56 protein-coding genes, 5 tRNA genes and 3 pseudogenes (2 of these 64 cut by a window edge) are annotated in these 55,294 nt (G+C 59.7%); 13 read left to right on the top strand and 51 right to left on the bottom strand.

What is annotated here, in order from left to right:
• The 43 genes and pseudogenes from ACWHTU_RS06780 to ACWHTU_RS06570 all read right to left on the bottom strand — a co-directional run.
• Window positions 1–567, bottom strand: the 5' portion of a protein-coding gene (locus ACWHTU_RS06780; protein WP_447862657.1) for an adenylate kinase. It extends 90 nt beyond the left edge of the window; only the first 567 of its 657 coding nucleotides appear in the window; it begins with the start codon at window positions 565–567; its stop codon lies beyond the left edge, outside the window.
• A gap of 9 nt (window positions 568–576) precedes the next feature.
• The gene (gene secY / locus ACWHTU_RS06775) at window positions 577–1,890 is read right to left on the bottom strand and encodes a preprotein translocase subunit SecY (RefSeq protein ID WP_447862656.1); all 1,314 of its coding nucleotides are present in this window, start codon (window positions 1,888–1,890) and stop codon (window positions 577–579) included.
• Window positions 1,883–2,332 (bottom strand): 50S ribosomal protein L15, encoded by a 450-nt coding sequence (gene rplO / locus ACWHTU_RS06770; protein WP_447862654.1) that lies wholly within the window; start codon window positions 2,330–2,332, stop codon window positions 1,883–1,885. Before rplO ends, secY begins: the two co-directional genes overlap by 8 nt.
• Window positions 2,329–2,538 (bottom strand): 50S ribosomal protein L30, encoded by a 210-nt coding sequence (gene rpmD / locus ACWHTU_RS06765; protein WP_447862652.1) that lies wholly within the window; start codon window positions 2,536–2,538, stop codon window positions 2,329–2,331. Before rpmD ends, rplO begins: the two co-directional genes overlap by 4 nt.
• Window positions 2,535–3,047 carry a 30S ribosomal protein S5 gene (gene rpsE / locus ACWHTU_RS06760; RefSeq protein WP_447862650.1) on the bottom strand — a complete coding sequence of 171 codons (513 nt, stop codon included), beginning with the start codon at window positions 3,045–3,047 and terminating at the stop codon, window positions 2,535–2,537. Before rpsE ends, rpmD begins: the two co-directional genes overlap by 4 nt.
• A gap of 26 nt (window positions 3,048–3,073) precedes the next feature.
• Complete coding sequence (gene rplR / locus ACWHTU_RS06755) at window positions 3,074–3,439, bottom strand: 50S ribosomal protein L18 (RefSeq protein WP_447862648.1); 366 nt, start codon at window positions 3,437–3,439, stop codon at window positions 3,074–3,076.
• Between the two features lie 8 nt (window positions 3,440–3,447).
• Window positions 3,448–3,984, bottom strand: a complete 537-nt coding sequence (rplF, locus tag ACWHTU_RS06750) for a 50S ribosomal protein L6 (RefSeq protein WP_447862647.1) — start codon at window positions 3,982–3,984, stop codon at window positions 3,448–3,450.
• 32 nt (window positions 3,985–4,016) lie between these two features.
• Entirely contained in the window at window positions 4,017–4,412 is a 396-nt protein-coding gene (rpsH, locus tag ACWHTU_RS06745) for a 30S ribosomal protein S8 (RefSeq protein WP_447862646.1), read from the bottom strand.
• A 104-nt stretch (window positions 4,413–4,516) separates the two neighbouring features.
• Window positions 4,517–4,702: a type Z 30S ribosomal protein S14 gene (locus ACWHTU_RS06740; protein ID WP_447862644.1), complete on the bottom strand. Its 186-nt coding sequence runs from the start codon at window positions 4,700–4,702 to the stop codon at window positions 4,517–4,519.
• 42 nt (window positions 4,703–4,744) lie between these two features.
• Window positions 4,745–5,401: a 50S ribosomal protein L5 gene (gene rplE, locus ACWHTU_RS06735; protein ID WP_447862642.1), complete on the bottom strand. Its 657-nt coding sequence runs from the start codon at window positions 5,399–5,401 to the stop codon at window positions 4,745–4,747.
• Between the two features lie 20 nt (window positions 5,402–5,421).
• Window positions 5,422–5,742: a 50S ribosomal protein L24 gene (gene rplX, locus ACWHTU_RS06730; protein ID WP_447862640.1), complete on the bottom strand. Its 321-nt coding sequence runs from the start codon at window positions 5,740–5,742 to the stop codon at window positions 5,422–5,424.
• A 30-nt stretch (window positions 5,743–5,772) separates the two neighbouring features.
• Entirely contained in the window at window positions 5,773–6,141 is a 369-nt protein-coding gene (gene rplN / locus ACWHTU_RS06725; protein ID WP_447863323.1) for a 50S ribosomal protein L14, read from the bottom strand.
• 85 nt (window positions 6,142–6,226) lie between these two features.
• The gene (gene rpsQ / locus ACWHTU_RS06720) at window positions 6,227–6,496 is read right to left on the bottom strand and encodes a 30S ribosomal protein S17 (protein WP_447862638.1); all 270 of its coding nucleotides are present in this window, start codon (window positions 6,494–6,496) and stop codon (window positions 6,227–6,229) included.
• Window positions 6,497–6,502: 6 nt separating this feature from the next.
• Window positions 6,503–6,733 (bottom strand): 50S ribosomal protein L29, encoded by a 231-nt coding sequence (gene rpmC / locus ACWHTU_RS06715; RefSeq protein WP_447863322.1) that lies wholly within the window; start codon window positions 6,731–6,733, stop codon window positions 6,503–6,505.
• 18 nt (window positions 6,734–6,751) lie between these two features.
• Window positions 6,752–7,165, bottom strand: coding sequence for a 50S ribosomal protein L16 (rplP, locus tag ACWHTU_RS06710; RefSeq protein WP_447862637.1), 414 nt, complete (start codon window positions 7,163–7,165; stop codon window positions 6,752–6,754).
• A gap of 63 nt (window positions 7,166–7,228) precedes the next feature.
• Window positions 7,229–7,897 carry a 30S ribosomal protein S3 gene (gene rpsC, locus ACWHTU_RS06705; RefSeq protein ID WP_447862636.1) on the bottom strand — a complete coding sequence of 223 codons (669 nt, stop codon included), beginning with the start codon at window positions 7,895–7,897 and terminating at the stop codon, window positions 7,229–7,231.
• Between the two features lie 54 nt (window positions 7,898–7,951).
• Window positions 7,952–8,305, bottom strand: a complete 354-nt coding sequence (gene rplV, locus ACWHTU_RS06700) for a 50S ribosomal protein L22 (protein WP_447862635.1) — start codon at window positions 8,303–8,305, stop codon at window positions 7,952–7,954.
• 90 nt (window positions 8,306–8,395) lie between these two features.
• Window positions 8,396–8,683, bottom strand: coding sequence for a 30S ribosomal protein S19 (gene rpsS / locus ACWHTU_RS06695; RefSeq protein WP_447862633.1), 288 nt, complete (start codon window positions 8,681–8,683; stop codon window positions 8,396–8,398).
• A 28-nt stretch (window positions 8,684–8,711) separates the two neighbouring features.
• Window positions 8,712–9,536 (bottom strand): 50S ribosomal protein L2, encoded by an 825-nt coding sequence (gene rplB / locus ACWHTU_RS06690; RefSeq protein ID WP_447862631.1) that lies wholly within the window; start codon window positions 9,534–9,536, stop codon window positions 8,712–8,714.
• A gap of 31 nt (window positions 9,537–9,567) precedes the next feature.
• On the bottom strand, window positions 9,568–9,861 hold the full coding sequence (locus ACWHTU_RS06685; protein WP_447862629.1) for a 50S ribosomal protein L23: 294 nt from the start codon (window positions 9,859–9,861) through the stop codon (window positions 9,568–9,570).
• Window positions 9,858–10,481: a 50S ribosomal protein L4 gene (gene rplD, locus ACWHTU_RS06680; RefSeq protein WP_447862628.1), complete on the bottom strand. Its 624-nt coding sequence runs from the start codon at window positions 10,479–10,481 to the stop codon at window positions 9,858–9,860. The genes ACWHTU_RS06685 and rplD overlap by 4 nt, the downstream gene beginning before the upstream one ends.
• 3 nt (window positions 10,482–10,484) lie before the next feature.
• Window positions 10,485–11,105: a 50S ribosomal protein L3 gene (rplC, locus tag ACWHTU_RS06675; protein ID WP_447862626.1), complete on the bottom strand. Its 621-nt coding sequence runs from the start codon at window positions 11,103–11,105 to the stop codon at window positions 10,485–10,487.
• 68 nt (window positions 11,106–11,173) lie between these two features.
• The gene (rpsJ, locus tag ACWHTU_RS06670) at window positions 11,174–11,488 is read right to left on the bottom strand and encodes a 30S ribosomal protein S10 (protein ID WP_447862625.1); all 315 of its coding nucleotides are present in this window, start codon (window positions 11,486–11,488) and stop codon (window positions 11,174–11,176) included.
• Window positions 11,489–11,536: 48 nt separating this feature from the next.
• Window positions 11,537–12,739, bottom strand: a pseudogene (gene tuf, locus ACWHTU_RS06665) (elongation factor Tu).
• Window positions 12,740–12,802: 63 nt separating this feature from the next.
• On the bottom strand, window positions 12,803–14,884 hold the full coding sequence (fusA, locus tag ACWHTU_RS06660; protein ID WP_447862623.1) for an elongation factor G: 2,082 nt from the start codon (window positions 14,882–14,884) through the stop codon (window positions 12,803–12,805).
• Window positions 14,885–14,998: 114 nt separating this feature from the next.
• On the bottom strand, window positions 14,999–15,469 hold the full coding sequence (gene rpsG, locus ACWHTU_RS06655) for a 30S ribosomal protein S7 (protein WP_447862621.1): 471 nt from the start codon (window positions 15,467–15,469) through the stop codon (window positions 14,999–15,001).
• A gap of 46 nt (window positions 15,470–15,515) precedes the next feature.
• Window positions 15,516–15,887, bottom strand: a complete 372-nt coding sequence (gene rpsL, locus ACWHTU_RS06650; RefSeq protein WP_447862619.1) for a 30S ribosomal protein S12 — start codon at window positions 15,885–15,887, stop codon at window positions 15,516–15,518.
• 114 nt (window positions 15,888–16,001) lie between these two features.
• Entirely contained in the window at window positions 16,002–20,183 is a 4,182-nt protein-coding gene (rpoC, locus tag ACWHTU_RS06645; protein WP_447862618.1) for a DNA-directed RNA polymerase subunit beta', read from the bottom strand.
• A gap of 139 nt (window positions 20,184–20,322) precedes the next feature.
• The gene (gene rpoB / locus ACWHTU_RS06640; protein WP_447862617.1) at window positions 20,323–24,282 is read right to left on the bottom strand and encodes a DNA-directed RNA polymerase subunit beta; all 3,960 of its coding nucleotides are present in this window, start codon (window positions 24,280–24,282) and stop codon (window positions 20,323–20,325) included.
• A 117-nt stretch (window positions 24,283–24,399) separates the two neighbouring features.
• Window positions 24,400–24,795 carry a 50S ribosomal protein L7/L12 gene (gene rplL, locus ACWHTU_RS06635; RefSeq protein WP_447863321.1) on the bottom strand — a complete coding sequence of 132 codons (396 nt, stop codon included), beginning with the start codon at window positions 24,793–24,795 and terminating at the stop codon, window positions 24,400–24,402.
• A 27-nt stretch (window positions 24,796–24,822) separates the two neighbouring features.
• Window positions 24,823–25,329 (bottom strand): annotated as a pseudogene (rplJ, locus tag ACWHTU_RS06630) (50S ribosomal protein L10); the annotation flags it as partial.
• A gap of 112 nt (window positions 25,330–25,441) precedes the next feature.
• Window positions 25,442–26,134: a 50S ribosomal protein L1 gene (gene rplA / locus ACWHTU_RS06625; protein WP_447862616.1), complete on the bottom strand. Its 693-nt coding sequence runs from the start codon at window positions 26,132–26,134 to the stop codon at window positions 25,442–25,444.
• A gap of 38 nt (window positions 26,135–26,172) precedes the next feature.
• Window positions 26,173–26,598: a 50S ribosomal protein L11 gene (gene rplK / locus ACWHTU_RS06620; protein ID WP_447862615.1), complete on the bottom strand. Its 426-nt coding sequence runs from the start codon at window positions 26,596–26,598 to the stop codon at window positions 26,173–26,175.
• Window positions 26,599–26,614: 16 nt separating this feature from the next.
• On the bottom strand, window positions 26,615–27,151 hold the full coding sequence (gene nusG, locus ACWHTU_RS06615; protein WP_447863320.1) for a transcription termination/antitermination protein NusG: 537 nt from the start codon (window positions 27,149–27,151) through the stop codon (window positions 26,615–26,617).
• Between the two features lie 72 nt (window positions 27,152–27,223).
• A complete protein-coding gene (secE, locus tag ACWHTU_RS06610; protein WP_447862614.1) occupies window positions 27,224–27,418 on the bottom strand; it encodes a preprotein translocase subunit SecE in 195 nt (64 codons plus the stop codon).
• A 98-nt stretch (window positions 27,419–27,516) separates the two neighbouring features.
• Window positions 27,517–27,593, bottom strand: a tRNA-Trp gene (locus ACWHTU_RS06605).
• Window positions 27,594–27,670: 77 nt separating this feature from the next.
• Entirely contained in the window at window positions 27,671–27,820 is a 150-nt protein-coding gene (gene rpmG, locus ACWHTU_RS06600; protein ID WP_447862613.1) for a 50S ribosomal protein L33, read from the bottom strand.
• Window positions 27,821–27,927: 107 nt separating this feature from the next.
• Window positions 27,928–29,132, bottom strand: a pseudogene (gene tuf / locus ACWHTU_RS06595) (elongation factor Tu).
• 164 nt (window positions 29,133–29,296) lie between these two features.
• A tRNA-Thr gene (locus tag ACWHTU_RS06590) sits at window positions 29,297–29,372 on the bottom strand.
• A 259-nt stretch (window positions 29,373–29,631) separates the two neighbouring features.
• Window positions 29,632–29,706, bottom strand: a tRNA-Gly gene (locus ACWHTU_RS06585).
• Between the two features lie 135 nt (window positions 29,707–29,841).
• Window positions 29,842–29,926, bottom strand: a tRNA-Tyr gene (locus ACWHTU_RS06580).
• Window positions 29,927–30,196: 270 nt separating this feature from the next.
• Window positions 30,197–31,126, bottom strand: coding sequence for a hypothetical protein (locus ACWHTU_RS06575; protein ID WP_447862611.1), 930 nt, complete (start codon window positions 31,124–31,126; stop codon window positions 30,197–30,199).
• A gap of 116 nt (window positions 31,127–31,242) precedes the next feature.
• On the bottom strand, window positions 31,243–33,243 hold the full coding sequence (locus tag ACWHTU_RS06570; RefSeq protein WP_447862609.1) for an ATP-dependent helicase: 2,001 nt from the start codon (window positions 33,241–33,243) through the stop codon (window positions 31,243–31,245).
• 173 nt (window positions 33,244–33,416) lie between these two features.
• Between ACWHTU_RS06570 and ACWHTU_RS06565 the strand changes: the two genes are divergently transcribed.
• From ACWHTU_RS06565 to ACWHTU_RS06550, 4 genes are all read left to right on the top strand, one after another.
• Complete coding sequence (locus tag ACWHTU_RS06565; RefSeq protein WP_447862608.1) at window positions 33,417–34,265, top strand: hypothetical protein; 849 nt, start codon at window positions 33,417–33,419, stop codon at window positions 34,263–34,265.
• A gap of 70 nt (window positions 34,266–34,335) precedes the next feature.
• Entirely contained in the window at window positions 34,336–36,492 is a 2,157-nt protein-coding gene (glgP, locus tag ACWHTU_RS06560) for an alpha-glucan family phosphorylase (protein ID WP_447862606.1), read from the top strand.
• Between the two features lie 35 nt (window positions 36,493–36,527).
• Entirely contained in the window at window positions 36,528–38,018 is a 1,491-nt protein-coding gene (locus ACWHTU_RS06555) for a HEAT repeat domain-containing protein (protein WP_447862604.1), read from the top strand.
• Window positions 38,012–38,464 (top strand): hypothetical protein, encoded by a 453-nt coding sequence (locus tag ACWHTU_RS06550; protein ID WP_447862602.1) that lies wholly within the window; start codon window positions 38,012–38,014, stop codon window positions 38,462–38,464. Before ACWHTU_RS06555 ends, ACWHTU_RS06550 begins: the two co-directional genes overlap by 7 nt.
• Window positions 38,465–38,481: 17 nt before the next feature.
• Here ACWHTU_RS06550 and ACWHTU_RS06545 read toward each other — a convergent pair whose 3' ends face one another.
• The 5 genes from ACWHTU_RS06545 to ACWHTU_RS06525 all read right to left on the bottom strand — a co-directional run bounded on the left by ACWHTU_RS06545 (window position 38,482) and on the right by ACWHTU_RS06525 (window position 42,665).
• A complete protein-coding gene (locus ACWHTU_RS06545) occupies window positions 38,482–39,312 on the bottom strand; it encodes a HEAT repeat domain-containing protein (RefSeq protein WP_447862601.1) in 831 nt (276 codons plus the stop codon).
• A 426-nt stretch (window positions 39,313–39,738) separates the two neighbouring features.
• Window positions 39,739–40,413 carry a septal ring lytic transglycosylase RlpA family protein gene (locus ACWHTU_RS06540; protein WP_447862599.1) on the bottom strand — a complete coding sequence of 225 codons (675 nt, stop codon included), beginning with the start codon at window positions 40,411–40,413 and terminating at the stop codon, window positions 39,739–39,741.
• Window positions 40,414–40,765: 352 nt separating this feature from the next.
• Window positions 40,766–41,353 carry a hypothetical protein gene (locus ACWHTU_RS06535; RefSeq protein ID WP_447862598.1) on the bottom strand — a complete coding sequence of 196 codons (588 nt, stop codon included), beginning with the start codon at window positions 41,351–41,353 and terminating at the stop codon, window positions 40,766–40,768.
• 116 nt (window positions 41,354–41,469) lie between these two features.
• Window positions 41,470–42,186 carry a peptidoglycan-associated lipoprotein Pal gene (pal, locus tag ACWHTU_RS06530; RefSeq protein ID WP_447862596.1) on the bottom strand — a complete coding sequence of 239 codons (717 nt, stop codon included), beginning with the start codon at window positions 42,184–42,186 and terminating at the stop codon, window positions 41,470–41,472.
• A 134-nt stretch (window positions 42,187–42,320) separates the two neighbouring features.
• Window positions 42,321–42,665 (bottom strand): hypothetical protein, encoded by a 345-nt coding sequence (locus tag ACWHTU_RS06525; RefSeq protein WP_447862594.1) that lies wholly within the window; start codon window positions 42,663–42,665, stop codon window positions 42,321–42,323.
• A 242-nt stretch (window positions 42,666–42,907) separates the two neighbouring features.
• On the opposite strand from ACWHTU_RS06525, the gene ACWHTU_RS06520 reads away from it, so the two are divergent.
• The 9 genes from ACWHTU_RS06520 (at window position 42,908) to ACWHTU_RS06480 (ending at window position 51,077) form a co-directional block, all read left to right on the top strand.
• Window positions 42,908–43,933 carry an ABC transporter ATP-binding protein gene (locus tag ACWHTU_RS06520; protein ID WP_447863319.1) on the top strand — a complete coding sequence of 342 codons (1,026 nt, stop codon included), beginning with the start codon at window positions 42,908–42,910 and terminating at the stop codon, window positions 43,931–43,933.
• Complete coding sequence (locus ACWHTU_RS06515) at window positions 43,930–44,700, top strand: ABC transporter permease (protein ID WP_447862592.1); 771 nt, start codon at window positions 43,930–43,932, stop codon at window positions 44,698–44,700. Before ACWHTU_RS06520 ends, ACWHTU_RS06515 begins: the two co-directional genes overlap by 4 nt.
• Entirely contained in the window at window positions 44,691–46,220 is a 1,530-nt protein-coding gene (locus ACWHTU_RS06510) for a GldG family protein (RefSeq protein WP_447862590.1), read from the top strand. The genes ACWHTU_RS06515 and ACWHTU_RS06510 overlap by 10 nt, the downstream gene beginning before the upstream one ends.
• A 6-nt stretch (window positions 46,221–46,226) precedes the next feature.
• Complete coding sequence (locus ACWHTU_RS06505) at window positions 46,227–47,606, top strand: DUF4340 domain-containing protein (RefSeq protein ID WP_447862588.1); 1,380 nt, start codon at window positions 46,227–46,229, stop codon at window positions 47,604–47,606.
• A 66-nt stretch (window positions 47,607–47,672) separates the two neighbouring features.
• The gene (locus ACWHTU_RS06500) at window positions 47,673–48,089 is read left to right on the top strand and encodes a hypothetical protein (RefSeq protein ID WP_447862586.1); all 417 of its coding nucleotides are present in this window, start codon (window positions 47,673–47,675) and stop codon (window positions 48,087–48,089) included.
• A 111-nt stretch (window positions 48,090–48,200) separates the two neighbouring features.
• Window positions 48,201–48,277: transfer RNA gene (locus ACWHTU_RS06495), tRNA-Arg, on the top strand.
• Window positions 48,278–48,556: 279 nt separating this feature from the next.
• Window positions 48,557–50,194, top strand: coding sequence for a PD-(D/E)XK nuclease domain-containing protein (locus ACWHTU_RS06490; protein WP_447862584.1), 1,638 nt, complete (start codon window positions 48,557–48,559; stop codon window positions 50,192–50,194).
• A gap of 163 nt (window positions 50,195–50,357) precedes the next feature.
• Entirely contained in the window at window positions 50,358–50,600 is a 243-nt protein-coding gene (locus ACWHTU_RS06485) for an Lrp/AsnC family transcriptional regulator (protein WP_447862583.1), read from the top strand.
• A 21-nt stretch (window positions 50,601–50,621) separates the two neighbouring features.
• Complete coding sequence (locus tag ACWHTU_RS06480) at window positions 50,622–51,077, top strand: hypothetical protein (RefSeq protein ID WP_447862581.1); 456 nt, start codon at window positions 50,622–50,624, stop codon at window positions 51,075–51,077.
• A gap of 10 nt (window positions 51,078–51,087) precedes the next feature.
• Here ACWHTU_RS06480 and ACWHTU_RS06475 read toward each other — a convergent pair whose 3' ends face one another.
• The 3 genes in view from ACWHTU_RS06475 to malQ are tightly spaced (at most 17 nt apart) and all read right to left on the bottom strand, a layout consistent with a single transcriptional unit that may run on beyond the window.
• Window positions 51,088–52,488 carry a sigma-54-dependent transcriptional regulator gene (locus tag ACWHTU_RS06475; RefSeq protein WP_447862579.1) on the bottom strand — a complete coding sequence of 467 codons (1,401 nt, stop codon included), beginning with the start codon at window positions 52,486–52,488 and terminating at the stop codon, window positions 51,088–51,090.
• A gap of 4 nt (window positions 52,489–52,492) precedes the next feature.
• Window positions 52,493–53,659 (bottom strand): sensor histidine kinase, encoded by a 1,167-nt coding sequence (locus ACWHTU_RS06470; RefSeq protein WP_447862577.1) that lies wholly within the window; start codon window positions 53,657–53,659, stop codon window positions 52,493–52,495.
• A 17-nt stretch (window positions 53,660–53,676) separates the two neighbouring features.
• A protein-coding gene (gene malQ, locus ACWHTU_RS06465) for a 4-alpha-glucanotransferase (RefSeq protein WP_447862576.1) crosses the window boundary here: on the bottom strand, window positions 53,677–55,294 show its 3' portion. The gene runs 659 nt beyond the window's last position; only the last 1,618 of its 2,277 coding nucleotides appear in the window; its start codon lies off the right edge, out of view; it ends in the stop codon at window positions 53,677–53,679.

Raw genomic sequence — 55,294 nt, 5'->3', positions numbered from 1 at the left:
CCTCTGATCATAATACGCGATCAAGGGCGCTGTTTGCTCCTCGTACACCCTCAGGCGGGCTTCGATCGTTTCCTTTCGGTCATCGTTCCTCTGAATCAACTGCTCGCCGCATCGGTCGCACAGTCCGGGCTTCCGCGGAGGGGCAAAATCCACATGGAACACGGCCTGACACCTCGGACAGCTCCGTCGACCGCTTAGCCGCTTGAGAATTTCTTCGTGCGGCACCTGAAAATTAATCACACGGTCGAGACGGGTTCCAGCAGCTTTCAGGATCTTGGCCAACTCTTCCGCTTGGGGCACCGTCCTGGGGAAGCCGTCCAGAATGAATCCATTCGCGCAATCCGGTTCAGCCAGCCTCTCGCGCACCATCCCGATCACGACGGTATCGGGAACCAGCTCACCGGCGTCCATAGCGCTCTTTGCGGCCAATCCCAATGGCGTTTTGTTCTTGACCGCCTCCCGAAGCAGGTCGCCAGTGGAGACCTTCGGCCGGTGAAACCTGGCCGCCACCCGATCAGCTTGCGTGCCCTTGCCCACCCCCGGAGCGCCAAGAAAGACCAGCCGCATGGCGTGCGTTCACCCGCTTCGCCCTCTGAGACGCCCCTTGGCCAAAAACCCCTCATAGTTACGCATGAGCATGTGGGACTCGATCTGTTGCGCGGTATCCAGTCCTACCCCGATCACAATGAGCAAGGAAGTTCCGCCGAAATAGAACGGCACGTTCAACTTATAGATAAGGAACTCGGGAATCACGCACACCGTCGCCAAATAGATCGAGCCCGCGAACGTAATACGGGTCAGCACCTTGTAGATATAGTCGGAAGTCCGCTGCCCAGGCCGAATACCGGGAATGAACCCTCCGTACTTCTTCATATTGTCAGCCATGTCGACTGGGTTCAGCACGACGGCGGTGTAGAAAAAACAAAAGAAAATGATCAAGCCGACATACAGGACCGTGTAGAGCAGCGAACCCGGAGCCAGCTGCGTCCCCAACGATTTGATCCACGGCGTTTCGAAAAACCCGGCGATCGTCGCAGGAAAGGCGATGATCGACGACGCAAAGATTGGTGGAATGACCCCGGCCGTGTTAATTTTGAGCGGGATATGGGTGCTTTGTCCCCCATAGACCCGGCGCCCGATCACCCGCTTGGCGTACTGCACTGGAATCTTCCGGCGCCCGCTTTCCAAAAACACGATAGCCGCGACGACGGCCAGCATAATGACCGCCAGAGCGACCAACAACATGAGGCTCAACTGGCCCACCTTGTACAGATCGAACGTCTGCGCCACCGCACTGGGAAGGCGAGCCACAATACCCGCGAAAATGATTAACGAGATGCCGTTCCCGATCCCCCGTTCGGTGATTTGTTCGCCCAGCCACATTAGAAATCCGGTTCCGGCCGTAAGCGTGATCACCGTCATCAACCGGAACCCCCAGCCGGGATTCAACACAAATGCGCCTTGATTCATCCCCTCGAGGCCGATCGCAATTCCAAATCCCTGGATCATTGCGATCCCAACCGTGCCGAATCTGGTGTATTGTATGATCTTTTTTCGTCCCCGTTCGCCCTCCTTGGCCAGTTTGGACAGTTGAGGAATCACCACTGTCAGAAGCTGGAGAATGATCGATGCGCTGATGTAGGGCATAATGCCCAGCGCAAAGATCGTCAGCCGGGACAGCGCCCCTCCCGAAAAAATGTCCAAGAATCCCAGCAGCGAACCGCCTTTTTCGACCAGAAACTTCGCCAGTTCATCGTTGTTGATACCAGGCGTGGGGATATGCGCACCCACCCGGTACACGATGAGCATCCCGAGCGTGAAAAGGATCCGGATGCGCAGTTCGGGAATCTTGAAGATATTCTGAAAACTGGTCAGGAGTCGCTCAAACACCGCGGATGACCTCGGCTCTCCCCCCAGCCGCTTGAATCTTTGCCTCTGCGGATTTGCTGAACTTATGAGCCCGCACGACCATGGGGCGCCCGACATCGCCGAGCCCGAGGATCTTGACCGGCAGATGTTTGCGTTTGATCAGTCCGGCGTCGGTCAGCACTTCCGGAGTGATAGGATCGACCGCGCCGAGACCCGCCAGCGCTTTTAAATTCACGATGGCGTATTCCTGTCGGAACGGATTGGTGAACCCATACTTGGGCAATCGGCGGACCAATGGCATTTGCCCACCTTCAAATCCGGGACGTTTGCCCCCTCCGGATCGCGCCAACAACCCCTTGTGGCCCTTCGTCGCGGTCTTACCGTGACCCGACCCCGGTCCCCGACCGACCCGCTTTCGACGTTTTTTCGCTCCGCGAGGCGGAGTCAGCTCGTGCAGCTTCATTGCGGACGTACTTCCAATAAATATCCGACCTTCTGAATCATCCCCCGCACCTGTGGGGTGTCGGGATGTTGAACGGACTGACGCACTCGACGAAGCCCCAACCCCTGCAGCACTAAGCGGTGGCGCCAGGGCGTACCGATCGGACTCCGCTTCAACGTGATCGTCAATCCTCGGCCTGAGGCGTTGGCTTGTTTGGAGGCGCTCATGCCACACTCAACCGCTGCTCAATGTCGGAAGACGAAGATCGGCGAAGGCGCAACACCTGTTCCGGATCCCGCAGTTGCTGTAGGCCGTTGAGGGTTGCGCGAACAGTGTTGAACGGGTTCCCGCGGCCGAGTGTCTTTGCAATCACATTGCGAGCACCGACGAGTTCCACCACCGCCCGAACGGCCCCTCCCGCAATGATGCCGGTGCCCTCGGCGGCGGGCTTGAGCAATACATGCTCTCCGCCAAATAAGCCGTGGACTTCGTGTGGAATGGTCCCGTCCTTCAGCGGTACCTGCACGAGATGTTTTTTGGCCTGCTCGACAGCCTTCGATATCGCGACAGGTACTTCGGCGGCTTTGCCTTTTCCGACGCCGACCCAGCCCTGACCGTCCCCGACGACCACGAGTGCGCAAAAGTTGAAACGCTTGCCGCCCTTGACCACCTTGGCCACGCGGTTGATGAACACTACCTTATCTTTGAGGCTCAGATCTTCAGGATTGACCCGCACGAACGCCCTTTCCTCCCTCACGAAGGTTAAAACTGTAACCCACCCTCTCTGGACGCTTCCGCCAAGGCTTTGATCCGGCCGTGATAGAGCCGACCTCCCCGGTCAAAGACGACTGCGTGGACCTTCGCCGCCTTGGCCCGCTCGGCAAGCAGCTTACCCACGGCCTTGGCCGCCGCGATCGTCCCTCCTGACTTCAACGACGCTCTCAATGCGGGATCGAGACTCGACGCAGAGACGATCGTATGACCTCTGAGATCGTCGATGATCTGAGCGTAAATGTGCGACTTGCTCCGAAACACGTTCAGCCGGGGTCGCTCGGGGGTGCCGAACACCCGTTTGCGCACCCGCCGCTTCCGGCGCTCTAATTGCCGTTTCTTCTCCAGAACACTCATTGCCGTCTTTACTTCCCGGTCTTGCCTTCTTTCTTGCGGAGCACTTCACCAGCGTAACGAATGCCCTTTTGCTTATACACATCGGGAGGCTTGATGGCACGGATGTTTGCCGCAACCTGCCCGACCTTGCGTTTATCCGTTCCTCGAACCGTGATCACCGTCTGCTTGTCGACCTTCACCTCGATTCCGGGAGGAATAGAAAATGTCACAGGGTCGACATAGCCGACGCTAAGCAACAGCGACTGCCCCTGGACCTGGGCCTTGTAGCCCACCCCGGTGATCTCCAACGACCGCTCGTAGCCCTTGGTGACACCAGCAATCATGTTGTTCAGTTCGGCCCGAACCAAGCCATGGAGCGCCCTGATCTTCCGGTCATCGCTTGAACGGCTGACGACCACCTGGCCGTCAGTGACCGACACGCCGATGCCCGAAGCCACGGACCACTCCAATTTCCCGAGCGGCCCTTTCACCGACACCAGCCCGTCATGGACCTGCACCTCGACACCCGGGGGAATCGCAATCGGCTTTCGTCCTATCCGTGACATAACTCAGATCTGCACCGTTTCCGCCCAGGGAGTTACCATACGGAGCACAAGACCTCTCCCCCGAGACCGGCCCGCCTGGACTGCTGGTCGGTCATCAAACCCTTGGAAGTCGAAAGGATGGATACCCCGATACCGTTGCGGACCTTGGGGATGCCCTGTTTCCCAACATAGACTCGCCGACCCGGCTTGCTGATCCGCTTCGTGCCGGTGATCATGGGCTGGTCTTCCCCGATGTACCGCAACTGCACGCGCAGGGACCGATGACCATCCACTGTCTCCTCCTCGAAGCCGTGAATAAACCCTTCCGCCTGAAGGATCTTCAAGATTTCCCGCTTTAACCGTGACGCAGGAACAGACACCGTTTCATGTCGCCGCCGCGCGGCGTTTTGGATCCTGACCAAAAGATCAGCGATGGGATCGGTCACCATACCGTCACGCTCCGATAACACGAATGTCGAACGACGAGTTCTGGCTTATAAATTCCTCGTCCGACCAATTCAATTTCAACACTCTCGATTCGGCGTCAGGTCGCCTACCAACTCGCTTTCCGTACGCCGGGGATTTCTCCACGCAGGCTTCTGAAGCGGAAACAAATCCTGCACATTTGAAAGCGACGCAAAAAACCTCTTACCCGTCCGCAAAGCGGACAACGGTTGTACGCTCTGGCGGAGAATTTGGGCTTCGCCGCCGCTTTCAATCTCAACGCTTTTCGAGCCATCTTTGACTCCCATCTTATCGCTCACAAGTCACGCGCGGCGTTTCATGCTCTGAACGGCATCCCCAGGTGACGCAGCAGGGCCTTGCCTTCATCATTGGTTCGGGCTGTTGTTACGATCGTGATGTCCATGCCATGGATGGACATCACGTCATCGTATTTGATCTCGGGGAAAATCAACTGTTCCTTCAGCCCCAGCGTATAATTGCCGCGCCCGTCGAACGATTTCGGAGACACGCCCCGGAAATCCCTGATGCGGGGCAGCGCCAAGCTCACAAGTCGGTCGAAAAACTCATACATGCGCCGGCTCCGCAAGGTCACCTTTGCGCCGATGGGCATCCCCTGGCGGAGCTTGAACCCCGCGATCGACTTTTTGGCCCGCGTGATGACGGGCTTTTGTCCCGAGATCACCGCCAACTCATTGGCGGCACTCTCCAGTAACTTGACATTTTGAATCGCCTCTCCCATCCCGACGTTCAACACAATCCGCTCCAACCGGGGCACCTGCATCGGATTCTTGTAGCCGAATTCCTTCATCAAGGCGGGCACCACCTGATTCCGATACATCTCCCTGAGCCGTGGCTCAAATTTCGACTCGCTCTCCGACTCACCGGATGGCGTTTCGACTGGAACGGCTTCCTTCTTTCCCGGAGCCCTGCGTTCCGTCGTCTTTCCACCGCGACCTTTTTCGACCTTTGCCATCCTGCATATCCCTCGATAATTTACTCGATCAGTTCCTTCGACTTCTTGCTGAACCTGGCACGGCGACCGTCTTCCAGGACCCTCACACCCAGTCTCGTCGGTTTATGCGTCACAGGACACAGATACATGACGTTGGAGATGGCCATCGGGGCTTCTTTCTCGATGATCCCGCCCTGTCGAACCTTCGGATTGGGTTTGGTGTGCCGCTTGATGATGTTCAGCTTTTCGACGACGACCTTGCCGGCGACCGGATCGACGGACAGGACTTTTCCGGTCTTGCCACGCTCACGCCCCGCGATAACCATTACGAGATCTCCTTTGCGGATTCTGGATTTTTTCATCGCGTACACGGCCGTTCCTCTCGCTCGCGCTCAGAGCACTTCTGGCGCGAGCGAAATGATCTTCATAAATTTCTTCCACCGCAGCTCACGCGCGACCGGGCCAAAAATGCGCGTACCGATTGGTTCACCCTGGGCGTTGATCAACACGCAGGCGTTGCGATCAAACTTGATATAGGATCCGTCTTCTCGGCGGACTTCCTTGGTGGTTCGCACAATGACGGCGCGGCTCACGTCGCCTTTCTTCACGCTGGCCTGGGGAATGGCCTCTTTTACCGTGACCACGACCACATCGCCGAGCGAACCGTATCGCCGCTTCGACCCGCCGAGCACGTGAAAACACATCACCTGCTTGGCACCCGAGTTGTCCGCTACATCCATGTAGGTGTAATTCTGAACCATGATGATTTCGCGATTTCGCAATTCGACGATCGTTTCACGACCGGGTCAATTGACCCGGTCGACAAACCACCGCCTCGACCCTGCTTTACGTCTCCGGCTGCCCCTTTTCCATGATCTGCACAACCCGGAAATGTTTATGTCGGCTGATGGGTCTAGTCTCGATCAGTTTGACCCGATCGCCGATCTTACATATGTTGTTTTCGTCGTGGGCCTTGAGCTTCGTCACACGACGAATCACTTTCTTATAGACAGGATGCACCACGGACCGTTCGACTGCCACGACAACGGTTTTCTGCATTTTGTTGCTGATAACGTTTCCAAACCATTCGCGGCGTTTCTTGGTGCGCTCTCCCATGATCTCCTATCCTCTAGCTCCTCTGGCCTGAGTCGACGCATCGGACTCTTTGGCGGACAATTCGCGCAGCACGGTTTTGACACGAGCGATATCCCGTTTGGTCTTCCGAATCTGCATGGGATTCTCGATGCGCCCCGTACCGAGCTGCAATCTGAGATTGAACAGCTCCTGTTTGAGCTGTTTTTCCTTCTCCACTAACTCGGGAACCGTCAACTGCCTGAGCTCCTTCACGTCCATCATCGCGGCTCTTTTACGCTAGAACTGCCCGCGCGTCACGAACTTGGTCGCGATAGGCAGCTTGTGCGCGGCTAATCGCAAGGCCTCCTGCGCCACTTCCAGCGTCACACCGTCCATCTCGTACAGGATGCGGCCGGGCTTGACCACAGCCACCCAGAACTCAGGATTGCCCTTGCCCTTCCCCATGCGGGTTTCCGCCGGTTTTTTCGTGATCGGTTTGTCGGGAAAGATTCTGGTCCATACCTGGCCACCGCGCTTCACATGTCGCGTAATGGCGATGCGGGCGGCCTCGATTTGCCGACTCGTGATCCATCCTGGCTCGAGCGCCTTGAGGCCAAATTCTCCGAGGGTGATCTGCCCTCCGCGGTAAGCCTTCCCCCGCATCCGGCCTTTCTGCATTTTTCTGAATTTAACCTTCTTCGGTGCTAGCACACAGTCCCCTCAGCCCTGACTGATTTTCCGTCGACCTGAGTTCGGGCGGGCGATTCGCACGAATCACGCAAGGCGCCGCTCGATCCCACCGCCTCCCTTCTGTTGAGAGGGAAGCAATTCACCCTTATAAATCCAGGTCTTCACGCCGATCTGCCCCATCGTGGTACGGGCCTCCGCAAACCCATAATCGATTTCCGCCCTCAGCGTGTGAAGAGGAACCCGCCCTTCTCGATACCACTCTGTCCGCGCGATTTCCGCCCCGCCCAACCGACCGGCGACCATAATCTTGATCCCCTGAGCCCCGAGTCGAAGGGCGGACTGCACGCTTCGCTTCATCGCCCGGCGGAACGCCACTCGCTTTTCCAATTGCATCGCGATGTTTTCGCTGACAAGTTGCGCGTCCAGTTCGGGCTTCTTGATTTCCTTGACCGTGATGTAAACCTGTCCTCCGTATTGTTTTTCCAAGGCAGCTTTGAGCTTATCGATCTCTGCCCCCTTTCGACCGATAATGATTCCCGGTCTGGCCGTGTGAATGATGACTCGCGTTTGATCCCCCGAGCGCTCAATCTCCACTTTCGACACGCCGGCGTGGTAGAGCTTTTCCTTGACCATCTGGCGGATCTTGATGTCCTGGTGAAGAAGCTTGGCGAACTCTTTTCCCGCATACCAACGGGAACTCCACGTGTAGTTGTACCCCAGCCGATATCCTACCGGGTGTGTTTTCTGCCCCATATGGTCCGCGTGCCCCTCCCGTGTCGAGTAAACGACCTCTGGTCAGCCTGCCTGCTATTTCGTCCGGCCACCCGCCGATGCAGCCACCACGATAGTGATGTGGCTCGTCCGTTTATGTACCGCGTTGGCCCGCCCCATGGACCGGGCCCTGAACCGTTTATAGATAGGCCCCCCGTCGACATAGGCCCTGGAGACCCACATCGCCTCGCGGTCCCCCAGTTCCTTCTGCTCCGCATTCGCGACAGCCGAACGCAGAACCTTTTCCACTACTCTCGCGGCGGCGCGCGGAGTGTGCTTTAGGAGGGCGAGCGCTTTCGGAACTTGCTGTCCGCGAATCAAATCGACGACCACCCGTGCTTTGCGGGGTGGAACCCGCACAAATCTCAGAATTGCCCTCGCCTCTGCCATCCCCCGCCTCGCTACACGTCTTTCGCTAACCGCAAGGAACTAGCTCTCACACTTCGCACGCGTAACGGTTCACGATAAGCGCACACCGTCTCATTTCAGCGGAACAGCTTTCTCAGTTTTCGCCGCTCCGTGTCCTTTAAAGAACCGGGTCGGAGCGAATTCTCCCAACTTATGGCCGACCATGTTCTCCGTCACGAACACCGGAATGAATTTCTTGCCGTTGTGCACGGCGAACGTGTGGCCGATCATCTCCGGGATCACTGTAGAACGTCGCGACCATGTCTTGATAATCTTGCGCTCCCTGGTCTGGTTCATCTGCTCCACCTTCTTGAGCAGGTGGGCGTCCACGAAGGCCCCTTTGCTCACCGATCTGGGCATCGCGTGCTCCTAACAACAAATTACTAAATTACTTTCGCCTGACGATGATGAATTTGTCTGTCGCCTTGTTCCGACGCGTCTTGTAACCCTTCGTCGGCAATCCCCACGGGGACACCGGATGGGGGTTACCTTGACCGGATTTTCCTTCTCCGCCTCCGTGAGGATGGTCGACGGGATTCATGACCACGCCACGGACGTGCGGCCGGCGCCCTCGCCATCGCGATCGCCCTGCTTTGCCCACCGACACGTTTTCGTGATCGAGATTGCCCACCTGCCCGACCGTTGCCATGCAGGTCGCGAGTATCCGCCTCATTTCCCCCGATTTCAACCGGACCTGGACATACTCGCCATCACGACCCATCACCTGGGCGAACCCCCCAGCGCTCCGAATCAACTGCCCGCCCTTGCCGGGCTTGAGTTCGATGTTGTGGATCGTCGTCCCCAGCGGCATGTTCCCCAAGGGAAGCGCGTTGCCGGGCCTGACTTCCGCCGACGGTCCGGATTGGACTGTATCGCCTACACTGAGACCGACCGGCGCGAGAATGTACCGCTTTTCTCCGTCCGCATAGTGGAGCAACGCGATCCGGGCGGAGCGATTGGGGTCATATTCGATCGCCGCAACTTTGGCGGGGACTCCCACCTTGTCGCGCTTGAAATCGATTACGCGGTAGAGGCGCTTGTGCCCCCCGCCCCGAAAGCGAACCGTCATGTGCCCGTCGGTGTTTCGCCCTCCGGTGCGGTGATGGAACATCGTGAGCGCCTTTTCCGGTCGCTTCTTCGTCAACCCCTCGTCCGACAGCGCCGTCATCCCTCGTCGCCCCGGCGTCGTCGGCCTATATGCTTTGAGTGCCATGTATGCGCCTGCTTCTTTCTGCGCAACCGGATTACGCGCTTTCGTAGAGCTCCAGCTTTTCGCCTTGCTTCAGCTTCACGAACGCTTTCTTCCAGTCGGGGCGTTTCCCAATGAACCGCCCCAAGCGTTTGGTTTTTCCGCGGACATTCAGCACATTGACCCGCTCAACCTTGACTTTCAGCAGCGCTTCCACCGCCCGTTTGATCTGAATCCGGTTGGCATCACGCCGGACGAGAAACCCTACGGTGTTTTCTCGCTCGCGCATCGAGGTGATCTTTTCCGTCAACAACGGTTGAACCAGGACATCGTGGAGCGCCGTTTTCATGACCAGGCCTCCTTCACGCGAGCTAGTTCGCGCTCCGGAATCAGAATGGCGTCATAGCGCAGAACATCATACACATTCAGCTCTTCAGGTCGAACGAGTTTCACAGCGGGTAGATTCCTTGCCGCCCTGGCAAGATCATGATGGCTTTCTCCGGCCACAATGAGCGTGCTGGACAGCAATCCCAGTCCGGCCAACACCTTGGCCAGCAGTTTCGTTTTAGGTTCCGCGAGCACAAAATCGGATACCACCGTCACGCCCCCGTCCGAGAGTCTCGCCGAGAGAGCGCTCTGCAGCGCAGCGCGGTACTTCCTCTTCGGCATCGCCACCGCATAGCTGCGCGGTTTGGGACCGAACACCGTCCCGCCATGCCGCCAGAGCGGAGACCGGATCGACCCCGCACGAGCCCGCCCTGTGTGCTTCTGCTTCCAGGGTTTTTTCCCGGACCCGCTCACCTCGCCCCGTCGCAGCGTCGACGCCGTACCTTGGCGCTCGCACGCCAACTGCATGACCACCGCTTCATGCACCAAGGCGTATTGCGGCTTGCACCCGAACACTTCTTCCGGCAGCACGACAGTGCCGACCTTCCGCTTATTGAGATCCACGACGTCGACGGTCGGCATGACCTACCCCTTTTTGGACTTCCGCACGACGACCAGGCCGTTGTCCGCCCCGGGAACCGCTCCTCGCACGAACAGAAGGTTTTCCTCGGGGCGCGCCTCGACGACTTTCAACCGTTGAACAGTGACCCGCTCCGAGCCCATATGACCGGGCAGCGTTTTGTTTTTCCACACCCGCGAAGGGAACGAGCTGCTACCGATCGACCCCGGAGCCCGGTGGAACATCGATCCGTGTGACTCTGGCCCCCCTCGATAGTGATGACGCTTCACGACCCCCTGGTACCCCTTGCCCTTGGAGATCCCCTCGACATCGACCCATTCTCCCTTTTTGAATAGATCGACCCTGATTGTCTGCCCGATCGTCACATCCCCGAGCTTTTTAAATTCACGCAGCCATCGACTGGGCGGAGCTTGATGCTTCTTCAGATGACCCAACTCGGCTTTGGATAGTTTCCGCTCTTTAATTTCACCGAACGCCACCTGTACGGCTTCGTACCCATCGCGTTCGCGCGTCTTGACCGCGACGACCCGACAAGGACCCGCCTCGATCACGGTGACCGGCGTCAGGACACTTCCGTCATAGATCTGAGTCATCCCCAGCTTCTTGCCTAAGAGCCCGTTAATCATGGCAAGACAACTCCCTACAATCAGATCTTAGCCATCAACTTCTTGGGTCGATGGCCGATGCCGGTCGCTCACAACTTGATCTCCACATCCACTCCGGCAGCCAGATTCAGCTTCATCAGCGAATCCATCGTTTCGGGTGTGGGCTCCATAATGTCCAGCAGCCGCTTGTGCGTCCTTATTTCGAATTGCTCGCGAGACTTCTTATCCACGTGCGTCGACCGAAGCACCGTAAAACGCTCGATTCTGGTCGGCAACGGGATCGGACCGACAACCTTGGCACCGCTCCGCTTGACCGTTTCAACGATTTCGGCCACGGACTGGTCAAGCACCCGATAATCAAACCCCCTGAGTTTGATCCTGATCCGCTGATCAACTTTGACCATGTCGCTTCACTCCAGGCAGCGAGGCTATAGGAGCAAATTGTCCCTGCGTCAGGCCAGGATTTCGGTGACGATCCCGGAGCCCACGGTCTTGCCGCCCTCCCGGATCGCAAATCGCAGCCCCTGATCCATCGCAATCGGCGAAATCAACTCCGCCGTGATGCTCACATTGTCCCCCGGCATTACCATCTCCACCCCCGGATTCAACTGCACCACCCCTGTCACGTCCGTCGTCCGGAAGTAGAACTGCGGCCGATACCCGTTGAAAAACGGCGTGTGTCGCCCCCCCTCTTCCTTCGTCAAGACATACACCTCGGCCTTGAACTTCGTATGCGGCGTGATGCTCTTCGGCTTGGCCAGCACCATCCCCGCTCTACCTCCTCCTTCTTGGTGCCCCGCAGCAACACCCCAATGTTGTCGCCCGCCTGCCCCTCGTCCAGCACCTTGCGGAACATCTCCACCCCGGTCACCACCGTGCTCTGGGTCGGCCGCAATCCCACAATCTCCACCTCGTCACCCACCTTGACGATCCCCGCTCCACCCGACCCGTCACCACCGTGCCCCGCCCGCTGATCGTGAACACATCCTCGATCGGCATCAAAAACGGCTTGTCGATCGGCCGCTGCGGCGTCGGAATGTAGGTGTCAATAGCCTCCAGCAGCTTCAGAATCGCCGGCACCCCCAGCGGCCCCGGATCCCCCTCCAGCGCCTTCAACGCCGACCCCGCAATGATCGGAATCTTGTCCCCGGAAACTCGTACTTCGTCAACAGCTCCCGCACCTCCAGCTCCACCAGGTCCAACAGCTCCTTGTCGTCTACCTTGTCCGCCTTGTTCAAAAACACCACGATGTAGGGCACCCCCACCTGGCGCGCCAACAAAATATGCTCCCGCGTCTGCGGCATCGGCCCGTCCGCCGCGCTCACCACCAAAATCGCCCCGTCCATCTGCGCCGCCCCCGTGATCATGTTCTTCACATAGTCGGCGTGCCCCGGACAGTCCACGTGCGCATAGTGCCGCTTCTCGGTCTCGTACTCCACGTGCGAGATGGCGATCGTCAGAATCTTCGTCGGGTCGCGCCGGCCCTGCGATTCGCTGGCCTTGGCCACCTCGTCGTAGCTCACGAACTTGGCCATGCCCCGATCCGCGCACACCTTGGTCAACGCCGACGTCAGCGTGGTCTTGCCGTGGTCCACATGCCCGATCGTCCCCACATTGACGTGCGGCTTCCGCCGCTCAAATTTCGCCTTCGCCATCGCCCGACCCTCCCCCTTATGAACTCTTCTCGCCTGACCCGTTCTCGCCCGAAGACATGCCCATCACTCGCCTCGATATTTGGCGATGATGGCCTCGGCGATCTGCTTGGGAACTTGTTCGTATCGGTCAAATTCCATGCTGTACGTCGCACGTCCCTGCGTGCGCGATCGTAGATCCGTAGCATAACCGAACATTTCGCTGAGCGGGACGGCCGCCTCGATTGCCTGAGATCCGGCGCGCACCTTCATGCCCTGAATCTTGCCCCGTCGTCCGTTGAGGTTGCCGATGACGTCGCCCATATACTCTTGAGGAACTAGGACCTCAACCTTCATAATTGGCTCCAGCAACACAGGATCCGCCTTCTTGCACGCATCCTGAAAGGCCATCGACGCGGCGATTTTGAAGGCCATTTCGTTCGAGTCGACTTCGTGATAGGAGCCGTCCAGCAGCGTGACCCGGATGTCTCTCATCGGATAGCCGGCCAGCACACCCGTTTCCATCCGCTCACGGACACCTTTCTCCACGGCCGGGATGTACTCCTTGGGAATCGCTCCGCCGACGATCTTATTGACGAACTCGAAGCCGGCACCGGGCTCGGAAGGTTCGACGGCCAACACGACATGCCCGTACTGACCGCGTCCGCCGGTCTGCTTGATATACTTGGCCTCGGCTTCCGCTCTTCGCCGGATCGTCTCGCGGTACGCCACTTCGGGTTTTCCAACGTTGGCCTCAACCTTGAACTCGCGCAGCAGACGATCGACGATGATTTCCAAATGCAGCTCGCCCATGCCCGCGATGATGGTCTGACCCGTTTCCTCGTCGGTCCGCACACGGAACGATGGATCTTCCTGCGCCAGTTTTTGCAGCGAAAACCCGAGCTTTTCTTGGTCTTGTTTCGTCTTCGGCTCGATCGCCATGGCAATCACCGGCTCAGGAAACTTCATCACCTCGAGCAGCACCGGCTGCTTTTCGTCAGCCAGCGTATCTCCAGTGGTCGTGCCCTTGAGTCCGACCGCGGCGACGATATCGCCCGCATAGGCCGCCTCAATGTCCTCGCGCTTATTGGCGTGCATCTTCAGAAGGCGGCCGATCCGCTCTTTGACGCCCTTGGTCACATTCAGGACGGACGCACCGGTCTTGACCGTTCCCGAGTAGACGCGGAAATAGGTCAATTGGCCGGCAAAGGGATCAGTCATAATCTTGAAGGCTAGCGCCGCAAAGGGTTCGGAGTCGCTCGCTCGCCGTTGCACCTCCTTATGGGTCGAAGGATCGATCCCTACCACCGGCGGAATATCGACCGGGGAAGGCAGATAATCGACCACGCCGTCGAGGAGTTGCTGGACCCCTTTGTTCTTGAACGCCGAGCCACACAGCACGGGAGTAATCTTCATCGCAATCGTCCCTGCCCTGATCGCCCGGCGAATCTCTTCTTCGGTCAGTGAATGACCGTTCAGGTATTTTTCTAGCACCTGCTCGTCGAACTCGGCGACGGCCTCGATCAGTTTCTCGCGATATTCTTTAGCGAGATCGACCAAATCGGACGGAATTTCCTCGATCGTATAGGTGGAGCCCAGGGTTTCGTCGTCGTAAAAATAAGCCTTCATCGAAACCAAGTCCACGGACCCTCGGAATTCGGCCTCGCGCCCGACCGGAATCTGAATCGGCACCGGATGGGCGCCGAGACGATCGATGATGGATTGGACGCTGGCGTAGAAATCGGCCCCGACCCGATCCATCTTGTTCATGAACGCGATCCGCGGAACTCGATATTTGTCCGCCTGCCGCCACACCGTCTCGGATTGCGGTTCGACCCCCTGGACCGAATCGAACACCGCCACGGCTCCGTCGAGCACACGGAGCGATCGCTCGACCTCAATCGTGAAGTCCACATGGCCGGGCGTGTCGATGATATTGATGCGATGATCGCGCCAGAAGCAGGTGGTGGCCGCGGAAGTGATGGTGATGCCGCGTTCGCGTTCCTGTTCCATCCAGTCCATTGTGGCCGCACCTTCGTGCACCTCGCCCATCCGGTGCGTTAGGCCCGTATAGAACAGGATCCGCTCCGTCGTCGTCGTTTTTCCGGCATCGATGTGCGCCATGATGCCGATATTTCGCGTTTTTTCTAATGGAGCCGGCCTAGCCACGTGATCCCTCAAAAAAAGAACCGTGCTGCAATCCGACCTGGAAGATACATGCTGCGACACAGGGGGCACCTGCCTGCAAATCGCAGCACGGCCCGACTGCAGCACAGATTTGCGTTACCAACGATAATGGGCGAAGGCTTTGTTTGCCTCGGCCATCCGATGTACGTCCTCCCGCTTCTTGACCGCTCCGCCGGTGTTGTTCGAGGCGTCAAGCAGCTCAGCCGCGAGCTTCTCCGCCATACTTCGCCCGCCACGGGCTTTGGCATACTGCGCAATCCACCGGAGCGCAAGCGACAGCCGGCGGACAGGGCGAATCTCGACCGGAACCTGATATGAGGCTCCGCCGACCCGGCGGGATTTGACCTCAACCACCGGCTTCACATTGTCGACCGCCGCCCGAAAGACTTTCAGCGGATCGCCGCCGGTTTTTTTTTGGATCAGGTCGAATGCGCCATAGCAGATCCGCTCCGCGGTGCTCTTTTTCCCGCGCCGCATGAGCATGTTGATGAACTTGCCGACCAGCTTGTCCCGGAACCGTGTATCGGGCAGCGTCTCTCGATGACCATGAAACGGACTTCTGGGCATGATCTTCCCGCCGATCTCTCAGCTATTCCCTGTCAGCCCTCGGTTTTTACTTGGGCCGCTTCGCGCCGTACTTCGACCGCCCCTGCTTTCGATCCGCGACGCCGACTGCATCGAGCGCTCCGCGCACGATGTGATACCGTACCCCGGGCAAGTCTTTGACGCGACCGCCTCTGACCAACACAATGGAGTGCTCCTGCAGATTGTGCCCGACGCCGGGGATATAGGTTGTAATTTCCATGCCGTTCGTCAGGCGAACGCGGGCCACCTTCCGAAGCGCCGAGTTCGGTTTTTTCGGTGTCGAGGTATACACCCGAAGGCACACGCCTCGTTTTTGCGGACAGCCCTTGAGCGCAGGGCTTTTCGTTTTGCCTTTCGCCTGCGCTCTGCCTATGCGGACAAGTTGGTTAATCGTCGGCATCGTGAGGTTTCACCTTGATCATTCGCGTTCACGGCGTCTGCCGTGTCCGACCGAAGCCGCCGGATTATAATGAGGGACCTCCCGGCTGTCAAGATTGGTTTCCATTGACCGTTCTTACGAACGGGCCGCATCCGTTTGGATCGATCCACCGCTCTCCTGCCCGATGGCCACCGGCTCTTCCATCGAGCTCGGAACGTGCGCTTCCGGCTTGGCGCTGATCACAAACGTGTCGCGATACTCCTCGAACCCGGTTCCCGCCGGGATCAGCCGCCCTACAATCACGTTCTCCTTGAGACCGAGCAGCTTGTCCTCGCGCCCGTTGATCGCTGCTTCGGTCAGCACGCGCGTCGTTTCTTGGAAGGACGCAGCCGAGATAAAGCTGTCGGTCGTGAGCGCCGCCTTTGTGATTCCGAGCAGCACCGGCTTGCCGAGCGCCGGTTTGCCGCCTTTCGCCAGAATCCGTTCGTTTTCGTCTTCGAACACCCATTTGCTGACTTGGCTGCCCGGCAGGAACTCGGTGTCTCCGGGGTCCTCGATCCGAACCTTGCGGAGCATCTGCCGGACAATGATCTCGATGTGCTTGTCGTTGATCGACACGCCTTGCAACCGGTACACGTCCTGCACTTCGTCGACGAGATACTTCTGCAGTTCCTTCGGTCCCAGTACGTCGAGAATGTCGTGAGGGTTGGCCGATCCGTCCATCAACGGCTCTCCGGCGCGGACCCAATCCCCCTCGTGCACGTTCACGTGCTTGCCCTTAGGGATGAAGTACTCCTTCACATCGCCCATCTTGTTATCCACGATGACCTTGCGCATGCCCTTCACAAAACCGCCGTAGGACACTTCTCCGTCGATTTCGCTGATGACGGCCTGCTCCTTCGGTTTCCTCGCCTCGAACAGCTCGGCCACGCGCGGCAGGCCTCCGGTAATGTCCTTGGTCTTGGTCGTTTCGCGCGGAATCTTGGCCAGCACATCGCCGGGATGCACCACCGCACCTTTTTCCACCAGAATGTGCGCACCGACCGGCAGCAAATAGCGGGCCGCCGTCGTCGAGCCCGGGGTTTTCGCCGTCTTGCCGCTGTCGTCCTTGATGGAGATCCGCGGACGGAGTGTGGCACCGGAGTGTTCGATGACCACCTTGCGGGAGAGCCCGGTGACTTCGTCGAACTCCTCTTTCATGGTGACGCCTTCGATAATGTCGCCGTAGGCCACTCGGCCGCCGACCTCGGTCAGAATCAGCAACGAATACGGATCCCACTCGACGAGCTTCTGCCCAGGTTCGACCCGGTCGCCGTCCTTAACCTTGATTTTGGCACCGTACACCACGGGATACTTCTCGCGCTCGCGGCCTGTCTCATCGACGATCGCGATCTTCGCATTGCGGTTCATTACCACCCATTCGCCCTCCTTGTTCCGGACGGCGATACCGGCATTGTGCACGTCGGCGTTCTTTTTCGCGTCGAAGCTCATGAATTTCATCACGCCGGCGTGCTTGGCCTCGAGCACTGTCTGCTCCACCACTTTGCTCGCGGTCCCGCCGATATGGAAGGTTCGCATCGTCAACTGCGTACCCGGCTCACCGATGGACTGCGCCGCGATCACGCCAACCGGCTCCCCCTTCTCAACCAACCGGCCGCGGGCCAAGTCCCGGCCGTAGCACCGCCGGCAAACGCCGCGCCGCGACTGGCAGGTGAGCACCGACCGGATTTTTACGCGGTCCACGCCCGCCTCAACGATGCTCCTGGTCCGTTCCTCGTCGATTTCCTCGTTGAACTTGACGATGATCTCGCCGGTGACCGGATCGCGGATATCCTCCGCAGCCAGCCGCCCGAGAATGCGTTCTTCGAGGGGTTGAATGATTTCTCCGCCCTCCACCAGCGCCGTCACCGTAATTCCGTCGTTCGTCCCGCAATCCTCCTCGCTGACGATCACGTCCTGTGCGATGTCCACAAGCCGGCGAGTGAGGTATCCGGAATTGGCGGTCTTCAAAGCCGTGTCCGCCAATCCCTTTCTGGCCCCGTGGGTCGAAATGAAGTACTGCAGCACCGTCAATCCTTCGCGGAAGTTGGCGGTGATGGGCGTTTCGATGATTTCGCCGGATGGCTTCGCCATCAAGCCGCGCATGCCGCCCAGCTGTCGGATCTGTTGGGAGCTACCTCGCGCCCCCGAATCCGCCATCATGAATATTGGATTAAACGACTCGGGCTTGGCCGGATCGCCGCCACCGCCCAACTCCTTCATCATTTCCCCTGCGACCTGCTCGGTGACGTGCGCCCAGATATCGATGACTTTGTTGTACCGCTCGCCGTTGGTGATGAGCCCCTCCGCGTATTGTTTTTCAATCTCGTTCACCTCGCGCTGGGCCTTGCTGATCAACTCTTCTTTCTTGGTCGGGATGTGCATGTTGTCGATGCAGATCGACACTCCGGCTTTCGTGGCATAGTGAAAACCCAGATCTTTGATCTTGTCCAAGAACACAACCGTCTCGCGATGACCGGCTTGGCGGTACACCACGTCAATCAACTTGGTCATTTCCTTCTTGGTCATCAACTGATTGGCGTGCTCAAACGGAATAGACGGAGGCAGAATCTCTCCCAGGATCACGCGCCCGACAGTCGTCTGCACGAGCGTGCCCGCGATGCGCACCCTGATCCGAGCATGTTCTTCGACTTCCCCCGCGTCGTACGCAATACGGACTTCTTCGGGAGAACCGAAAATTTTGCCTTCACCCTTGGCGCCGACCCGTTCTTTGGTGAGCCAGTAGCAGCCAAGCACCATGTCCTGGGACGGTACGGCGATCGGCCGCCCGTTGGCGGGGGAAAGAATGTTGTTGATCGACATCATGAGCACGCGTGCCTCGACCTGCGCCTCCACCGACAACGGCACGTGAACGGCCATCTGGTCGCCGTCGAAGTCCGCGTTGAAGGCCGCACACACCAACGGATGCAGCCTGATGGCCTTGCCCTCGACCAGCACGGGATCGAAGGCCTGAATGCCCAGCCGATGCAGCGTCGGCGCCCGGTTCAACAACACCGGGTGTTCGCGAATCACCTCATCAAGCACGTCCCACACTTCAGGCCGTTCCTTCTCAACCAGGCGTTTGGCGCTCTTGATGGTGGTCGCGGCTCCCCGCTCCTCCAGCTTGTGGAAGATGAACGGCTTAAACAGCTCCAGTGCCATCTTCTTGGGCAACCCGCACTGATGCAGCCGCAGTTCAGGCCCCACCACGATCACCGTACGGCCGGAGTAATCAACGCGCTTCCCGAGCAAGTTCTGGCGGAACCGCCCTTGCTTCCCTTTGAGCATGTCGCTCAGCGACTTCAACGGTCGCTTGTTGGGGCCACGGATTGCGCGCCCGCGTCGGCCGTTGTCGAATAGCGCGTCGACAGCCTCCTGGAGCATCCGCATCTCATTGCGGATGATCACGCCGGGCGCCTTGAGTTCGATCAACCGCTTCAGCCGATTGTTCCGGTTGATCACGCGCCGGTAGAGATCATTCAGATCGGACGTGGCGAACCGTCCACCGTCCAGCGGAACCAGCGGCCGCAGCTCGGGCGGGAGGACCGGGATCACATCCATGATCATCCATTCCGGTTTGTTGCCCGATTTTCGGAAGGCTTCGATCACCTTGAGCCGCTTGGCGTATTTCTTCTTCAGGGCAGCGGAGGTTGAGGTCTTGGCTTTCACATGGAGGTCGTTCCACAACGCATTGATGTCGAGCTTCTTGAGCAATTCCCGAATCGCCTCGGCGCCGATTCCGGCTTTGAAGGCGCCGGTTCCGTACTCTTGCTGAAGCGCGCGCAGCCGCTCCTCGGTCAGGAGTTCTTTCTCGCTCAAGTTGGTCGTGCCCGGATCGACGACCACATAGCTCTCGAAGTAAAGGATCTTCTCGAGATGCTTCAGGCTCATGTCCAGGAGCGTACCGATCCGACTGGGCACACCTTTGAGGAACCAGATATGCGCCACCGGCGCGGCCAACTCGATGTGCCCCATCCGTTCGCGCCGCACTTTCGACTGGATCACCTCGACGCCGCACTTGTCGCAGACGATGCCGCGGTGCTTCATCCGCTTGTACTTGCCGCAGTTGCACTCCCAGTCCTTGATGGGCCCGAAAATTTTGGCGCAGAACAACCCGTCTTTTTCCGGCTTAAACGACCGGTAATTGATGGTTTCCGGCTTCTTCACCTCTCCGTAGGACCAGGACCGAATCTTTTCCGGCGAGGCGATACGGATCCGCATCGAATCAAAAGAAACGGAATCGCGCGGTTTTTCGAACAGGGTGTACACGCCTTCCAAGGTTTATCCCTCCTCTTCACCGTGATGGATGAGGCACGACGCGCAAGACGCGTAAGGCGCGCGGAGCGCGGGCCCCCGGATATTCTCTTTTTCTCCGGTCCATTCGCTTCACGCTCAGCGCTTCACGGTTCATGGTTTCTCAGTCCTTTGCCTTGACCAGTTCGACATCGAGGCCTAGGCTCTGCAGTTCTTTGACTAGCACATTGAACGATTCCGGTAGGCCGGGCTCGAGGAACGGCTCGCCTTTGACGATCGCTTCGTACATGCGCGAGCGGCCCGGCACGTCGTCCGATTTGACGGTGAGGAACTCCTGCAGGGTGGACGCCGCGCCATAGGCCTGAAGCGCCCACACTTCCATCTCACCGAGCCGCTGGCCGCCGAATTGCGCCTTGCCGCCCAGCGGCTGCTGCGTGACCAGCGAATAAGGCCCGATCGATCGGGCGTGGATCTTGTCGTCCACCAGGTGGTGCAGCTTCATGACGTACATGTATCCGACCGTCACGGGACTGCCGAACGGCTCGCCGGTCCGCCCGTCCATGAGAACGGTTTGGCCGGCGGTCGGGAGTTTCGCCTTCTTGAGCAGTTCCTTGATCTCTCTTTCCGAGGCCCCGTCGAACACCGGGCTGGAAACCTTGATACCCAGTGCGTGCGCCGCCCAACCCAGATGGGTCTCCAGAATCTGCCCAACGTTCATGCGGGACGGCACGCCCAATGGATTCAACACGATCTCCACCGGCGTCCCGTCCGGCAGATAGGGCATGTCTTCCTCTGGCAACACCCGCGAGACCACCCCCTTGTTGCCGTGCCGGCCGGCCATCTTGTCGCCGACCTGAATCTTCCGTTTCATCGCGATATAGACCTTCACGAGCTTGATCACGCCGGGTGGTAGTTCGTCGCCGCGCTTCAGACGACCGACCTTCTCGTCGTACCACGTCTGGAGAATCTCGATCTGTTCCTTGGCCCGCCGCTCGATGTCTTCCAGCTCTTTCTGCTCGTCCGGATCGCTCAAGATAATGTGCCGAACGGCATCGTCGGACAGGCGCTTCAGAATGTCCGCCGTCAGCTTGCCCTTCTTCTTGAGAATGACATCGCCGGTCTCGGGATCCATTAGATCGCGGCCGACCACTTTGCCCAACAGCAGTTTTCGGATCTTCTTGGTCTTCTCCTCGTCGATGATGCGCAGCTCTTCCTGGTGATCGCGCTGCAGCTTCATCACATCTTCACTTTCGATGCTCTTCGAGCGCTCGTCCTTGTCCAACCCTTTGCGGGAGAAGATCTTCACATCGACGACGATACCTTCCACGCCAGGCGGAACCGTGAGGGATGTGTCCTTCACGTCCCCGGCTTTTTCGCCGAAGATCGCGCGGAGCAACTTCTCTTCCGGCGTCAACTGGGTCTCGCCCTTCGGCGTGACCTTGCCAACAAGGATGTCGCCGGGCTTAACTTCCGCTCCGATGCGGATGATGCCGCTTTCATCCAGGTTCCGCAACGCTTCCTCGCCGACGTTGGGGATATCGCGCGTGATCTCTTCCTTGCCCAACTTTGTATCGCGCGCCTCGATCTCGAATTCCTCGATATGGATCGAGGTGAAGGTGTCTTCGCGCACCAGCTTTTCGCTGATGAGGATAGCGTCTTCGAAGTTATAGCCGCCCCAAGGCATGAAGGCAACCAGCACGTTCTTGCCGAGCGCGAGCTCGCCCCGGTCGATCGCCGGACCATCCGCCAACACTTGCCCCTTCTTGACCGGCTGCCCCAATCTCACGATCGGTGTTTGCGTGATGCAGGTATTCTGGTTCGACCGCTGGAACTTGATCAGATCGTAGACATCCAGTCCGGCATCGTTCCGCTTGCGACCCTCCTTCGAATCGGCCCGCACTACGATCCGCGTGGCATCCACGCTTTCCACAACGCCGTCGCGTTTCGCCTGCACGACGTAGCCGGAATCCCTGGCCACCACCGCTTCCATCCCGGTGCCCACCAACGGAGCCTCCGACTTGATCAACGGCACCGCCTGCCGCTGCATGTTCGAGCCCATGAGCGCGCGGTTGGCGTCATCGTGCTCCAGGAACGGAATCAGCGCCGTGGCGACGCTGACGACCTGCTTGGGCGACACATCCATGTATTCGACCTTGTCCGGGGTCGCGGTGATGAAATCGCCGCCATAGCGCGCCGAGACCGTCTCGGATACCAGCCGCCCGGACGCGTCCACCTTCGAGTTGGCCTGCGCGATGATGTATTTGTCGCCTTCGATCGCGGACAGATACTCGATCTCATCCGTCACCCGTCCCCTCACCACTTTCCGATACGGAGCCTCGATGAACCCGAACTCGTTGATGCGCGCATAAGTGGCTAACGAGGTGATCAGTCCGATATTCGGACCTTCCGGCGTTTCGATCGGACAGATGCGGCTGTAATGAGACGGATGGACGTCGCGAACCTCGAATCCGGCCCGCTCTCGCGTCAGCCCGCCGGGGCCCAGGGCAGACAACCGTCGCTTGTGCGTGATTTCCGCCAGAGGATTAGTTTGATCCATGAATTGGGACAACTGGCTGCTGCTGAAAAACTCCTTGATCGCCGCCACGACCGGCTTGGCGTTGATCAGGTCATGCGGCAACACCGTCTCCATATCGAGCAGATTCATCCGCTCCTTGATACTGCGTTCCATCCTAACCAGCCCCAGCCGAAACTGGTTCTCGAGTAACTCGCCGACCGACCGGACACGTCGGTTGCCGAGATGGTCGATGTCATCGATCTCGCCTTTGCCCATCTTGAGATTCACCAGATACCGGACCACCTCGACGATATCCTGCGCGGTAAGCGTGCGCTGTTCCAGCGGCAGGTCCAACCCGAGCTTTTTGTTTAGCTTGAGCCGGCCGACCGGCGACAGATCATACCGCTTGGGATTCTGGAAAAGATTCTCGAAAAGCGCCTTCGCCGTCTCAACCGACGGCGTCTCGCCGGGGCGCAACCGCCGGTAGATCTCGACCATCGCCTCTTCTTTCGAGGCCGTCCGCTCCATCTCCAAGGTGTCGAGGATGACCGGCGTAGCCGTCGCCGTGTCAAGGTAGATCACCTTGAAACCTTCGACGTCGCTCCGGAGAATCTTGTCAATAATCTCGGCGGTGAGTCGTTGATTCTTGTCGAGAATCTTTTCCTTCGAGGTCGGGTCGACCAACTCGGTCAACACAGCGCGTCCGACAAGCTCTCCCGGCGCGACGGGAATTTCCTTGACCCCCGCGGCCTTGAGCCGCGCGATAAGAGCCTTGGTCAACTTAGCCCCTTCGCGGACCAGTGGTTCCTTCCCTCCCTTCTCCGTCACCTCCATGGAACACTTGAGTCCATGATGGATCTCGGGATCCAGTTTGCGCAGGAGCTTGCCCTTCACAACCCGGATTTCCTCCACCGGGTAGTACATCTTCAGCAGGTCGTCGCCGGAATACCCGAAGGCCTTTAGAAGGATCGTCGCCGGCATTTTCCGGCGTCGGTCGATGCGCACGTACAGAATATCCCTGGCATCGAACTCGAAATCGAGCCACGACCCCCGATACGGAATGATCCGCGCGGAATACAGCACTTTGCCGCTCGCGTGCGTCCGACCCTTGTCGTGGGTGAATGACGCCCCCGGCGAGCGATGAAGCTGGCTCACCACCACGCGCTCGGTGCCATTGATGATGAACGTGCCGCGCTCCGTCATCAGCGGCAGCTCGCCCACGTATACCTCCTGCTCGCGGACGTCGAGCACTTTCCGCTTCAGGCCTTTGTCCTCCTTGTCGAAGACGACCAATCGCACCCGCAGCTTCAACGGGACAGCATAGGTCATGCCCTGTTCGAGGCATTCCCGCACGTCGTACTTCGGCGTCCCAAGCGAATAACTGGAGAATTCGAGCACCGCCGTATTGTTGTAGTCCGCGATCGGGAAGACGCTGGCTAAAGCCGCTTGCAGCCCCTGGTCCGCGCGATGTTCCGGCTCCACCTCCATCTGGAGAAACTGCTCGTACGAACGTTTCTGAATCTCGATCAAATCGGGAATCCCGATACTGGCACGGATTCGAGAAAAATCCTTCCGCTCGACGAACTCGCTGACCATCGATTCCGCCATTCCCGCCATCCTCCAGGTTAGACCGTCAAACTGAAGAGGAACGTCATTCGCCGGCCGGTCACCGGTCATTCGCGACACCGCGATGCCCCCTCACCCGGCGATCGACTGTTGGGCTTGCTATTTCACCTCGACCTTCGCACCGCTCTCTTCAAGTTTCTTTTTCATCGTCTCGGCCTCTTCTTTGGTCACCCCGGTCTTGACCGGTTTCGGCGCACCTTCGACGAGATCCTTGGCCTCCTTCAGTCCCAGATTGGTCAGCTCGCGCACGACCTTGATGACCTGGATTTTCTTATCCGCCGCCGCGCCGGCCAAAATGACGTCGAACGAGGTCTTCTCCTCGACCGGCGCCGCCGCGGCCACGCCCGCCGCCGGCGCGGCCGCCACCGGTGCCGCCGCCGTCACGCCGAATCGGGCTTCTAGCCCCTTGACCAGTTCCGACAACTCCAATACGCTCATGCTTTCAATTGCCTTAATCAATTCCTCCTGCGTCAACTTTCCTTCCGCGGTTGGCATGTTGTCTTCTCCTTTCTTTTTGTCTTGAATGGCGCTGATCACTCCGACGAATCCTCGCAAGATCCCGCTCAACGCGTACACGAAACCGCGCACTGGCCCTTGCATGGCCGCGAGCATCATGGCGATCAAGATCTCTTTCTTTGGCAACTTCGCTACAGCCGCCAGTTGCGCCGCCTGCAGCAGCTTGCCTTCCAAGACCCCGACCGTTATTTTGATCTTTTCGTCCCGCTTTTCGGCCTGAATGAATTCCCGCAACACCTTGGCGGGCAGGACCGGGTCGTCATATCCGATGACCACGCCCAACGGTCCCTTGAAATGAGGCTTGACCTCCGCCAGCATCGTCCCCTCGGCGGCGCGGATAGCCAGGGTGTTCTTCACCACCTTGTACTCGGCTTTGACGCTCCGCAGTTGCTTACGGAGCTCCGTCAAGTGATTCACCGGCAACCCGGTGCATTCCGTCAGAATCGCGAGACGGGCGCGGGCGAATTTTTCGTTCAGCTCCGCAACCGCCGTCGCTTTGTCTTCCTTTTTCATGCCGCTCCCTCACCCAGCGTGGGCCTTGGCAAAGGAAAGGAAGCTACGACTCGACCGCTCTTCCTATACCTATTGCTATTGCCCAATGACCGTTGACCGCCGACAACCCCCTTCAGCTCCACTGCTTCGCGATCGCCGCCGTATCCAGCTTGACCCCGGGGCCCATGGTGCTGGAAATCGTGGCGCTCTTCAGATACTTGCCCTTGCAGGAAGCCGGCTTGGCTTTCATGACCGACTCCAAAACGGCCTGTGCGTTCTCATAGAGATGATCCGGGCTGAACGAGATCCTGCCGATCGGCACGTGCACAATCCCGGCCTTTTCCACCTTGTATTCGACCCGTCCCTTCCTGATTTCCTGAACGGCTTTTGCCACATCAAACGTGACGGTTCCGGTTTTCGGATTCGGCATCAATCCGCGCGGACCGAGCACCTTGCCGAGCTTGCCGACCGAGGCCATGAGATCGGGCGTCGCGATCGCGCAGTCGAAGTCCATCCATCCCCCCTTGATCTTTTCTATCAGGTCTTCAGCGCCCACATAGTCCGCGCCCGCTTGACGGGCTTCCTGCTCCTTCTCGCCCTTGGCGAAGACTAACACGCGCAATTTCTTGCCCGTGCCGTGCGGGAGCACCGTCGTCCCCCGGACCATCTGATCCGACCGCTTCGGATCGACCCCCAATCGGACCGCCAGGTCCACCGATTCATCAAACTTCGCGTAGGCGACTTGCTTGACGGTTTCCACGGCTTCTCTCAATCCATACAGCCGTGACTCCACATTTTTCCGCGCCTCCTCCATCTTTTTCCCCATAGCCGGCAACTCCCTTGTCCTGAGCCATCGACGGCCGCTTAACCCTGAATCACGATGCCCATGCTGCGGGCCGTCCCCTCGATGATCTTGACAGCTCCCTCCAGGTCGGCCGCGTTCAAGTCAGCCATTTTCTTTTGGGCGATCTCCCGCAACTGCGCCCTAGTGATCTTCCCGACCTTCTCCTTGTGGGGCACCCCAGATCCTTTGATGATTCCCGCCGCCTTCTTCAACAAATCAGAGGCGGGCGGCGTCTTGGTCACAAACGTGAACGTCCGATCTTTGTAAACGGTGATCACAACCGGAATGATGCTGTCGCCTTCTTTTTGAGTCCTGGCGTTGAACTGCTTGCAGAACTCCATAATATTGACGCCGTGCTGCCCCAACGACGGACCGACCGGCGGAGCGGGATTGGCTTTACCGGCCGGAATCTGGAGCTTGATCTGAGCCGCGACCTCTTTCGCCATGATTACTCCGTTCTTCTCAAATTCTTTCCACTTGCATGAAACCGAGTTCGACGGGGGTCGAACGCCCAAAGATGCTGACCAGGACTTTGACCCGGTTATGATCGGTATCCACTTCGTCCACCAGCCCCTGGAATCCGAGGAAAGGCCCGTCGATAATGCGCACGTTGTCTCCCTTGATGAACCGGATCTGCTCCCTGGGACCGGCTGTTCCCGCATCCACCTGCTTCAGGAGAGACTCGACCTCTTCTTTTGTCAGCGGCGTCGGATGAGCGCCCCCTCCAACAAAGCCGGTGACTTTGGGCGTTTCCTTGATCATCTGCAGGGTGTCGTCGCTGAGAGGCGTTTCCAATTCCACCAGCACGTACCCAGGGAAAAATTTCCGCCTCGCGGTGCGGCGCTTTCCGTCTCTAATCTCGATGACGTCCTCCGTCGGCACCAACACCTGGCCGATCTTGTCCGCCAACCCCATCTGATTGGCCCGTTCGATCAGACTGGTTTTCACGCGCCCCTCAAATCCCGCGTAGGTATGAATCACATACCAACTTTTATTCATCACGATCCCTCGGAAACAGCAACCGTCTCACGTAGGCGACGGAACTCGAGTCCGCCTTGCGCTGCGCGCGCCCTATAGGATCTTGCTGATAAGCCAAACAAGGAACGTGTCCACGACGGAGAGATAGAACGACATAATGATGCAAAACACGATCACGACGGTGGTCGATCCCACCGTCTCGCTCCTGGTGGGGAATGAAACTTTCCTGACCTCGGCGCGAACATCGGTCAAAAATTCAACGACCGACGCCCACAGCTTCTTGAACATATGATCCTCCTTGAATTCCCTTTCATGGAAAGGGCACTGCGCCGACGTTCGCCTGCCCCCCCTCGGAGCACACAGAGAAGCCTGCAATCATTCCACCATGGCAGGGGCACCAGGAATCGAACCCGGACCTTCGGTTTTGGAGACCGACGTGCTAGCCGTTGAACACCATGCCCCTCCTCTGCAAGAGTTCTGAGTGTTGCGTGATGAGTTCTGAGGTCTCGGCATTACAAAAAGCTCAGCGTTCACAGCTCATCACTTCACTTCCTTGTGAGGAGTGTGCTTACGACAGAAGCGGCAAAACTTTTTCCGTTCGAGCCGGTCCGGGTCGTTCTTTTTGTTCTTCGTAGTCGAATAATTCCGCTGCTTGCAGACCGAACAAGCCATATCGATGATTTCACGCATCTTCTACTCGTAAGGCGTGAAGCGTGAAACGTGAAGCTGATGATGTCATGCCCGATTTCATCTCCTCACCCTTCCACTCCTTACCCCTTACGCTCCCCATATTTTTATTACGCCAGGATTTCGGTGACGATCCCGGAGCCCACGGTCTTGCCGCCCTCCCGGATCGCAAATCGCAGCCCCTGATCCATCGCAATCGGCGAAATCAACTCCGCCGTGATGCTCACATTGTCCCCCGGCATTACCATCTCCACCCCCGGATTCAACTGCACCACCCCTGTCACGTCCGTCGTCCGGAAGTAGAACTGCGGCCGATACCCGTTGAAAAACGGCGTGTGTCGCCCCCCCTCTTCCTTCGTCAAGACATACACCTCGGCCTTGAACTTCGTATGCGGCGTGATGCTCTTCGGCTTGGCCAGCACCATCCCCCGCTCTACCTCCTCCTTCTTGGTGCCCCGCAGCAACACCCCAATGTTGTCGCCCGCCTGCCCCTCGTCCAGCACCTTGCGGAACATCTCCACCCCGGTCACCACCGTGCTCTGGGTCGGCCGCAATCCCACAATCTCCACCTCGTCACCCACCTTGACGATCCCCGCTCCACCCGACCCGTCACCACCGTGCCCCGCCCGCTGATCGTGAACACATCCTCGATCGGCATCAAAAACGGCTTGTCGATCGGCCGCTGCGGCGTCGGAATGTAGGTGTCAATAGCCTCCAGCAGCTTCAGAATCGCCGGCACCCCCAGCGGCCCCGGATCCCCCTCCAGCGCCTTCAACGCCGACCCCGCAATGATCGGAATCTTGTCCCCCGGAAACTCGTACTTCGTCAACAGCTCCCGCACCTCCAGCTCCACCAGGTCCAACAGCTCCTTGTCGTCTACCTTGTCCGCCTTGTTCAAAAACACCACGATGTAGGGCACCCCCACCTGGCGCGCCAACAAAATATGCTCCCGCGTCTGCGGCATCGGCCCGTCCGCCGCGCTCACCACCAAAATCGCCCCGTCCATCTGCGCCGCCCCCGTGATCATGTTCTTCACATAGTCGGCGTGCCCTGGACAGTCCACGTGCGCATAGTGCCGCTTCTCGGTCTCGTACTCCACGTGCGAGATGGCGATCGTCAGAATCTTCGTCGGGTCGCGCCGGCCCTGCGATTCGCTGGCCTTGGCCACCTCGTCGTAGCTCACGAACTTGGCCATGCCCCGATCCGCGCACACCTTGGTCAACGCCGACGTCAGCGTGGTCTTGCCGTGGTCCACATGCCCGATCGTCCCCACATTGACGTGCGGCTTCCGCCGCTCAAATTTCGCCTTCGCCATCGCCCACTCCCTTGGTTATGTCGCTTCCATGACTTCTGTACGGCGTTTCCCGCATCGCACACCTTGTGAACGCTCCTGGCCAGAGCCCATCGGTCTGGACAAAAGTCCTGAATCTTGAGACGCCTATCCGGCCGCCAGGAACCAGTATCTGGTCCAGCACGGCGTGGAGCCCACGACGCGGATCGAACGCGTGACCTCGTCCTTACCAAGGACGTGCTCTGCCAACTGAGCTACGTGGGCCTCTCTCTCAGCCTCGCCTCGCGTCGCTTGCCCTCGCGAAGCACATCCCGGGCTTTCTCCTGATTCTCTCTCTTTCATGCGCTTCACGAACAACGGCTTCACCCTTTCTCGTTCTCGTCGGCAACGGAACGGCTGCAGGATGTGAACCTCGTTCCGTTGCCGGTTCAGCCCCGCAAGCCCACCTTGCCAACTCCCGCCGAGAGAGCCAGTCCCCCTCGCAGGGTTCTCCATGAGGAGATTTTTCACAAATTAATTCCATTGGAGCGGGCGACGGGATTTGAACCCGCGACAGCCAGCTTGGAAGGCTGGAACTCTACCACTGAGCTACGCCCGCCCGGCCGCGCTTGCTTAACCGAGCGCCTATGAATTCCCAAGCGCTCGGAGAACCGCCATCTCGATCATGGCCGCTAGTGTGTTGCGCTCTTGCGCCAAAAACCATCCCACGGCGCTCAACCCGGTTAGCCTTGGATGGTGGGCAGGCAAGGATTCGAACCTTGGAAGCCAATGGCAACAGATTTACAGTCTGCCCCCTTTGTCCACTTGGGTACCTGCCCATGTGCTTTGGTGACGGTTTGTAAGAGAGCCTATTCCCAGCAGGACTGTCAAAACCGCTTTACCATCCCTTGACCGGCACACGACAGAAAGTAAGCTCCGCCTCCCACAGCGCCTGGCCCACTCCGGAAACGGAGGGATGGCTGCGGAAATAGGAAGATGACCTTGCTCAGGAAACGTCAGATTCTATTGGCGGAATAACACCTTGTCAAGACCTAAGTTTGTCACGGCCCCCCTCGCTCTATTTTTCAGAAGATCAAGCTGCCGGAAGATCATTTCGGCCCCTGTGAACCGCACTTTCCACCCAGTGGCTGGGTCCGACGGTTGTCCTCCATAACGGCGACCAGTTTCCGAATCAGCTCGCGTTCTTTGCCCAGAACCTCGTCCATCAGGAATGCGACTTCCTCTGGCGAGATCCGGAATTGAGGAGCCAGAAACCGTTTGTGAGTCAGGGTCCTTTCGGTCGGATCCTCCGGCTCATAATACCCGCGCAAGTCCGCATCGCGATCGGCCTTCCGCAGGCGTTGCACCCATTCGTTTGTCACATCGATGTGCCGATTCCGCGCCGCCTTCTTCTGCACCTCCAGATGAGTCCAGATGGCCCACCCTACAAACACCGCCCAGGTTTCATTCAACGCCTCCCAGGATTCCCGTTCGGTCAGAAACCGCGTTTCCGTCGCGCTCCTCCGCTGGACCACCGGCGTAATCAACACTTCCTGATACCGACATTGCCGTTGCCCCTGTGCAAAGTCGAGCAACGGGTTCGAAGCGACCGCGCCCGCCCCATCCTGATCGCCCACGCCCCAATAATCCATGTAGGCATGAAACAACTCATGGTAAAGCGTCTGTAACTCCCGATGCGCCATCCGGCCGAGAGGCCTGAGTGTTCCCCCCGCCGCGTTGAACGATAGGGTCCGGTTCAGGACCAGACGATGTTCACCAGGATGATATTCGGCCGCGAAGGAGCGCAGATCCTCGAACTCAAAATGAATAAAATCGGGAGGGAGCTGATGGAGAAACCGGGTCGGCAGTTTGAGCGCATCGGCTTGCGAGAGGAGCGCCTCCCAGATCCGATCGGAATCGCGGGACAGGCTGGGCGAGGCGGAGAAAGCCGGTCCGTATCCGAGCAACACGAAGTGCGCGAGCCCCAGTCCCAACAGAAACGTCAGGAGTCGCTCACGAAGGCACGGCCGTGACATCATGGGAATGATTCACACAACGCGGAATTGCGCGACGGACAACCTGGCCGGATAACAACCCAGTGCTAGACAGGACGCAAAAAACGGTTCGTTTCGAAGTCCGTGGGCCCATGAACGTCTTACCCGAAGCTCTCTCGTTCCTCTACCAAGGCCAACGTTTCCAAGTGTGACGACGGGATGTGGTCGAGGAATCGGGTCGGTTTTGAAAGGAGCATTCCACTGGCCTTGTCATATACGTTGACCGGATAGATCAGGTACAGAAATCGCTTGGCCCGCGTCACCGCGACGTAGAACAGTCGTCGTTCTTCTTCGAGACCGTCTTCCGTCACAAAGGAGTAAGCGGATGGAAACTTGCCGTCCACGACCCAAATGATGAATACGCACTGCCACTCAAGCCCTTTCGCCGAATGGATGGTCGAGAGAACCAATCGCTCCTCATCGCGGTCGGCTGGTTCGATATTGACAACACTCCCGTCCGGCGGCTCCAACGCAAGGTCGGAGAGGAATTCGCCGAGCTGACGATAGCGCTCCGCCATAGTGGACAAATGCTCGATATCCCGCATTCGTTTCGGATAGTCGTCGTACTGCTCTTTAAGGATCGGCAAATAATACTCGTAGGCAAGGTTGACCTGATCGGCCGGATTCAGACCGTCAGCCTGCGAGAGGGTTTCCAGCAGACCGGCTAGATCCTTCAATCCTTTGCCGGACCGGCCGCCGATTTGACGCAGCAGCTCGAACGGCTGCACCCCTTTGAGCAACGCTCCGATCACATCCTGCGCCTTCTTGGGACCGACCCCATCGACCAGCAGCAGCACCCGATGCCAGCTCACCGCATCCAAAGGATTCACCGCAACGCGCAGATGGGCCAGCAGATCCTTGACGTGCGCGGCTTCGACAAACTTGACGCCTCCCCGCTTCACGAACGGAACGGCGCGCCGGGAAAGCTCCAGTTCCAGATCGAACGAATGGAAGCTGGAACGGAACAACACGGCCATCTCATGCAGCGGCACGCCTTCCTCGCGAAGCTCCAGGATTTTCTGCGCCACAAATCGCGACTGGGCGTTTTCTCCCGCCGCCTCGACCAACGCCGGCAGCGGCCCATCGAGCTTTCTCGTGAACAGATGCTTCGGGTATTTCTCCGCCGCGCCTCGAATGATTTCGTTCGCAAGATTCAAAATCGGCTGAGTGCTCCGATAGTTTTCCTCCAGCTTATAAATGATCGTTCCAGGAAACAGCGCGGGAAACTCCATGATGTTCCGGAACGTCGCTCCCCTGAACGCGTAGATGGATTGCGAGTCATCTCCGACCACCATCACGTTGTCGTGGGTCGCCGCAAGTTTTCTGATCAGGTCCGCCTGCAGGCGATTGGTATCCTGATACTCGTCGACCAGAATATGGCAATAGCTCTGCGAGATGGCCGTGCGCGCTGACTCGTGCTCGTTCAGCAATTCGCGCAGTTTGACGAGCAGATCGTCGTAGTCCAGCAGTTGTCGCTGGCGCTTGGCCGATTCGTATGTGCGCAAGAGCTTGCCGAGATCGTCGAGGTGATCCGCAAGGTGAGGAAATTCTTCGAGCACGATGTCCTCGAGACTGCGCAGCGTGTTCGCGCATTTGCTGTATATGTCCGCGATCGTGCCCTTCCGGGGAAAGCGTTTATCCTTCTCGTTCAACCCGAGTTGGGTGCGGACGAGCGCGATGAGATCTTCCGCATCCCCCCGGTCCAAAATAGTGAAACCCGGATCGAGCCCGATCGGGCGACCGTAGCGCCGGAGCAACAGATTGGCCACCGAATGGAACGTCCCCCCGCACACCCGTTCGCTCCGCGCGCCGATCAGCGCGCCGGCCCGATCGATCATCTCCTGCGCCGCCTTGCGCGTGAACGTCAGCAACAGGATACCGCTCGGATCCACGCCCGAATCGATCAAGTACGCGACACGGTAGACGAGCGTGCGGGTCTTGCCGCTGCCCGCCCCGGCAATGACGAGGGCTGGGCCGTCGCCGGCCGTCACGGCGGCCAACTGCTGTCGGTTCAAGGCCCGTTCGTAGTCGAGCGACAACCGCCGCGGAAGCACGGGGTCCGGCGAGCGCTTGAGGACGTACGGTTTGACGTCTCGATGCATGGCGGCGCGGGGTCCGGAATGAAAAATTATGGAAAAGACGGCTGCGCTGTATAACATACCGGATGGAGGCTTGCAAACGGAACCCCGCAAGGTGAGTCGGAGCATTCCGAGTCGCGCACTTGGACGCCGAAAGCGACTGTGTGTATAATGCGGCCCGCATCATGGAGCGGACCGTGGCCACCGTCAAGAACGAATATAGTGAGCGCCTCCGGGCTGTCGCGGGTCTGATGCTGGCCGTCGCAGGCGAATCGGTCAGTATGGTCAAGCGCAACGCGCCCGACAAGGCGCTGAAGCTCACCCGGCGGACCGAATGGGACGTGTATCTGGAGTTTCTCAAGATCTTCTTCAACTTGGCCGATCGCTTCGCCGCGCTTCACATTCCAGTGTCCGATCACGCGGAGTTCATGGACAGCCTGGTCGACGAAGTCATTTCCCAACTCAAAACGGCGCTGGAGCCGGCATTCGGAGCCAACAGCGACCAGATGGAGATCGTGATGACGATCGCCGGCGCTGTGGGCGAAAGCCGGCGCCGCTACGAACACTACAAGTTCATGGTTAACGAGAGCAGCAAAGTCAAAGACGACATGCTCAAGGAATTCGGCGAGCGTGTCGCGGACATGATCGGGGCGGCCGGCAATCTCCAAGTCGCCTCAGCCGCGACCCTCTGCGCCGGCGCCGTGCTGCCGGCGATGTCGGCAATTTTCACGGGAGAGAAACCGCAGGAATCCACACCGCCATCGGCGGGACGGGCGGCGTCCGCCACGGACGTGTCGAGGGAAAAGTCGGCCGGTCGCCCGACAGGAAACGAGATCAAGTTGGTCAGCGTCATGGCCAGCGTCAGCGGCGAAGAGGTCGAGACCCGGTGGGGTCTTCATCCCCGCTTCAAACGCGATCTGAATCCCGAGGAGTTGCAGGAGCTGACCAAGCTCATGAACCGCGTGACGAAAATTGTAGGCGAACGCTACGCTGCCGTGGCGTTTTCACAGGAGTGGGCCTCCTGGCACGTATCCGGACATGCTTGACGCCCGGCCCTCGACGCAACGCCCCCCATTCGCGTCGACGAGTTGACCGCATGATCATGAGGGAGGAGGAGTGGACAATAGCGACCCTACGGTGTGGCCAGCCCGACTGCCAAAGGATTTCGCACGACTCCAGGAACTTGCCCAGAATCTCTGGTGGAGCTGGAAGCCTGAAGCCCGGCATCTTTTCGAAGTCATCGATCCAACGCTCTGGCACCTGACCCACCACAATCCCGTCAAGCTGCTGTCCGACGTTAAACCCGAGCGACTCGCCGCGCTGGCCGACGATCCGACCTTCGTCCGTCTATACTCGGCGGTCATGAAAGCCTTTGACGAATATCTGGGTGACACCAAAACCTGGTTCGCTTCACATTATCAGGGGATGGAACGCTCCCTGATCGCCTACTTCTCGGCCGAGTTCGGTTTGCACAATTCCATTCCCATCTACAGCGGCGGCCTGGGAATCCTTGCCGGCGACCACTGCAAGGAAGCCAGCGATCTCGGCGTTCCGTTGGTCGGCGTCGGCTTCATGTACCCTCAAGGATACTTCAAACAGCGCGTCACGGTGGAAGGGTGGCAAGAGGCTGTGTATATGCCGTTCAACCGGAGCGAGTCGCCCATTCACCAGGCCATGACGCCGGCTGGAACTCCCTGTCAGATCAGAGTCGAAATGGCCGATCGGACCGTGGCGGCGTTGGTTTGGTGCGTGCGCGTCGGTCGGACTGTCTTGTATCTGCTCGACACGGACGTGTCGGAAAACAGCCCGGAAGACCGAGCACTGTCCGCGAGGCTCTACGGGGGAGATCAAGAAATTCGCCTCAGTCAGGAAATTCTTCTGGGCATCGGCGGCGTGCGGGTCATGCGCGCGCTCGGGCTTGCGCCCACCGTATGGCACGCCAACGAAGGACATTCGGCGTTTCTGACCCTGGAGCGGATCCGCGAACTGGTGCAATCCGGCCTGTCTCACGCAGAGGCCAGCGAGAGCGTCCGCCAGAGCACAGTTTTCACCACGCACACGCCGGTCCCGGCCGGGCACGATGTCTTCCCCCACCATTTAATGGAACGATACTTTCACGGCTATTGGGAGCAACTTGGATTGACGCGTGATGAATTTCTGCGTCTCGGCGAGACACCTCAGACCATGGGACAGGGTTTTAATATGACCGCCCTGGCGATGCGGATGTCGGCGCATGTCAACGCGGTCAGTCGGGAACACGGCCGGGTGTCGCGCGGCATGTGGAAACATCTGTGGCCGGGCCTGGCCGAGGATCTCGTGCCGATTCGCAGCGTGACCAACGGCATCCACGCTCCTACCTGGATCTCGCCGGAACTCAATCAGGTGTACGGCAAATATCTAGGGCCCGACTGGGCGACACGGTGCGATGATCCGGCCCTCTGGCAACGGGTGCTGGACATCCCCGATAGCGAGCTGTGGGCGGTCCGCCAGACCATGAAGCGCAAGCTGATGAGCTTCATCCGGGAACGGGCCAGGACCGGATGGGTGCAAGGGCATCTTCAACCTTTGCAGGTGCTGGCCAGGGGGACTTTACTCGATCCTGAAGCCTTGACCATCGGGTTCGCCAGACGGTTCGCCACTTACAAGCGGGCGACCTTGATCTTTCGCGACCTCGAACGACTGCGACATCTCTTGCAGAATCGCTGGCGCCCCGTGCAGATCGTGTTCGCAGGTAAAGCCCACCCGGCCGACGAACCGGGCCGTTATTTCATTCACGAAGTCGTGAGCTTCTGCAACGATCATAAGCTCGGCGGGCACGTCGCGTTCCTCGAAGACTACGACATGCACATGGCGAAATATCTCGTGCAGGGCGTGGACGTGTGGCTGAACACCCCCCGCGCCCCCATGGAAGCCAGTGGAACCAGCGGACAGAAAGCCGCTCTGAACGGGGTCCTGCACCTGAGCGTCCTGGACGGCTGGTGGCAGGAGGGATACAACGGCGCGAACGGCTGGGGGATCCCGCCGGCTCCTGAGCTGAACGACCCACAGGCTCAGGATGCTTACGACGCCGAACAGCTTTATCAAATCCTTGAACATGAGGTCATTCCGCTCTTCTACCAACGAGACCTCGACGGGATTCCTAGAGGATGGATCCAGATCGTCAAGGAAAGCATTCGCACCATCGCGCCAAAGTTTTGCACGAAACGAATGCTGAAAGAATACGTGGATCTCATGTACGCGGCCGCCGCAACCGGCATGCCGTCTTCATGGTAAGGGCCGGTGAGCACCGTGGAATTCGATCTTCTTCTTTGCCGACCCGCACATCGCCGGACAGTTTTCGTCCCCCGGTCGATGCTGGTCGAGGGCGCCGCCGGCCGTTCCTGATGACGGCCGACCGGTCCATAATCGGCACCTTGTGTCTCCTTCTCCTCGTCCGGGCGTTAATTCCCGCGTCGGCGTTCGGCGGCCAGGCCGATCTCGTGTCGGCCCCCAAACGGACGCCGGTCTCTCCGGAGCGGGAAGCTTCGGCGGCGTTCAAGAACTCGGACTACGACAGGGTGACGCGCCTGCTGGAGTCCGCTCGAATGGAGAGCAAGCCGTCCCGCGAGCTGATCCGGCTCGGCTTCTTGAGTTACCTGCGCCTCGGCCGGCCGGAAGAGGCGCTCAAGCTCTATCCGCGCCTCGTCCCCGCTTCGCGGTCCGACGACCCCGGTCTATTACGGCAGCTTGCGCTGAGTTTCATTACCAGTCGCGTGCGCGATCCGCAGGAACATGTACGGATCGCAGCTTATACCGCCCTGGCGGAAATTGGAGAGCCCGAGACAGCGCCGGTGCTCGAAGACGGGTTGTTGGACTCGTCGGTTTTCGTCCGCGCCAGAGCCGCCGGGGCGATCGGGAAGGCGGGGTTGGCCGCCAAGTCCGGAGCGCTCAAACGGGTTTTGCGTGACGAGACCCCGGCCGTCCGCATCGCAGCCATTAACGCCTTGGCCGAGGCCCGCGCGACGGACGTCACCGAAGAATTGACTCAACTCGCCCGACGTGACGAAGGACCGGAGTCGATCTTCGCCTTGGCTGGATTGGTGAGATTCGGGAAGAGCGACGCGCTCATCGACATCATGAACGCCGCCACACTGCCCGATCCGGAAGCGCGTATGGCGGCGATCGGCGTGCTGGGGCGGTTGAAACGACCGTCAAGTCTTGCCGTTCTGAGCCAGGCGGTGTACGATCCGGACCCCTCGGTCCGCGCGTTCGCCGCCGGGGCTCTGGGGGAGTTCGGTGATCCACGCGGCATGGCACCGCTCGTCCACGCGCTCGAGGACGAAAGCGCTCGTGTTCGCGGCATCGCCGCAGCCAGCCTGGGACGCCTGGGACTGGCGGACGCGCGGGGATTCATCATCCCTCTCACTCGCGATCCTGTCGGCCATGTTCGGGCCGGCGCCGTGGAAGGGCTCCTCCGGCTAGGAGACGCGACGGCCGTTCTTGTCGCGGCGGACCTTGCCAAACATTCCGACCCCTCGGTCAGAGGCGCAGCCGCCCAAGCGCTCGCGGCGGCCACGAGCCCGAAGGCGCTGCCGGTCTTGGAAGCGCTGCTGCGCGATCAACAGCCTCTTCCGCGTCTGATGGCGGCCAAGGCCCTGGGGAAAATCGGCCTTCCGGACGTGATCCCGCTGCTGAAAAAGGGATTGGAGGATACGGATCCGGCGGTCCGCATCGCGGCGGCCGGGGGCATCATCGAAGTGTTATCCAGGGGAAAGGCTTCCAAGAAGGCGCGTCACCGACCGCGAGGATCTCCATGCTGAAATTCTTAGGCGTGCTCACCTTGATCAGCCTGGCGTTCGGACTCGGCTATGTCGTCGGCCGCCAACCGGTCGGAATCCTTCAGCAAACCATCGCGGATCTTCAAAAAGCGGTGAAAGACCTCTCTCGTAACGTGATGGACACCACCCTCGGCATCGAAAAGGATTTGCGAAAACGGCAGGGTCTTGTCGACGCGAAGGCCAGGGTGGTGCAGGCCAAAGCAGACATGTTCGAGCGGAATTTCGGCGATGCCGCCAGGGAATTGGCGGAAGCCGTCGATTCCTTGGAACATGCCGCGCGGGGAGCCCAGGCGTCCGACGGCACCGCCATAAAGACGCTGGCGACCAAAATTCGGGAACTCCGCCTGGACATCTCGCTCGGAAAGAAAGTCCCGCTCTCTCGGTTGGACGACCTTCAACGGGAACTGGACGGATTGTTGAGCAAATAGACCAGAGACCAGGGAGGTCAGGCCGTGCCCGAGGGAGCGGTCACCGGCTTTTCTTTTTTCCACTTCGCGAGGATCCGTTCAACCCGCATCCGCACGACCAGATCGGGGTCTTTCAGCAGCGGCTTGATCGCTTCCCGCCCGCGTTCGTGGCCGATCGATTCCAGCGCCGCGGCTGCGGTCAAGCGAGTGAACCAATCCTTGTCCTGCAACATCTCGATCAACGGATCGATGGCGTCGGGATCTTTGATCCGCCCCAACGCGATCACGGACTGCTTGCGAACATTTTCGTCTTTATCCTTGAGCGCCGCGATCAGCCTGGGAACTGCAGGCTTGCCGAGTTCCACCAGCGCGTCGGTCGCTGCGTCGTTGAATTCGTCGTTGCGCAGTTGGCCGATCAGCGGCTCGAGCACCCGTTCGTCCCTGATTTTGCCGAGCGCCCGGATGGCAAACTTGCGGGTATCCCAGTCGCGCAGCAGCTTGATCAACGACTCAACGCAGGGAGATCCGATCTGTCCGCAGGCCTCGATGGCCGCCTCGCGCACTTGCCAGTCACCGTCTCTGAGCGCCCGGACGACCGGCTCGACGCAGCGTTCGTCGCCCATCTCGCCCAGCGTCACGACGGCTTCACGGCGCACCGCCCAATCGGGGTCTTTCAAGAGATCGATCTGAATATCGATCTCGTCCTTGACTTTTTCTTCTTCGAGCACCTCCTCGCCGGCGGCTTCGGCGGCCGGAGCTTCGCCCGCTGTCTCTCCAGCCTCAGCCGTAAGCTGCTCGGAGACACGGTCAGTCAATTCGTCGTCGAGTTGCGGCTCCGCCGCCGCAGCCGGCTCTTCCGGCTTCTGCATCTTCTCTCCTTCTTCCATAAAAAATTCCCCATCCCCTGCGCCCAGACCGCGACGCAATCGTCGGTCAGGTCACGCGGCAGCTTCCGTTTTCGTCTCACCCTGCTTGCCGACAGCGTAACGCTTCCGCATTGCCAGCGATCGGCGTTTCCGTTGGAGACGCTTCAATCGTTTGCGGAGCACGCGAAGCGTCCGGTCTCCTTCAGGATTCGCATGACCGGCGAGTCGCTCCGCAATTTTCTTTTTAAGTCTTTCTTCATCCGTTTCCGCACGGCTCTCTCTGCCCATTTTTCAGCTCCTCCGCCGTCGCGCGATTCGTCCCGCGTCGGCCGACTTCTCGCGATTCGTCGCTCAGTCTAGTGGAGCGGATGGAGCACTGTCAACACGGGGATATGCGCGGGAGAGCCGACCGTCGCGGCGGGCGACGCACTAGACGAGCGCGAGAGCGGGCATGGCCGAAGACACCGTATGGTCGGCCGAGAAGATGTCCAAAACCCGCCTGATCCGCCGCGACGGAGAGAGCAGATCGGCAGGAAGGAATCGAATGACTTGACGAGCGGCGCCGGTTGCATCCAGCGCACAGGGGATCTGGCGCGACCCCGACCGAGCCGGTCTTTGACCGGACAACGGCAGAAGTCCGGTCGCCGGGGTGAACCGGCCGGGAGTGGCCAGAAACTCAGGACGATGATCCCCGATCACCTCCAACTGGATTGCGGCGATCCCACCATCGACCATTCCGAGTTCCTGCGCCGCCGCATACGACAAATCAAGAATACGTCCGCCAACGTACGGGCCTCGATCATTGATCCTGACGCGCACCTGCTTTCCATTCAAAACATTGATCACCCGGACCATGGTCCCTAGAGGCAACGTGCGATGCGCGGCCGTCAGCGCTGTCATGTCATAGATCTCGCCGCTTGCGGCGGTCTTACCATGGAACTGGCCCCCATACCAGGACGCAATGCCCCTCTCTTTAATCCCCAAGTCCAAGTCGGTTGCGCCCTTAGGCAAACAGGTGCAGGCTCCGATCAGGAGGCTCAGCCCTCCGATCGCCAGGAGCTTTGTTCGAAATACGACATCCGTCTTACCGGATAGTTGGTCCATACGCGCCCTGACTTCCCTGTCGACCTCTCGCCAATTTCCCGAATTTTCGTCCTTATCGCTGATAGCGCGCGTGGCGTTACCCTAAGTGATCCCGACCCGGGCCACAATACCGATGGCGTAGGTCTTTCCCATACCTTCGTATATAGAAAGTCACTGCTCGGGCGACCCGAACAAGCCGGGGATGGGCGCAAGAAATTCGGGAAGGCGGACAGGGCAATAGGCAGGCGCGTTATAGAGGACAGCTGGGTTCTAAGTCAATGCCCAGTAAACAGGGCGAATCGGAGCAGTCACCAAATCGTCGAGACGGCAGAACCCATTGCCTGGGCGGGGCAACACAGCACGTGCTTATAAGTTATTTGAGACGCAGGGACTTTCCCTCAATGGTGGTATCCGCCAGGAACTTGTCGAAATTCCGTTCCAACACCTCGTTAATCAAATCCTGTCCATCCTTTGGATCGAACCAAAAGACGCTGTCCGTCCCCAGGCCGTTCAGCGTTTCACGCACCAGGCTGCCGTCCGCTTGATTCTTCGCCTGAAGCACGAGTTTGTTCTTCGCCACAATCTCCGTCGAACCGAATCCGCTCTTGGCGTCGAGCGAAAGTTCCAAGATTTTTCCCGAAATGGTCACATCGGCGCCATTTGTCGCCCCTGGCTTCATAAACGAGACGTTCCAGCCCTTCTTCACCAAATAGTCCACCAGGGCTTGCGCCGTCGCCTCACGTGGGTCTGCTCCATTGGTGAGATTGAAATGGCTCTCGCCGCCAAAAAGATGGGTGCGGACTCCCAATCTGGTCTTGTTCGATCGCCCGTCTTCGAACACCGTCACAGCCACATGGGGGCCGCCGGGATTCCTGGCCGTTGCCTCGGCAGCCACGCGTTTCGCTGGAATACTGATTGCGATGACCTCCCCTTTTCCAGCACAGCCGGACAGCACGAGCATTACGATTCCACAGCTCATGAAGATACGATGATGTGGCCTCACCATCCCCCTCCTCTTTTCCCAGAATCCCCTCCGGAACCACGAAGGAACTGACAGAACGATATCGAACATTTCGGCTACTGCAGCACAAAATGGGCGCGGCGATTCTGCTGCCAGCAGGCATCGCTATGCTCAGTACAGAACGGCTTTTCCTTGCCAAAGCTGGTGATCTGGATCTGCGAGGCCGGCACACCGAGTTCTTCGAGGTACTGTTTGACGGACTGCGCGCGCTTCTCGCCGAGAACCAGATTGTATTCGACCGTTCCTCGTTCGTCGCAATGCCCTTCGATGAGGACCTTGCGTCCGTTCGCCGTTTTGAGCCAACGCGCATTCGCCTCCAGCGTCGCCTGAGCGTCCTGGCGAATAGCAAACCGATCAAAGTCAAAGAAGACATCGGACAGAGCCGCCGTTTCTTCGGATGTGGCGGGGATGGAAGGGGGCGCCCCAGCCGGTTGGGTCGCCTCCGCAACGGCGGGGGCGGAAGGGGGTGCCACAACCGATGGGGCTGACTCTGCGGCGGAAGGAAGCGGCAGGGCACTGGGCTTCTCCTCAACCGGCGGAGGCTCCGAGGAGACGGACGAAGGAGGTATCTCGGTCTTGGCCTCCTCCATTTTCGGGGCTTCTGCCGAGACTTCGGCTCGGGGAGGCTCCGGCTGAGGAACCGGAGCTTCGGGCATAGTTTCCGCCCGTGCGGTCGCCGCCTCGGTCTGAGGCGTGATCGTCGGTGCGGACGCTTCGGCGCTGGGCGGCGAAGCCACCTGAGCTTCAACCTGCGGTTTTTCACCGGCTATCATCGTCTGATCGGACGCCGATGTCGAAAGCTTCTTTCCGGCGCAGCCAACCGATATGCTCAACACTAATCCCGCACAGCTAATCACAACGGCAGACTGAACAACTTTGCGCGACATCGAACCTCCACCTTTCATCTTCATCGGACACGGATCGATTGGGCCACCAGGCCGTCCGGATTTTTCACATAGGTCAGATCGACCGTTTCCCCCTCCTTGATGTCGGCGAGCGTGACCGGCGTTTTCCCGCGAGTAATCGATGCGTTCTCCTCGACCGTCGCCCCGACGATCAGTTCCTGCTTCTTCGCGGTCATCGTCTTCACGACGATAACCGGCGGCGTATCTTTGACATTCACCGCCACGACTTGACCTTGCACCCGACGAACCGGCGAACCGGACGCCGTCGTCGCGGACGAAACGGCAACAGGCGCGAAGACAAGGGCTGCGACGAGCACAAGCAGCAACCTCACAGGATTTCCGCTCATCCGGCATTCTCCCTTTTTTCCGTGAGAATCTCCAACCGCCTTTACGGCCGGCGCAAATGTAGCAGGTTGGAATTTATCTGTAAAGCGGTTCCTCGTCACGTCACCTCGGTGAACAACGCGCAGTGCCGCGCCCTTGACTGACCTGAACAGACTCGATAATATCCGCACCAGACCCGCCGGTTCGATCCATGGAGGCGGGCTCTGAAGCCACCAGCCCTGCTGTTCATCTCGCGACCAACTTCATGATCGAAGTTCAGAACGTTACGAAACGATACGGCCGACTTACGGCTATCGAAGAAGTGACCTTCACCGTCGAGAAGGGCGAGGTCCTGGCTTTTTTGGGGCCGAACGGCGCCGGCAAGACCACGACCATGCGGATTCTGACCTGTTTCATGCCCGCGACAGAAGGCACGGCCCGAGTGGCTGGGTACGACTGTTTGGAGCAGCCGATGGAGGTGAAACGTCGAATCGGCTATCTCCCTGAAACCCCTCCGCTCTACCAAGAACTGACGGTCACGGAGTACCTGACGTTCGCAGGCCGCCTGCGCGGCTTGAACGGACACAGGCTGACGAACGGGATGGCCCGCGTGATCGAACGGCTTTCGCTGGGCGAGGTCCGCCACCGGCTCATTGCGAACCTGTCCCGCGGGTATCGGCAGCGGGTGGGCTTGGCCCAGGCCCTGCTGCATGATCCACCCGTCCTCATCCTGGACGAACCGACGGTCGGGCTCGACCCGAAACAAATCATCGAAATCCGTGAACTGATCAAAAGCCTCGCCGGCTCCCACTCGGTGATTTTGAGCACGCACATCCTCCCAGAGGCGACGGCCGTCTGCCAACGGGTGGTGATCATCAATAACGGGCGGATCGTGGCCGTGGACACGCCGGACCGCTTGTCCGCCAGGCTCCGGCGCTCGGAGAAAATCAGCATCACCGTGAAGTCACCTCCTGCGGACGGCCCCGATCGGCTACGCACGATTCCTGGCGTGCTGAACGTCTTCGCCGCCGGAGAATCAGGGACATACTTGATTGAATGCGAACTGGGCCGCGACCTCAGGGACGACATCGCCCGGTTCGTGGTCGGTCACAACTGGGGGCTGCTCGAATTAAAATCCATTTCAATGACCCTGGAGGACGTCTTCCTGCGGTTGACCCAGCGTGAAGAGGGAATCGAGCCTGACCGCGAATCGGATCAGAACACACAGCCCGAACCGCCGCTCGGGCCAGAACCGCCAGGGCAAATCCGGAGCGAATTGCCGCGACCATGACCCCCGTCAAAGCCATCATTGCGAAGGAGCTGCGTTCGTATTTCGTGTCCCCGGTGGTGTATGTCGTCGGCGCCGTCTTCCTGCTGATTTTCGGAGTGTTGTCCTATCTGGCCGTGGTGAATGCGGGCAACCAGGCCATTCGCTTCATGCAGATCCAAGGAGCCACGGCCCAAATCAATCTCAATGAGTTGGTCTTTCGCCCTACCTTCTACAGCACCGCCATCGTCTTGCTGCTGACCTTGCCCATCCTGACCATGCGGTTGTTCGCCGAAGAACGCAAGCTGCGGACCTTCGAACTTTTGATGACCGCGCCGATCGGCATCAACGATATCGTGGTGGGCAAGTTCCTGAGCGTCTATCTGATTTTTCTGGGTCTCCTCGGACTGACCGGATTAGTGCCTCTCACGCTCTCGGTCTTCAGCGACTTCGATTGGAACCCCGTGCTGACCGGCTACTTGGGCCTCGCCCTCATGGGCGCGCTGTTCCTCGCCACCGGCGTCCTCGCCTCCGCCCTGACCGAGAACCAGATCGTGGCCGCATTTCTGAGTTTCGGGCTGCTGATCCTCATTTGGCTGCTGGGCGCGTTGGGATCGATCCTCGGCGACACCCCGGCCGGCAACGTCATCTCGTATCTCTCCTTCATTGAGCATTACGATCATTTGGTCCGGGGTCTCGTGGACACGAAAGACCTCGTGTATTATCTGAGCGGGATCGTGCTGATGCTCTTCCTTGCACACCGCGTCGTGGAGTCGGCCCGATGGAAGTAACCCGGTCGACCGTTCCGATCGGCATCGTGGGAGCCGGACTGGCCGTCGCCGGGCTGGTGGCCTACAGCCTGGCGCCTGACAAGCTGTGGCTGGTCACACTGTGCGAGGGCTTGGCGCTCGTCTGTCTGATCGTCTTTTTCGTCATCCACTTCGAGGCGCTCAAGGCGTTTTCCTCCCGTCGCTCGACCCGGCTGGGCGCCAACAGCGTGCTGATGGTCGTGCTGTTCCTTGGCATTCTGGGTATCGTCAACTTCCTCGCGAGCCGCCACGCGCAGCGCTGGGATTTTTCCGAGACCCAACACTTCACGCTCGCGCCCCAGACCTATCAAGTCCTGCGCGGTTTGAATCGCGAGGTCAAGATCACCGTCTTCGCCCAGGAACGGAGCCAAGCATTTAATACGTATCGCGACCTGCTCGACAGTTACCGTCAGGCCAGCAACAAGTTGACGGTGCAGTTCATCGACCCCGAACGGCGTCCGAACATCGCACGCGAGTACGGCATCACGCGGGCGGACACAGCCGTGTTGGAGAGCGGCTCACAGTCCGTCCGGATCAACTCCCCCTCCGAGCTCGAACTGACGAGCGCCCTGATCCGCGTTTCCAAGGACACCAAGAAACGGCTGCTCTTTCTGGAAGGACACGGAGAACGCAGCCTGGAAGACCGCGAGCGCAACGGCTATGCGCTGGCGAAAGAGGCTTTGATCAAGCAAGGTTACGATGTCGGCACCGTCTCGTTGCTCCAGGAAAGCGCCGTGCCGGAAAACGCCGCCGTCCTGATCATCGCCGGTCCTCGCCGACCGGTGACAAAAGAGGAAAAGGAACGTATCGAACGATACGTCGAGCGAGGCGGCCGCGTGATGTTTCTCATCGATCCGGATACACAGACCGACCTGGACGATCTGCTGGCCAAATGGGGGGTGGAGTTAGGCAAGGGCGTTGTGGTGGATCTCCAAAATCGTCTTGCCTTAGGAGATTTGACCGCTCTGCTGGTCAGCGTGTTCACCGATCACGAAATCACGCACGATCTGACCTCGGCCGTCCTGCTGCCCTTGTCACGGCATGTCACGTTCCGCGAAGACGCGGCGAAGGATTGGGACTTCGTGCCCTTGGCCCGCACGTCTCCCCGCAGTTGGGCGGAGACGGACATGAAAGGGCGTGTCGTGAGCTTCAACGAGAAAGAAGACGTCCAGGGCCCTGTGCATTTGGCGGCCGCGCTCACGCCGAAGAAGCCGCCCGAAGAAGGCAAACCGCGGCCCGCCATCGTGGTGGTCGGCAACTCGTCGTTCGCCAGCAACGCGTTTCTGAATTTCCCGGGCAACACCGACTTCTTTTTGCACGCCGCCGGATGGCTGGCCGAGGAACGCGAGCTGATTTCGATCACGCCCAAGGAGCCGGCGTTGCGCCCCTTCATTCCCAATCCGGTCCAGGAACGCATTCTGTTGTATGTCCAGGTGCTGAGCCTTCCCTTCCTCACCTTCCTGTGGGGCATGACGGTCTGGAGAAAACGGCGGCGCCTCTGATCCTCCATGAAAAGTTACCACGTCACGCTGTTCATGGCGGTCGCGCTGATCGGGCTGGGAGCCTACGTCTATTTCATCGAGATGCCGACTCAGCGGATGGAACAGGAAACCGAAGCCCGGAGTAGGAAACTCCTCCCATTCGACGAGCGCGAGATCAGCAGCCTCACGCTCCGCGCCGATTCCACTGAAATCGTGATGGAATCGACGGGAGGCCGCGGATGGACCATCGCCGCGCCGCTCAGGGCGGAGGCGGACGAACGCGAGGTCCAGGCGCTGATCCGCGCGCTCGCCACCGGCACAGTCCAGCGAGTGGTGGAGGAGACAGCGACGGCTCTCGCGCCGTTCGGCCTGGACCGGCCAGCGACGATCATTACGGTCACAGCCGGCGACAGGCGGGAAACCTATTCCATCGGCGACGTCGGACCCTTGTCCTCCACGCTGTATGTGCTGCGCGGGTCCGATCAGAAAGTGCTGTTGACCGACCTGGCGCCGAAAGACTTCCTCAACAAAAACCTCATGAGCTTCCGCCGCAAGGAAATTTTCCGGTTCGATCAGAAGGAAATCGACCGCATCCGGCTGACCTACCCCACAACCGAAATTGTGCTGTATCAGATGGACGAGAAGCCGAAAAAGAAATGGAAGATTCGCTACCCGATCGAAGCAGAGGCGGATCAAACGGAAGTGCGGACGCTCCTGTTCCGACTGGAGGACCTGAAGGCGCTCGGCATCATCGATCCCGGCCCCGAGCGGGACGCGATCGCCAAGAAGCTGGGAAGTCCGAACGTCAAAGTGACGGTCCATGCCGGCGACACGGATCAGGTTGTCAAGTTCTACCAGCCGGACCCGGCCAGCGGAGAAGCCTTCGCTGAGACAAAGCCGGATGCGCCGATTTATCGGATTAACCCGGCCGCGATCCGCGATCTCACCAAGGACCTCTTCGCCCTGCAGGACAAACGCCTTCTGGGCATGGAGTTCCCGGAGATCGCGATGTTGTCGGTCAAAACACGGGACGAGCACTATGTCCTCATCCACCAAAACAGCGAATGGGTGTTGGAAGATGAGCCGGCCGCCAAACTGAATCAGGAAACGGCTGATCTCTTCGTCAGCCGCGTGGTGAATCTACCTGCGGAAGAGCGGGTGCTCAAGCAGGCCGGCCAACTCGCCTCGTACGGGCTGGTGGCACCAACCGCTGAGTTCATCGCAACGGGCAAAGACGGCAAGATCGGCGGAAAGCTCGCATTGGGCAAGCAAGTCGGCGGGCTTGTCTACGCCATTGGGCAACGGCTGCCCGGAATCTACCAGGTTCGTGCCGACATCCTGACGCAAGTTCCATCAAGAAAAGATCTCGTGGCGAAGTCTGAACGCGCCGACGGAATAGTGCGTTGATTCTTGCTTTGACCATGCGCTTCCACTTATAGTCACGCATCCATTTCCCAAAGGAGGGCCGTCGATATGTATACAATGCGAGCCATGAACATGATCGTCCTGGTCTCGTCCACCTTATTCTTGGCATCCTGCGCGACAGACGGCGGCATGCCAGGGCCCGGCGCAGCCGGAGGGACCGTCGGCCCAGCCGGCGCTTCGGCCGCCACGGGTGATCTGTTGCAGGCCTGCCTGAGTCGAATTCCCAAGGATGCCAGCCCGGGACAGCGGATGGTCGCCGAGGAGAGCTGCAAGGCGGAAGCCATCAATCGTGGCGGGATCGCAACCGCCACCTCGGCGCGGGCGGCAGCCGGCACGGCGGGCGACACCCTCCAAGCCTGCCTGGACCGCATCCCCAAGGATGCGAGCCCCGGCCAGCGGATGGTCGCCGAGGAGAGTTGCAAGCGCGACGAAGCAAACCGCCAGGCGATCAATCTGACTCGGTGACGGGCATCTCTCAGACCAGGGCGGGCGGGCGGGGCTGCCTGCCCGCCGCCCTCGGCTTCACCATGTCTCTCGCTAGACTTCGTCCCGCCCTTCCAGTATCGTAGCAGCCACGCCCCCGTAGCTCAGTAGGATAGAGCAGCGGTTTCCTAAACCGCGGGTCGCACGTTCAAATCGTGTCGGGGGCACCAAACCGCGTGTGCTTGAGCCGTCCGCTCTTCATCGGTTTATCGAATCGGATGGGGGCGGATACCCACCTGGTTCCTCCTGTCCGGCGTTCTGGATCCTTGCTCTCCCCCGACTTCACAATCGAAGGCCGATGGACAAACTTCTCGGCAGTCCTCATGGCTGTTTTGGCTCCGCGCTCCCGCCCTGATCTAGCCGAGCACGTTCCCTACCCGTCCGGAATCCTTTGTTTCCTTGCCCGCCTCTCGACCCTACGTTAGACTCAGCGCTACGAGAGCGCGGAGATGGCACGAGCGAAGTCCAGCACCCGGTCGAAAACCGCTCTGGCGATTGAGGAGATCAATCAGGGTATTGAGATGCTCCGCAAGCAGGTCGCCAAGGTCGAAGACCTGAAGAGCGAAGGGTTTCCCTATCGCGAGGCGTTTCGCGCGCGGGCGGAGCTGCAAATTCGCGAAAGCATCCGCCGCATCTTCGGCGACAAATCCCCTGAATTTCAGGCGTACCAACACTACAAACTCCGCACGAACACGCCGACGGAGATCACTGAGACGCTTTCCATGTTGAACGGGCTGATTGCCAGATTGGAAAGCAAGAAACTCGACTTGTTGGGATTGGGCGCTGGAGAGCCGACGGCCAACGCGCCGCAAGCCGGGACATTGCCACACGTTCCCCATCCGACATTGGTTCCACCGGCGCAGATCGCCGTCACGTCGCTGGCGCCGCCTGTCGCACCGCCGGTCACGATGTCGATTCCGCTGGCGACGAATGTCGCCACTCCCGCGTCCGTGATGTCGACTTCGACCGCTTCATCCGCTCAGCCAGCCCCTCCGCAACCGGCCGTGGCGGCGGCTCCCTCGAACTTGCCGCTGGTTCAACCCGCTTCCGTCGCATCCGCGCCGAGTTCGACTATGCCGCTACCACCCTTTCCAACATCGACGACGGTTTCCCCCGCAGGCAGCCCGGCCCAGTCCGCTCACCCTCCAATTCAGCGGACCGAGATTCCCTCACATCCGTCGCCGCAACCCAACCAGGCGGCTGCTCCGGTCTCTTCTCCATCGCCACCTCTCCCCGGTTCCGCGTCGCTTGCCCGATCGGCAGTTTCCAAGCCCCACTCCGTGCGGACGCATGCGATGTTGGCCGCTTCGCCGGTTTTCGAAACACCACCACGAGCGGCCGAGGGGGCACCGACTCCTCCCCATTCCATGATTCCATCGGCTGACACAGCGGAAGCTGCCCTTACAGCGAATGCATTTTCCGCGACCGCGTCGCGGGACGGATCGGAGCCAGCTCCCATGGTCAGCCACAGGGCTCGTCCCAGCCCAACCGCCAAGCCAACACCAACGGCGGAACATCTCGCGCGACAAGCCGATCAGCCCATTCCGAGCGCCGGGCGAATAGCCGGCAGGCCGGACACCCCGAGAACGGACGCAACGAAACCGACACCCTCGGATTCCGCCGTCGGGCCGGATCCGCTGGACCTCGTCAGGAAGATCTGCACGCGTTTTCACATGGTCGTCAGGCAGCTTCGGCTCCGTCGCGAATACCGCGCAACCCTGGACGTGGAAGACGAATACGATGTGCAGGACTTGTTCTATGCCTTGCTGCGCCTGGAATTCGACGAGGTCAGCTCGGAGGAATGGATGCCTCCCTATACGGACTGCGCCAGCCGGACGACGTTTTTCTTGCAACAGGAAAGCATCGCCATCGTCGTCAAAAAAACACGGCCGGGCGTCGGCGCACGAGAAATCGCTGATCAGTTGCAGACGGACGCCGAACGCTACGCGGCTCGCGAAGCCTGCAAAACGCTCTTTTGCTTTGTTTACGACCCGGAGGGACGGATCGGCAATCCACGCGGGCTCGAAATGGACCTCACCAGCGTCAGCGACCGCTATACCGTCGAGTTGCTGGTCGCTCCCAAGTAGACCTGCGCCGCCCGGCGGAACGTTGCCGACCGGTGCCCTTCCGCGCGCCGGCGCTTCATCGACGATATTGACTTCCTCACGGCGTATCCGCTACGTTTCTTGCCGTTCCTTGCCACACGTCGTGTTTTCCCGCGTCAGAGCGGCAACCAATGGAGTGGAGACGATGCCCGACCGCGCCTATGTGCTGATCAACGTGCTGCCCGGGCAAACCAGCGACGTGGTCCGGGCTTTGTCGGAGATCAAAGAGATCAAGACAATCGATCCCTGCTGGGGAAAGCCCGACATTTTTGCGATCGTGGAAGTCCCGGATCAGGATGCGCTGACACAACTCGTCCTCACCAAAATCCACGCCATTGAAGGCGTGGCGCAAACGGACACTCACCTGGTGTATCGGCTCGGAAAGTAACGCGCGGGCTTCGAACGACCCATGCGCCGCCAGAGATCCACCCCGCTCCTCGTGATCGCCGCGGGTTTGCTGTGCGCGTGTGCCGGAACACAGCCGCTGCCCGAAGCCGACGCCATCGAGGCTGTCCTGCCGGTTTCTGTCGACCAGGTGAAGCAAGCTCTGATCGATGTGTTGACGGCGGACGGCTATGATGTGGAGGAAGAAGAAGCGGGCAGGGTGACGACCGGCTACCGGCACTACCTACCGACTATGCCGTATCCCTGGAACTGGATGTTGAACTGGCGCTTCGGCGTGGGAAGAAGTTGGGTGGTGGCCACCGTCACCACACTGTCGGAAGAGAGCACGCGCCTCACGATTCACGTTTCTTATGAAGGAAAGGATGGTATCTTCACGGCATGGAAAGCATCCCCCGTGCCGCTGCCGCAAAGCGCAGCGAACCAACTCCGATTGATCAAGAACGCCCTTCGCCTGTTATAACCGAACTCCGCTAGCGGTGGTCCGACTCTTCGCCCAAGTCGATTCCGAACCGCTCCGCCATCCGATAGAGCGTCCGCCGGTCAATTCCCAGAATCTTCGCCGCGCGGACTTTGTTGCCCTTCGTCTCTTTCAGCACCCGAATCAAGTGCCGTTTCTCAACCTCGTCGAGGGTCAACAGTTCCTCCTCTAAAGGCGCGTCCTTGGAAGCTGGCTTTTCTTCCTGAATAGAATCGGCATGACGGATGGCTTCCGGCAGATCGTCCGGCACGACGAACGGACCGTGGCTGAGCGACACGGCCCGTTCGATGGCATTTTCCAGTTCCCGCACGTTTCCCGGCCAGCGATAGCGCTGCAACAGCGCCATAGTCTCCGGTAGAAATCCCTTGACCGGATGCGCGGCGCCGCCCGTGTACTTGCGTAGGAAGTGATGGGCCAACAGTGGAATGTCTTCGCGCCGCTCGGCCAGCGAAGGCAGTACGATGCGAACGACGTTCAGGCGGTAATAGAGATCGTCCCGGAACTTGCCCTCCCTGACCAGGCCCGCCAAATCGCGGTTGGTCGCGGCGATGATGCGGACATCGACTTTGACCGAACTGGTGCCGCCGACCCGGCGGACTTCCTGATCCTGCATCACCCGCAGGAGTTTAACCTGCAGGGCTGCGCCCAGATCGCCGATCTCGTCCAGAAACAGCGTTCCCCCGTTCGCGATCTCGAACAGACCGGGCTTGGCAGATGTGGCGGTTGAGTGTGCACCCTTTTCATATCCAAACATTTCAGACTCCAGCAACGCTTCCGGAAGCGCCGCACAGTTGACCGGCACGAAAGGTTTGTCGCGGCGCGGGCTGTTCGTATGGATCGCTTTGGCGATCAGCTCCTTGCCCGTCCCGCTTTCACCTTCCAGCAGGACCGTACTGCGCCCTTCGGACACCCGCGCGACCAGCTTGTACACTTCCAGCATCGCCGGACTGCTGCCGACCATCTGTGACCATTCTTCCCGGTCCCGCAGTTCGGCGCGATAGCGGGCGTTCTCGCGGACGAGCCGACCGTGTTCGAGACTGCGTCGGACCACCAGCTTGATTTCTTCCTTCTTGAACGGTTTGGCCAAATAATCGTACGCGCCCTGCTTCATCGCCTCGATCGCGCCTTCAAGCGAGCCGAACGCGGTCAATAGCACAATCGGCGTATCGGGGCTGAATTTCTTGAACTCCCGCAGCACGGTCAAGCCGTCCATCGCGCCCATGCGGATATCGGTCAGCACGAGATCGACAGGCACCTTTCGTCCCCGCTCGATCGCCTCCGCGCCGTCGGCGAAGGCCTCGACCTCGTAGCCCTCCTTCCTGAGCGCTTCGGCCAGCAACTCGCGCGCCACCGCGTCGTCGTCGATCACCAGAATTTTCGCCGACGTTTGCATAAGGTTATGAGAGGGCCTCTACCGGGCGCTTCCCAAGTCCCGGCAACGCGATCACTACCGTCGTCCCTTTCCCTTCTTCACTGTCAATCGTGAGACAGCCCCCGTGAGCGGTCACCGTCTCGCGGCTGAGAAACAGTCCCAAGCCCGTTCCTCTGCCTAGGGCTTTGGTGGTGAAAAACGGCTCGAACGCCCGTTGAAGATGCTCCTTGGGCATTCCGCACCCGGTGTCGCTCACCGTGACGGTGACCATCTTCTCCACCAGCGGCCGGCTGGCCCGCAAGCCCGCGTCCGCCTCGTCAGTTGAGGCCGGCCGGATGCCCACCGACACATGAACCTCGCCTCCTGACGGAGTCGCCGTCAACGCGTTAGTGAGCAGGTTGACCAGCACTTGCTGCAGTTTATCCGCATCGGCCCAGACTTGCGGCGGATCGGGCCCCAGTTCCACCCTCAAAGCCACACCTTTTGCGTGAAACGCCGGTTCCATCAGCGCGGCAACCGGTCGGACCAAACATTCGACCGGCAACCAGGTCGGTTCGGGTTTCCGTTGCCGCGTCGACGACAGCAAATCCTGAATAATTTGGACGACGCGGTTGATCTGCTCGTCAATGATCTCGATCCGTTTTTTCATCCCCGGCGTGACGCCCGGCTCTTCGGCCAGGGCCTGTACATGCCAGGCAATGGAATGCAGCGGGGTTCCGACCTCGTGCGCGACAGAGGCGACAAGCTGGCCGAGCGCCGCCAAGCGTTCCGATCGGTTTAGCTTATCCTTGATCTCGACCAACTGCGCGTTGGCTCGAAGCAGATTCTCCGTCTGAAGGGCCAACGCGGCCCGCGCCGCTTCTTCCCTGGCCTTGCGTTCCTCTCCAGTCATGCTGACATAGGCGACGATCCCCAAGACGCACGCCACGACCGTCCGGTTGATGACCGCCGAGACAAACCGGCCCGGCTTGGTAGGCCGCAACAGGCCAATGTACGTCGCGATGATGCAAAGCGCGAGCGTCAGATACATCAGTTTCCGGTTTCTGACCGTCGCCACCAGCAAGATCGGAAGCACAAATCCATACGCCCCGACGACGTTGGCGGGGATGAACGTCTCCATCACCACGATGCCGAGAAACAGCGCCGCCGCGACGCTCAGCACCAGACGATTCTTCTGCTTGCCACCGGCCACGATTCCCCGCTTTGATTTTATCTTGTGCTCGCCCGCCCCGGCACCGATCCCTCACGGGCCTCCCTCAGCGCCGCTCCCAAGTCGTGGATTCGCCCGTCCCGACGCAATTCGTCCAGATCGAGAGCTAGCTTGCGCGACCAATTCGGATAGGCCTCGACAGTGCCAGGGAGATTGGCCTGCGCTTTCTCTCCGATCACATCTTCCAGAGAAGCCAACACCAGCCACGAAGGCGTCCGCCCGAGATACACATGAATCGCCCGGCACAGCGCGGGCGTCATGTCTGGGACAGAGACCGGATCGGTCGTGATCCCGTCCGGCAGAAGACCTTCCGCCTGCAAGGCCCTCAAGATAGCAGCCTTCTCCCGCTGCCGCTCTTCCCACGCCTCCTGCTTCGCGCGCTCATCGACATAGAAGCCTAGTGAAGCCCGCACGGCCAGATCCTCTCCGGCCCAGAACCCAGCCAGTGTCGGAAGATCGTGGGTCGACACCACCGCCAGGGACTGTGCCGGGTAGTCGGCCGGCCGTTTCCATTCCCCACCCCCGGTCCGCTCGAAATAGAAGACGCGGTAGGACAGCACCTTCGCCCGCCCCAGCCGTTCACGGACCCAATCAGGCACCGTGCCCAAATCCTCCCCGATCATCACCGTCTTGGCCCGGACGCTTTCGAGCGCCACGATCGCCAATAATTCCTCCGCCGGGTAATGCACGTAGGCGCCGGCAGAAGCGGGCAAGCCACGCGGAATCCAGAACAGGCGGAAGAGTGCCATCACGTGGTCGAGACGAATGGCGCCTCCGTGCCGAAGATTCTTGCGGAGCAACTCGATGAACATGCGGTACCCGGTCGCTCGCAAAGCCACCGGGTTCACTGGCGCAAGGCCCCAGTTCTGACCCTCCGGCGCGAACGGATCGGGGGGCGCGCCACAATCGGCCGCCAACGCCAGCACGTCTTGAAACGCCCATCCGTCCGCGCCGGACCGATCGCTTCCCAAGGCCAGATCGTGATACAGGCCGATCGGCATGCCCAGACATCCGGCCTGTTCCACCACCTCCTGCAACTGCCGTTCGGTCTCCCACTGGACATACTGATGAAACCAGACCCGCGTGCGATATCGCCGGGCGAATTCGCTGACCTGGGCGGAAGCCGGATGCCGATAGCCCTCCGGCCATTCCTGCCAGATCCACACCGGGGGATCGAGGCGGCGCATCTCCTCATCGAGCACCTGGTAGACGGCGAACCGCTCTAGCGCTTCGCCTTGCTCCCGCACATATCGCGTGAAGGCCCGGCCCCGTTCCGTCGTCGGCTCCAGCCGCTCGCCAGCTTCGGAGAAATGATCGTGGAGAAACTGCGCAAAGAGGTGTTCGAGCACCGAGCGCTTGGCACCGGCGACGGCGTCGTAGTCCACCAGATCGCGCTTTCTGAGGTCTTCCAGCGTCGTCCGAAACCGGGCGCTGCGCACCAGGTTTCTAGCCTCCACCGACGCGGCGAATTCCGGGATGCGCTCGATATCGAGGTAGATGTCGTTCAAATACAGCCGGCTGTTCGGAGAATAGGGGCTGATATGGAACGGCCGGGTGTTTTTCAGCGCGTGAAGCGGATTGAGGCCGATCACCCCGGCTCTCAGGTCGTGGGCTGCC

It is taken from the genome of Nitrospira calida (genome assembly GCF_976986435.1).
Note: the sequence above shows the minus strand (reverse complement) of the source record. Positions and strands in the feature narration are given on the sequence as shown.

Excerpts from the sequence above, each read along its gene's own strand:
- rplV (WP_447862635.1), bottom strand. The coding sequence starts at position 8,305 with ATGGCAGAGGCGAGGGCAATTCTGAGATTTGTGCGGGTTCCACCCCGC.
- rpsS (WP_447862633.1), bottom strand. The coding sequence starts at position 8,683 with ATGCCCAGATCGGTGAGCAAAGGGGCCTTCGTGGACGCCCACCTGCTC.
- nusG (WP_447863320.1), bottom strand. The coding sequence starts at position 27,151 with ATGAATAAAAGTTGGTATGTGATTCATACCTACGCGGGATTTGAGGGG.
- secE (WP_447862614.1), bottom strand. The coding sequence starts at position 27,418 with ATGTTCAAGAAGCTGTGGGCGTCGGTCGTTGAATTTTTGACCGATGTT.
- rplO (WP_447862654.1), bottom strand. The coding sequence starts at position 2,332 with ATGAAGCTGCACGAGCTGACTCCGCCTCGCGGAGCGAAAAAACGTCGA.
- rpsG (WP_447862621.1), bottom strand. The coding sequence starts at position 15,469 with ATGCCCAGAAGTCCGTTTCATGGTCATCGAGAGACGCTGCCCGATACA.
- ACWHTU_RS06475 (WP_447862579.1), bottom strand. The coding sequence starts at position 52,488 with ATGCAAACGTCGGCGAAAATTCTGGTGATCGACGACGACGCGGTGGCG.
- rplE (WP_447862642.1), bottom strand. The coding sequence starts at position 5,401 with ATGGCAAAGGTCGAAAAAGGTCGCGGTGGAAAGACGACGGAACGCAGG.
- ACWHTU_RS06740 (WP_447862644.1), bottom strand. The coding sequence starts at position 4,702 with ATGGCTCGAAAAGCGTTGAGATTGAAAGCGGCGGCGAAGCCCAAATTC.
- ACWHTU_RS06490 (WP_447862584.1), top strand. The coding sequence starts at position 48,557 with ATGGCACGAGCGAAGTCCAGCACCCGGTCGAAAACCGCTCTGGCGATT.
- rplA (WP_447862616.1), bottom strand. The coding sequence starts at position 26,134 with ATGGGGAAAAAGATGGAGGAGGCGCGGAAAAATGTGGAGTCACGGCTG.
- rpsQ (WP_447862638.1), bottom strand. The coding sequence starts at position 6,496 with ATGGGAGAGCGCACCAAGAAACGCCGCGAATGGTTTGGAAACGTTATC.
- ACWHTU_RS06510 (WP_447862590.1), top strand. The coding sequence starts at position 44,691 with ATGGAAGTAACCCGGTCGACCGTTCCGATCGGCATCGTGGGAGCCGGA.
- ACWHTU_RS06515 (WP_447862592.1), top strand. The coding sequence starts at position 43,930 with ATGACCCCCGTCAAAGCCATCATTGCGAAGGAGCTGCGTTCGTATTTC.
- ACWHTU_RS06575 (WP_447862611.1), bottom strand. The coding sequence starts at position 31,126 with ATGATGTCACGGCCGTGCCTTCGTGAGCGACTCCTGACGTTTCTGTTG.
- rpoB (WP_447862617.1), bottom strand. The coding sequence starts at position 24,282 with ATGGCGGAATCGATGGTCAGCGAGTTCGTCGAGCGGAAGGATTTTTCT.
- ACWHTU_RS06685 (WP_447862629.1), bottom strand. The coding sequence starts at position 9,861 with ATGAAAACGGCGCTCCACGATGTCCTGGTTCAACCGTTGTTGACGGAA.
- ACWHTU_RS06525 (WP_447862594.1), bottom strand. The coding sequence starts at position 42,665 with ATGAGCGGAAATCCTGTGAGGTTGCTGCTTGTGCTCGTCGCAGCCCTT.
- rpsH (WP_447862646.1), bottom strand. The coding sequence starts at position 4,412 with ATGGTGACCGATCCCATCGCTGATCTTTTGGTCAGGATCCAAAACGCC.
- rplL (WP_447863321.1), bottom strand. The coding sequence starts at position 24,795 with ATGCCAACCGCGGAAGGAAAGTTGACGCAGGAGGAATTGATTAAGGCA.
- rpsL (WP_447862619.1), bottom strand. The coding sequence starts at position 15,887 with ATGCCGACGATTAACCAACTTGTCCGCATAGGCAGAGCGCAGGCGAAA.
- rplC (WP_447862626.1), bottom strand. The coding sequence starts at position 11,105 with ATGATTAACGGGCTCTTAGGCAAGAAGCTGGGGATGACTCAGATCTAT.
- ACWHTU_RS06485 (WP_447862583.1), top strand. The coding sequence starts at position 50,358 with ATGCCCGACCGCGCCTATGTGCTGATCAACGTGCTGCCCGGGCAAACC.
- rpmD (WP_447862652.1), bottom strand. The coding sequence starts at position 2,538 with ATGAGCGCCTCCAAACAAGCCAACGCCTCAGGCCGAGGATTGACGATC.
- rplR (WP_447862648.1), bottom strand. The coding sequence starts at position 3,439 with ATGAGTGTTCTGGAGAAGAAACGGCAATTAGAGCGCCGGAAGCGGCGG.
- rplX (WP_447862640.1), bottom strand. The coding sequence starts at position 5,742 with ATGAAAAAATCCAGAATCCGCAAAGGAGATCTCGTAATGGTTATCGCG.
- rplN (WP_447863323.1), bottom strand. The coding sequence starts at position 6,141 with ATGGTTCAGAATTACACCTACATGGATGTAGCGGACAACTCGGGTGCC.
- rplK (WP_447862615.1), bottom strand. The coding sequence starts at position 26,598 with ATGGCGAAAGAGGTCGCGGCTCAGATCAAGCTCCAGATTCCGGCCGGT.
- rplB (WP_447862631.1), bottom strand. The coding sequence starts at position 9,536 with ATGGCACTCAAAGCATATAGGCCGACGACGCCGGGGCGACGAGGGATG.
- rpmG (WP_447862613.1), bottom strand. The coding sequence starts at position 27,820 with ATGCGTGAAATCATCGATATGGCTTGTTCGGTCTGCAAGCAGCGGAAT.
- ACWHTU_RS06500 (WP_447862586.1), top strand. The coding sequence starts at position 47,673 with ATGTATACAATGCGAGCCATGAACATGATCGTCCTGGTCTCGTCCACC.
- ACWHTU_RS06570 (WP_447862609.1), bottom strand. The coding sequence starts at position 33,243 with ATGCATCGAGACGTCAAACCGTACGTCCTCAAGCGCTCGCCGGACCCC.
- rpsC (WP_447862636.1), bottom strand. The coding sequence starts at position 7,897 with ATGGGGCAGAAAACACACCCGGTAGGATATCGGCTGGGGTACAACTAC.
- rplF (WP_447862647.1), bottom strand. The coding sequence starts at position 3,984 with ATGTCACGGATAGGACGAAAGCCGATTGCGATTCCCCCGGGTGTCGAG.
- rpsJ (WP_447862625.1), bottom strand. The coding sequence starts at position 11,488 with ATGGTCAAAGTTGATCAGCGGATCAGGATCAAACTCAGGGGGTTTGAT.
- ACWHTU_RS06535 (WP_447862598.1), bottom strand. The coding sequence starts at position 41,353 with ATGCTCGTGCTGTCCGGCTGTGCTGGAAAAGGGGAGGTCATCGCAATC.
- rpmC (WP_447863322.1), bottom strand. The coding sequence starts at position 6,733 with ATGGACGTGAAGGAGCTCAGGCAGTTGACGGTTCCCGAGTTAGTGGAG.
- ACWHTU_RS06520 (WP_447863319.1), top strand. The coding sequence starts at position 42,908 with ATGATCGAAGTTCAGAACGTTACGAAACGATACGGCCGACTTACGGCT.
- ACWHTU_RS06545 (WP_447862601.1), bottom strand. The coding sequence starts at position 39,312 with ATGCAGAAGCCGGAAGAGCCGGCTGCGGCGGCGGAGCCGCAACTCGAC.
- pal (WP_447862596.1), bottom strand. The coding sequence starts at position 42,186 with ATGATAGCCGGTGAAAAACCGCAGGTTGAAGCTCAGGTGGCTTCGCCG.
- ACWHTU_RS06550 (WP_447862602.1), top strand. The coding sequence starts at position 38,012 with ATGCTGAAATTCTTAGGCGTGCTCACCTTGATCAGCCTGGCGTTCGGA.
- ACWHTU_RS06480 (WP_447862581.1), top strand. The coding sequence starts at position 50,622 with ATGCGCCGCCAGAGATCCACCCCGCTCCTCGTGATCGCCGCGGGTTTG.
- rplD (WP_447862628.1), bottom strand. The coding sequence starts at position 10,481 with ATGCCGACCGTCGACGTCGTGGATCTCAATAAGCGGAAGGTCGGCACT.
- ACWHTU_RS06505 (WP_447862588.1), top strand. The coding sequence starts at position 46,227 with ATGAAAAGTTACCACGTCACGCTGTTCATGGCGGTCGCGCTGATCGGG.
- ACWHTU_RS06540 (WP_447862599.1), bottom strand. The coding sequence starts at position 40,413 with ATGGACCAACTATCCGGTAAGACGGATGTCGTATTTCGAACAAAGCTC.